The sequence below is a fragment of the Peribacillus sp. P4_B1 genome, from assembly GCF_056402395.1.
In genome coordinates, this window is the sequence record NZ_JBFUHM010000001.1 from 1 (window position 1) to 57671 (window position 57671).

Consider the following 57671-nt stretch of genomic DNA (forward strand, 5'->3'; position numbering starts at 1 on the left):
GCTGTCATCAGACCTCCGCTGTCATCAGACCTCCCCGGGTAAGAGTGCAATCTTTCCCTCCATCTATCTGCTTCATTTACTCTGTACCACCTTCGGCAGTAAGGACTTTGTTTTGTTTCGCAAACTCATCCAATGATACCTAGCCTTATATGAAGTTCGTGTTCCTCAGACCGGAGGTTTGCCGCTTGCTTCCTTCAGATTCCACGTCACCGTGGACACCCTTGCATTAAGCTTACCACTACTACTGCCTTCATGATTCGGGACTTTCACCCTATAGATTGCACCCATGCCGGGCGCACGAAAAAACCGGCCAGCACAGTTTGCTGACCGGTTAAGATAACTTATCTTTTCCCTTTGATGTATGGCTGTCCGGATGCTTTCGGAGCATCTGCACGTCCAATGAAACCTGTTAGTGCAATGATCGTCAGAACATATGGCATAATTAATAAGAAAACGGATGGTATATCTTTTATGAATGGCAGACTGGATCCGACAATGCTTAAACTTTGTGCCAAACCAAAGAATAAAGCAGCTCCCATGGCCCCAAGTGGATTCCATTTACCAAAGATCATTGCGGCAATGGCCATGAAACCTTGCCCATTTATTGTCGTATGACTGAAATCATTCGCAAATAAAGTCGCGTGGATTGCTCCTCCGATACCAGCAAAAGCTCCTGAAAGAAGAACAGCCTGATAACGGATCTTCGTTACATTTACGCCCATTGTATCCGAAGCCATCGGATGTTCCCCTACAGCCCGGAGACGAAGTCCGAATGGAGTTTTAAAAATGATATACCAAACGATAATTGCTACGATAATGGCAAGATATGCAATATAGTAACCATTTGAGAAGAAGATTGGACCAATAAAAGGAATATCACTTAACAAGGGAATATCTATCCTCGGGAAAGTCTCCGTAATTATATCCGTCTGCCCTTTATCATAAATCTTCTTTACTAGAAATAATGTGAGTCCAACCGCCAGTAAGTTAATAGCAACCCCACTTACCGTTTGGTCCGCTCGGAATGTTATCGATGCCACTGCATGAAGAGCTGAAAATAGCAGGGAAGCAAGCATGGCGACAACAACGGATAGCCATGGTGTCCAAACTCCAAAAACATCTGCATACATCAAGTTAAAAACGATTCCTGTGAAAGCCCCAATTACCATTAACCCTTCTAACCCTATATTGATAACACCAGACCGTTCAGAAAACACACCACCAAGCGCAGTGAAAATCAGCGGGGCAGCATAAGCAATCATGGACGGAATGATGATTTGTAACACTTGATAAAAGTCCACTTATTTCGCCCCCTTCTTAAAGCGTTGCACAATCCAACGAATAAAATAACTTGATGCAACAAAGAATATGATTAATGCTATGACAATATCAACAATTTCACTTGGAATCCCGGTCTCCAATGGCATATTGATTGCCCCTGCTTTAAGACCACCGAACAAGAAAGCAGCTAACACGACCCCAATCGCTGAGTTGCCTCCTAGTAAGGCGACCGCAATCCCGTCAAAGCCGATTCCCGTGAATCCACCTTTAATGGCTGCATAGCCGAAAGTGCCTAAGCCTTCCATAGCTCCAGCAAGTCCTGCAAACGCACCAGAAATGACCATAGATAGAATAATATTTTTGTTTACGCTCATACCCGAATATTCCGAAGCCTGTTGATTAAACCCAACAGCTTTTAATTCAAAACCGGTTTTTGTTTTTTCCAGGATGAACCACATGATAAATACACAAATGATCGCTATAAAGATTCCCCAGTGAAGACGGGAGAAGTCTGTTAAACTCTCAAAAAATGGAGAACGAAGAGAAGCTGTTTCAGCAATCCGTTCAGTTTTGTCCTGGTTATCAGAAATAACATTTTGAATTAAATAATTCGTTACATATAAAGCAGTGTAATTAAGCATGATGGATACAATTACTTCGTGCACACGGAATTTAGCTTTCAAATACCCAGGAATAAAAGCCCATAGAGACCCAGCTGCAGCACCAGCAAGTACTGCTAATGGTAAGTGAATGATCTTAGGAAGATCAAAAGCTACACCAACCCAAACCGCTGCAAGCCAACCTACAATTAATTGACCCTCTACTCCAATATTGAACAGTCCTGTCCTAAAGGCGAAGGCAACGGCTAAACCAGCAAGAATATAAGGAATGATCGTCCTTAAGGTTTCTCCAGCATAGTAGGAATCACCTAGGATTCCCGCTAACATTGCTCCATAACCTTCAACCGGATTATACCCACTGACCAACATGATAATGGCACCGGCGAGCAATCCGAGTATGACAGCAAATAATGGACTCGTTAACTTATAAAAATATTTAGACATTCTCTCTTTCACCTGCTTCCGAACGCTTACTTCCAGCCATTAATAATCCCAATTCCTGTTCTGTTGTTTCTTTAGGATCAACTATTGCAACGATTTCCCCTTCATAAATAACAGCGATTCGATCACTGACATTCATTATTTCATCTAATTCAAAAGATATGAGAAGTACAGCTTTCCCCGCATCACGCTGTTCAATCAATCGACGATGGATGAACTCGATTGCACCAACATCCAATCCACGTGTGGGCTGTGCTGCAATTAGTAAATCAGGATTCCGGTCGACTTCACGCCCGATAATTGCCTTTTGCTGATTACCGCCTGATAGTGCCCGTGCCGGTGTATATTCATTAGGGGTCCTGACATCATATTCTTTTATGATAGTACGAGCTTTTTCGAATATTTTCTTCGAATGTAAAATGCCTCCCGTTGAAAAAGGCTCTTGATAATAAGTTTGTAGCACGATATTTTCCCCAATGCTGAAATCAAGGACAAGACCATGTTTATGACGGTCTTCAGGTATATGTCCTACTCCAGATTCGGTGATTTTACGCGGTTTCATATTTTGTATTTGTTTTCCGTTTAATGTTATAGTACCTGAAGCTACTTTCTTCAATCCCGTAAGTGCTTCGATAAGTTCAGATTGTCCGTTCCCATCCACTCCGGCAATACCGATAATTTCACCGGCACGAACTGATAGGTCAAGGTTATGAACGGCTGATACACCACGGGAATCCTTCACTTCCAGATTCTTCACTTCTAAAACGACTTCTTGCGGAATTGCTACCGATTTATCTGTTTTAAAAACCACATCCCGTCCAACCATTAAACTGGCTAGTTCATCAGGATTTGTATCCTTTACGTTCACTGTACCTATACCTTTACCTTTTCTAATAACCGTGACTCGGTCGCAAACTTCCATAATTTCTTTTAACTTATGTGTAATCAGGATAATCGACTTTCCTTCTTTAATAAGAGCTTTCATAATTGTTATTAACTCTTTTATTTCCTGGGGTGTCAAAACCGCAGTAGGTTCATCAAAAATCAGAATTTCAGCACCACGGTACAAGGTTTTCAAAATCTCTACTCTTTGTTGCATCCCCACCGATATATCCGCAATTTTCGCATCTGGATCTACGCTTAAATGATATCGTTCAGAAAGTTCCCTTACCTCTTCACTCGCTCCTTTTACATTAACTTTTCCATATTTCGATGGTTCTTTTCCTAGAATGATATTTTCGGTAACTGTAAATGGATCAACCAGCATAAAATGCTGATGCACCATCCCAATTCCGAGGTCATTGGCAACATTCGGACTTGTAATCTGAACAATCTGCTCATTTACTCGGATTTCTCCCTGTTCTGGTTGATATAATCCGAAAAGCACATTCATGAGCGTGGATTTACCAGCTCCATTTTCACCTAGCAATGCGTGAATTTCCCCTTTTTTCACTTGAAGGGTTATATTATCATTTGCAATAATACCAGGAAATTCTTTGCGTATATTAAGCATCTCAATTACATGTTCCACGTATAATCAACTCCTATAGAAATGAGGATTCTGATACCTAACTAGGAGATATGATAAATTCCTAATAGTTCTCATTAATTGGTTTTCTTTTATAAAAAACCAAATGAAAAACTACAAACTTTTTCATAGTCTTTCATTCGGCTTTTTTTCAGTATGAAAAGGATTTGAAGGCCTTTGACAGGCCTTCTTCTCTCCTTATCATGTTATGCTTGAATTATTTAAATCCTAATTCCTTCAACTCTTTTTCTGTTCCAGGAGTTTTTTGTTCACCAGATTTAATTTTTTCAACATATTCTTCAACCGCTTTTAATGATTCCTTGGTTACATTTTCTTGAGATTTTGAAATCATGATTCCGTTTTCTTCAAGACCATATTCAATGGTTTCTCCACCAGGGAAGTTACCCTCTTTTGTCTTTTTCGCTAAATCTTGTACTGCTACATCCACTCGTTTTACCATGGAAGTCAAAGTGACATTGTAGTCCTTGCCATTGACTTTCAATGCGCCTTCTTCTTTTTGGTCACGGTCTACCCCGATAACCCAAATGTCTTTTTTAGGATCTTTTTTCTTCAATTCCTTAGCAGATGTGAAGACGCCGTTTCCAGTTCCGCCAGCTGCTTGGTAAATGATATCAATTCCTGAAGAATACATGTTGTTGGCCATTTGTTGTCCTTTTGCCGCATCACCAAACGATCCTGCATATTGTGCTGTAATTTTTGCATTAGGATTAACAGAGAGAACACCAGCTTTAAAGCCTACTTCAAATTTCTTAATTAGTTTAGAATCCACACCACCGATGAAGCCAACTTTATCCGATTTTGTCTGCAAGCCAGCAATAACACCTACTAGGAATGAACCTTGCTGTTCTTTAAAAACGATGCTTGCTACGTTATCTTGTTTAACAACACTATCAACGATCGCAAAATGAGATTTAGGACGCTGTGTTGCTACTTCATCAACAGATTCGGCTAATGCATAGCCGATAGCGTAGATAAGATTGTAATCTTCTTTAACAAGAGTATTTAGGTTCGTCGTATACTCGGAATCTGATTTTGACTGAAGGTAATTATAGCCGTCTTTTCCTTTTTCCAATCCATTGTCTTTTCCAAACGCCTGAAGGCCTTCCCAAGCAGATTGGTTGAAGGATTTGTCATCGATACCACCAATATCGGTTACCATCGATACTGTGAAGTTATCTTTTTTGTCTTTTCCATTTGAAGATTTTTTATCATCATTCTCTGAATTACCACATGCTCCTAGTAGCGTTCCAGCTGCAAGAACAAGTGAAAGAGCTAGGCCTAATTTGCGCTTTTTCAAATTTTTATCCCCCTAAAATACATAGTTTTTTGAGCAGGAATGTTCTGAAAAGTCATTCATGTTGGCGTTTTCACTTCTCTTTAAAATTTTTTTGCAAGCGCTTGACCGACTTTTAAGGAATCGAACAAACGCTTGCATTCACCGTATGCAGACTAAAAGGACTACACACGTTTACGAAGGACATGAAAACTGAACATATTGGCTTTAAAGTAGTTAACAGAATACAGGATAGGCTGGTCCCAATCATCCAGATGCATCTGCTTTAGAACGAGGAGTGCGGCTTCTGGCGAACATTTAAGGATAGGAGAAACCTTCTCATGATATCCAATAGGCTCAATCTCTGCTACGGCATGCGTAATTTTTCGATTCGCATCTCTTTCCAAAATATCAAAAAGAGACTCATCATTACGGTCAAAATTTTCTGATAGTATTGATTCAGGAATTTTGTCAACACAGTAGACAACTGGTTCGCCATTCGCTGTCCTTACACGTTCAATGATGACGATGCGTTCATCTGGTGAACAAGAAAACCTTTGTATATCCTCTTCTGTAGCTTCTTGGGTCGTCGAGCTTAAGAAAATCGTACCCGGCTTCATTCCTGCCTCTTCAATCATGTTCGTGACACTTTTTAATTGCTCGATACCTGAAGTGAAGCGAGGTTTTGGATTGACAAAGGTCCCAACTCCATGGCGGCGAATGATGACGTTTTCTTCTTCTAAAATTCGCAGCGCTTCTCGAAGTGTCGCCCTACTCACTCCCAATTTTTTTGCAAGATCGAATTCTGAAGGGAATTTTTCATTTTCCTGATAGACTCCTGCTTCAATATCCTGCTTCAGGTAATCAATGACCTGCAAATATAAATGTCGACTATCTGATTTTATTGACATACAGTTTCCCCCAGCTAATTTCTTAAGACATCAGACCTCTGATGTTGAATCATTCCTACTAATCGAAAATAATATAACATTTTTTTTGATATAAATAAATAGTGTTTTACTATTTACTTTAAAAGAATTTAGGATAAATTACCCTCCTCTATGTCTTTCCGTCTAGGGATGGCCGCGAAAGTTGTACGATTATTCTCCTAAATCAGATATTTTTTTTTTTTTGAAAATGCAAGATGAATGCAGCCAGCTTTCTTTTCAAGGCACCGTTTTCCTGTATAATAAGATTTATCTTCTTTGAAGGGATGTACACATGATGTTAAAGATTACAGAATACACGATTGAAAAATTGAATGATCCATTCGGAATTTTAACCGGGGAGCGTTACGAGTTGTTCTTGGATATTGAAGTGCCGGAAGAGGATGAGCTCTTTTCGGAAAATGGTTTATATATCCGGGTACTTTTTGTAGTGGAAGAACAAATAGGCAAGCTGATTAAATATGATATTTTTGAAAAAGGGAACGAAGCCGCACTCGAATTCGATTTAGAGGAAGATGAAGAAGCGATGATTTCCGACTTCTGTCTTAAACATTTAGATGAGGCGATGAAGAATTAAAAAACCGGGCAGCCGCCCGGTTTTTTTCCTATGATAAATGCGCTTCATCCTGTTCATCTTTAGTGACCAATACATTTCGTGGCTTACTGCCTTCATATGGCCCGACAATTCCCCTCGTTTCCATTTCATCAATCAATCTTGCTGCCCGCGTGTAGCCAATCCGGAAACGGCGCTGCAGCATGGAAACGGATGCGGTCTGCATTTCTATGATCAAGGACACGGCATCCCCGTATAAACTATCTTCGACTTCACCATTTGAAGTTTCTGCAATTTCATCAGGTATCATCTCTTCGTTATATTGGGCTTTTTGTTGTGAAATGACATATGTGACAACTTCCTCGACTTCATTGTCGGATAAAAAGGCCCCTTGGACGCGAACGGGTTTAGAAGCTCCTGCAGGCAGGAAGAGCATGTCACCCCGCCCTAACAGTTTTTCGGCACCGCCCATGTCCAGGATCGTTCTCGAATCGGTCATTGATGAGACACTAAAAGCAATCCGAGATGGGATGTTCGCTTTAATGACCCCTGTAATAACATCTACGGAAGGCCGCTGAGTGGCTATTATCAAATGGATGCCTGCAGCCCTTGCCATTTGCGCAAGCCGTGTTATGGCATCCTCAACATCATTCGAGGCGACCATCATCAAATCTGCCAGCTCATCGACAATGACTACGATATAGGGCAGGAGCGGTTGCTTTGCATCTTCTTCAATGTTATATCGGTTAATATAATCGTTGTAACCTTCAATATTACGCGTACCAGAATGTGAAAATAGCTCATAGCGCCTTTCCATTTCACTAACTACTTTTTGCAAGGCCTGTGCAGCTTTCTTTGGATTTGTCACTACAGGCGCGAGTAAGTGGGGAATTCCATTATAGACATTAAGCTCCACCATTTTTGGATCGATCATCATCATTTTCACTTCATGCGGTTTTGCCCTCATCAAGATACTCGTGATAATTCCGTTGATACAAACGGATTTTCCGCTGCCCGTAGCTCCGGCTACTAGTAAATGCGGCATTTTATTGAGCTCCGCCTTAACCGCTTCACCAGAAATATTCCGCCCTAGGCCTATTTGCAGTTTTGCATCAGGCTTGTCAACTTCTTTGGCCTCCAACACTTCCCTTAATGACACCATCGCCACTTCGGAGTTAGGAACTTCAATTCCTATAGCCGATTTACCGGGAATCGGCGCTTCGATCCTAATATCCTTCGCGGCCAGTGCAAGGGCTAAGTCATCGGAAAGGCTGACAATCTTACTTACCTTCACCCCTACATCCGGATGCACTTCATATTTGGTTACGGCTGGGCCTAAATGCACTTGAGTGACCCTCGCTTTCACTCCAAAGCTATGAAATGTCCGTTCAAGCTTTGCCGCATTTTCATGGATCAATTGGTACTCTCCGCTTTGGTCCGTTTTTTTGGGCTGTAATAATAATGAAAGCGGCGGTAAAAGATATTCTTTATTTTCCACTTCAGTAAAATTCATAGGCGGAACGGCATCTTCCTGCTCTTCTGCAGTTTCAGCTGCAGGTTCCGTCGCAACCGGAATTACTTCAGTTTCGTCGCTATAGGCTTTATCAGCAAAGCTGGAAATGATCCGTTCCGTCGCCATTTGCTGTGTCTCCTCTTCTTGATGAAGGGGCTGATCCGTTTCTTCCTCCGGATCTTTTTCTCGTTTCTTCTTTTTTACGGGTTTTTTTTTCTTTTCTTTTTTGTCTTCATTCCACGTTTTCATATCAACACTGAATTCAGACCATTGCTTACTGAAAAAACCGCCAAGACTCATGAAAAACTTCCCGAGGGCTTCACCTAAAGTTTTCCCGGTCAATAATACAGCACCTACAATGATAAAAAGGAATGAGATGATTTTCGATCCAGCTTCGTCGAATAAAAAGTATGAGGAAGCGAATAATATCGCTCCAATCATACCGCCCCCGAGGTCCTTTGTGCTGGCCTTGCCGGTCACTTCCATCCAAAATAGTTCCCATGTATTCGAAATGACGCTGGGCTTCGTAAACGGGCCCCCATCTGCAAGCATGTTAAACAGCGTCACATGACTTAGTAAGAGCATGCTCGCGACAAGGAAGTACATCCCGATGAATTGCCGTTTCAACAGGAAAGGGACCTCCCTCCTTATCATCAAATAGAACCCAGCTGCAATCGCTCCCAACAAAAAGAGGATATACCATTCCCCCATGAAGAAGCGGATTAAAAAGACCGTCCCTTTTCCAACTGCTCCTAGCTTGGCAATGGCAATGATGGCCAACCCTATTAAAGTGAGGCCGATCAATTCATATTTAAGCGTTATTTTTAACTTCTCTGTACTTTTCTTTTTTCTGCGTTTCTTCTTTGCCATAATATCACCTGATTCTTCATGAAACTATTCTAACTTTCCTATTCAACATCACAACATGATTTCCCTTCACGAAACAAACGTTCGCTTATTGATTATACCAAATAAATATGTCCCTGTCCTTGATATATGTACCATTTCTTCTTAAGGCTGACAATTTGCCAGTATAATGAATAAAGCAGCCAAGCGGCTGCTGATTTTCATTCCAGTATATCATAATTTACCTCAGTTAGTCGTTTTTACTAGGTACTCATATGTTCGAACACATTGATGACAGCTCCCGGCTGAATGTGTACATTCATATAATCTTCTGGATCCGTGCTCACAATTCGATCAATGCGAAACGTGCGTCCACCGTCATGTTCAACCATAACATGTACACCATTATAAATCATTTCTATTAAGTTTGCCGTCTTTTCATGGTGATGAGGGAAAATGACATCGTCAGGAACGATCGTATAAAGCGTCATTGCAGAAGCCCCTCCCCTTCCCCAGCTATTTTTGGCCTTCTTTCATCCATGAAGCTATTTAGTTTTCTCATGGCCTGGCCCACTCCTCCTACATCATCGATCATACCTATTTCAACTGCCTCGGCCCCGATTACATTCGTGCCTATATCACGGGTTAAATTTCCTTTAGCAAACATTAAATCCTTAAAACTTTCTTCCGTAACATTGGAATGCCGCGTAACAAACTTAATGACTCTTTCCTGCATTTTATCCAAGTATTCAAAGGTTTGAGGCACGCCAATGACTAGACCTGTCAAACGAATGGGATGAATCGTCATCGTTGCTGTTTCTGCTATATAGGAATGATCACACGAAACTGCAATCGGGACACCGATTGAATGACCTCCCCCAAGCACAATCGAGACAGACGGCTTGGACAGTGAAGCCAGCATCTCTGCGATGGCCAGCCCCGCTTCGACATCTCCTCCAACTGTATTTAAAATGACAAGAAGCCCCTCAATATTGGGATTTTGTTCAATTGCCACAATTTGTGGAATAACATGTTCATATTTGGTCGTTTTATTTTGAGGCGGCAGCTGCATATGTCCTTCAATTTGTCCAATGATTGTTAAGCAATGGATTTTTGAGTCCTGAGATAGTTGCGGGACATTAGTAGCCCCCAGCTGCTGGATCTTTTCGACTAAAGTTGAATTCTTACCTTCCTGCCGGCCTTCGTTTTCATTTGGTAATGGTGCATTATCCACTATGCCAACCCCTTTCTTCTTAGCCTATAGCTTTATTATGTCTCGAGTCTCGGACTTCATTCTTCAAGATATAAGAGGTTTGAATCGAAAAAAAAGAACCCCTGACGAATCAGGGGTTCTTTACTTAATATTCCATGATGATTGGTAAAATCATTGGACGGCGTTTCGTTTTTTCATAGAAGAATTGGTTCAATGCATCACGCATTTCCTGCTTCAAAGTGGACCAATCGAAGGGTTGGCGCGATCCATTTTTTTTCACGATTTCACTTACTATTTCAGTTGCTTCCCCAATCATTTTTTCTGATTCGCGTACATAAACGAATCCCCTTGTAATGATTTCAGGTCCTGCTGCAATGCTTTTATCCTGACGGTTCAATGTGACGACTACAATCAAAATGCCATCCTGGGATAACAAGCGACGATCACGAAGAACGATATTACCAACATCTCCAACACCACTGCCATCTATCAAGATATTTCCTGCAGAAACTTTGCCGGATAGACCCATTTTATTGCCCTTTAGTTCGATGACATCACCTTTTTCGGCAATTATGATGTTTTCCCGTTTAATCCCCGCGGCAATCCCAACTTTTTGATGGGCATATAATTGGCGGTATTCCCCATGTACTGGGATAAAGAATTTAGGATTCATCAAATTGATCATCATTTTCAGTTCTTCCTGGCTGCCGTGCCCCGTTACATGCACTTTATATTTATTAGCAGATACCACTTCCGCACCTACCCTGTACAGCAAATCGACGGTTTTTGATAAGATAAGTTCGCCGCCCTGAAGTGGTGATGCACTGATTAGAACTGTGTCTCCCTTTTTGATCGTTACCTGCTTATGAGTCTGTTTTGCCATTTTTTGAAGGGCTGCAATTGGCTCCCCCTGATGACCTGTCGATAACACGACGATTTCACGGTCGTCATACTGGCTAATTTCATTAATTGGGATGATCAGCTCTTCTTCGACCTTCAGGTAGCCAAGATTCAAGGCTGTTTCATAAACGCGTTGCAGACTTTTTCCTACCACTGCAACTTTCCTGCGACTTGCAGACGCTGCATTGAAGACATGCTGAATCCGGTTGATGTTAGAAGCGAAGCACGCAACGATAATCCTTCCGGAGGCAGCAAGGAAAGCCTCTGTAATATCTCTGGCCACAACTGCTTCTGATGGCGTGTAACCTGGCCTCTCAGCACCCGTACTATCCGAAAGCAAGCATAGGACACCTTCTTCACCTATACTAGCCATTTTACCGATTTCGGGTTTATAAAGACCGGTCGCAGCTTGGTCAAATTTGAAATCCCCTGTATATACGATTGCACCTTCACGCGTGTGGATCACGACTCCGACAGAATCAGGGATACTATGGTTAGTCCGGAAAAAAGACACGGCTGCTTGAGGGAAACTTAAAAGAGACTCGGAATCGATTTCAGTAAATGTTGCCCTGCCGTTAAAGCCATCTTCCTTTAATTTGGTTTTGATTAAAGCAAGTGTAAGCTTTGTTCCATAAACAGGAACCGGTAAGTATTTCAAAACATAAGCAAGAGCTCCCATATGGTCTTCATGACCATGTGTAATGAATATCCCCTGCACCCGTTCCTTATTATCCATCAAATATGATATATCAGGAATAACCGCATCGATTCCCAGCATTTCCTCTTCTGGCAGCATTAACCCTGCATCAAGAAGATAGATGTCATCATTCACCTCAACGACGTACATATTTTTACCAAGTTCCCCTTGTCCTCCAAGAGAAATGACTTTTATCCCATTATTTTTATCTTTACCCAATCGAATATCCTCCTTAAAAAATCCCGTTCATAATTTCCCAATGATTTCATTATAACTGATGTTCAAAAAACATGACAACACTTACCATTTTCAGAGGGACTTTTTCTTTTATTCATTAATAAAACTTTGCATGTATGTATGGGACATTCATCCCATGTACTATTCGAATGGTTTTATCCTCTTTCGATCGAATTTTGGAGGAAACCACAAAAATATATCCTATTTCAAATACATCTTTATGTAAAAACAAGCCAATCTTCAACGATCAGCTTGTTCCGTGTATTTTTATTTTTTTAATATCGAAGTTAAGGCAAGGCGCTCCTGCTCCGTCAATGGCACGATTGGAAGTCTGACCGATCCAACGTCTATTCCATATAACTGAAGAGCTGTTTTGACAGGTGCCGGGCTTGGCGCTGCAAACAAACCTTTAATAAGCGGTAACAGTTCCTGATGCAGCTGAGCCGCCTCTTTCAGGTTACCACTGATGAAAGCCTCCACTATTTTCTGCAGCTCATTACCAGCAATATGTGAAGCAACCGAAACTACACCCACACCACCAATCGCTAGTACAGGGAGTGTTAAAGCGTCGTCTCCACTGTATAATGCAAAATCATCATCCGTTCCTGCTATGATTTGAGACATAGCGTTTAAATCCCCGCTTGCTTCCTTCACGGCTACGATATTAGGAATTTGTGCAAGGCGGATGATCGTTTCCGGTTCAATGTTAACCGAAGCACGCCCAGGGATATTATATATCATTACAGGGAGAGTGGTGCTGGCTGCAATAGCTTTAAAATGCTGGTACAGACCTTCTTGATTCGTTTTACTATAATACGGGGCCACCAGCATAATTGCATCGGCGCCATTTTGTTCTGCTTTTTTTGTCAACTCGATGGAAGCATACGTATTGTTGCTCCCTGTACCCATGATGATGGGCACACGTTTTTCAACCACCTTAGAAACATGACGCAATAATGCGATTTTCTCCTCCGAAGATAAAGTTGGAGATTCCCCTGTTGTTCCCGATAGCACAAGTGAATCCGTTCCATTCGTCAATAAGTAATTAACCAATGTAGTCGTCTTTTGAAAATCTACATTTCCCTTGCTATCAAAAGGGGTGACCATTGCGGTTGATACTCTACCAAATATCATCATCTAACACCTCTTTATTTTTTAAAACCTTTATTTATTAAAAAACCATGATTAGTGGACTTCATGCAGTTGAAATGCATCGTGCAGTGAATTAACAGCTTCAATTAAATCTTCTTCTTTTACGAGTACCCAAATAGTCGTATGGCTGTCTGCAGACTGAAGTATGGCAATTTCCTTCTCGGAAAGCGCTGTGACAATCTTCGCTGCAACGCCTGGCACTCCGTTGATGCCTGCACCGACTACGGAAACTTTGGCACAATTTCGTTCAATGACCGGTTCATGACCAAGCTCGGCCAAAATTGAGAGGGCCAGTTCTGTCATCTCTTCCGAAACTGTATAAACCACGCCACTTGGATAAATATTTATAAAATCCACTGAAATGGAGGCATTGGCCATTGCTTTAAAAACTTCTGCTTGTAGATTGTATTGATCTTTTTTTGCACGCACCTTGATTTGAGTGATTTTTGGAACATGGGCAATCCCGGTTACAAGCCTTTCACGTATGTCACTACCCTGGCTTTCCTTGTTCACACTTGTAACAAGTGTTCCCAAACCTTCGCTGTATGTTGACCTTATCCGAATCGGGACTTTGGCCTGCATGGCAATTTCAACAGCTCGCGGATGAATCACTTTAGCCCCTTGATATGCCATATTGCAAACTTCCGTATATGAAACGATTGATAATGGACGAGCTTGATCGGCAATACGTGGATCTGCCGTCATGATTCCTTCCACATCCGTATAAATATCGACCCGCTCAGCTTGCAAAGCAGCACCTAATGCAGCAGCTGAAGTGTCACTTCCACCACGGCCAATGGTGGTGATATCCCCATTTTTAGCTGCTCCCTGGAATCCTGCTACAACGACAACATCCTTCAATTCCAGTTCCTTCATGAGACGGTCACATTTCATTTCGATTATTTTCGCACTGGAATAGTCGGAATTCGTCAAGAACCCCGCTTGAGCTCCAGTATAGGCGACGGCTTCAATACCGTGTTCCAACAGCATGTTCGTAAACACGACAGAAGATATCGTTTCCCCTACTGACATAAGTAAATCCTGTTCTCGTTTTGAAAGGCTGGCTTTTGCTCCATTTACTAAAGAAAGTAAGGTATCCGTTGCATAGGGATCGCCTTTTCTTCCCATTGCTGAAACCACAACCACCACTTTATACCCTTCTTTGATCGCATTTTCAATATGCCCTTTTGCAAATGAACGGCTTTTCTCATCACGAACGGATGTCCCACCGTATTTCTGGACGATAATTTTCATAATATGCACCCCAAATATAAGCCAGCTTCCCGATTAGGGAAGCTGACAAAAACTCTCTATCCTCTAGGAAATTAATTTTCAAGTTCGTTAAGAATAAATTAATCCTTAACTGTAACTAAACCTAATTTCAAAAGGCTTTCAGCAATTTGAACAGAATTCCAAGCTGCTCCTTTTAATAGATTATCGGAAACCACCCATAAATGGAAGCCTTTATCTTCATCCAAATCTTTGCGGATCCGACCGACGAATACATCATTCTTGCCGACGGATGAAGCAGGCGTTGGGTAAATTTGTTGTTCCGGTTCATCTTCTAACACTATTCCAGGCGCCATCCTCATTAAATCTTTGATTTGAGAAGCCGCTACGCCTTCTTTTTCAACTTCAATGTAAACAGATTCTGAATGACCTGTTACAACAGGAAGCCTTACGCATGTTGCAGCTACTGGAAGGTCATGCATATGCATGATTTTCTTTGTTTCATTGATCATTTTCATCTCTTCGAATGTGTAACCATTTTCTTGGAATTTATCGATTTGGGGAATGACGTTAAAAGCGATTTGATAATGCTTTTCGTCCCCCTTCACCGGTAAAATTTTCGGATCTATTTCTTTTTCATCAAGCAAGTTGCGAGCTTGTTCTTTTAATTCATTTATCGCTGCAGCCCCTGCACCCGAAACAGCCTGATAGGTAGAGACGACAACTTTTGATAATCCGTATGTCTGGCGGATAGGTTCTAATGCCACAACCATTTGGATAGTTGAACAATTCGGGTTCGCAATGATCCCATTATGCAGTTTCAAGTCTTCAGCGTTTACTTCAGGCACGACTAGCGGCACATTTTCATCCATGCGGAACGCGCTGGTGTTATCCACTACTATTGCTCCGCGTTTCACTGCTTCTGGAGCCAATTCCTTAGACACGCTTCCTCCAGCACTGAATAATGCGATATCGATGCCTTCAAAGCTTTCAGGTTTTGCTTCCTGCACTTCGATTTCTTCGCCCTTAAACTTAAGTTTGATTCCAGCGGAACGAGCCGATGATAAAAAGATGATTTTCTTAATCGGTAAGTCCCTTTGTTCGAGTGTTGAAATCATTTGTTGTCCTACTGCTCCAGTTGCTCCCACAACTGCAATACGCAATCCCTGTGTCTCAGTCATTTATACATACTCCTTTTCTATCTCTTAAAATTAGTTTATAGTTGGATTTACTCTTCTTGTTCAGAATATCATTTATTTTATCACATTAACATTCCAAAGGGTCGGACTTTAACAAAATATTCTGGTAGTGGAGTGGTTTTTTATAACTTTACACTACAAAATTATGCATATATGTGAAAGCGGGAGCGTGCCTGAAAACTTGTTTTAGTCTATATCATCCTTGAACCTTTCGACGATGACCGGTTGAACCTGTTCCCTTTCCAGTGCCGCAACGATCGTATCCCTTATCATACTCATCCTTGCAACCATGGAACTTGGCTTGCCTATTGGATTATCCTGGCCATATGGAACAAAATAAATATCTTTTGCTGCCATCAGCCTCATTAGATTGACACCATTTAACCCAAGTGCATCATTCGTTGATATAGCGACCACAACTGGACGGTGATTTCTCATCGTCGCTTTTGCAGCCATAAGTACAGGCGAATCGGTAAGAGCATTTGCCATTTTACTCATTGAGTTACCCGTTAAAGGAGCGATTACCATGCAATCAAGTGGCAATCTAGGCCCTAATGGCTCTGCTTTGACGATTGTATCAACGACATGATTCCCCGTCAATGTTTCAATCCTTTCGATCCAGTCCTCGCCCTTTCCAAAACGTGTTTCCGTGTTCTGTACAGTCGATGTTACGATTGGAATGACTTCCGCCCCTTCATTTACAAGTTTTTCTATTTCAGGAAATACTTCATCATATGTGCAATGTGATCCTGTTAATCCGAATCCGATCCGTTTCCCTTGGAGACTCATAGTTTTTTCCCCTTCCTTTTCATAAACTCGCCTTGAATCAATAGTCCCAGTGCATTTGCTAATATCTGACCAGCCGTTTTCGGGGCAACTATACCCGGTAGGCTCGGTGCCAACAGCGCTTTAATTCCCCTTTTTTCAGCGTAACGAAAATCCGTCCCCCCTGGTTTTGAAGCAAGGTCGATGATTAATGTATGAACGGGCATATTGGATATAACTCTTGCGGTAATTATCGGAAAAGGAATCGTATTGATACATATATCAACATTTTTCATTTCTTCAGCAAGATCATTTAAATGAAAAGGGGTTAGTGCCATTTCACTGATCCTCGCAATATCTTCGCTTTTTCTTGCCCCCACCTTCACTTTTGCTCCAAGGGCCTGGAATGACCGGGCTACACTCATACCGACCCTTCCCAGCCCAAGAACGGCTACATTCGATCCATGGATAGTAAAATCCGTATGTTGAATGGCCATCATGATCGCACCCTCTACAGTGGGAATGGAATTATAAATAGCCACATCATCACGTTCGAACAATAGCACAAGTTTACGATCCGCTTTCTTAAATATCCCATTGAGGTAATCGTTACTGATTCCTGCATAAAAAATGCAATGTGCCGGGGTCTTTTTTATCATTTCTTCAGTCAAAACAACCTCTTCACTGGAAAAGATCGTTTCCACTTTTCCATCTGAATCCGTGCCCCGGACAGGTAAAATAACAGAATCAATTTCGTTGAAATTTATATCTTTCATTTTTTCCTTAACCGCACCGGTAAAAGCATGGTCGAGCTGTTCAAACCCTACCAATAATAGCTTCGCATCAAGCTCCGTCAGTTTACGGACAACTTCAAGCTGACGCGCATCTCCACCAATTACAGCGATTTGCATGCCTGTGAGCATTAAAACCGTCACCTTCTTTATATAAAAGATCCTAAACATTCCCCGCCTCATGATAAACTTCCCTCAAGAAGCAACTCGGTTTTTGCTGCATTCTCTAGTTACCCTGCCATCTTATGTTTTCACTTAAAAAACGGTGATAAGAAAAGAAAAAACGCCTTAGCCATTGCCAGCTAAGGCGTTTTCGAGAGACCATATCCAGACATTCCAAGGAGAATGGAGTGTGAGGTCTTCACCCGTCCATTTGCTCTCCATCTTTAAGTGAAAGTCCTTCCTGAAAATCAATGATGACCATATCCGATCCGATTTTTTTTATATGTTCCCATGGCACTCTTATTTCACTGCCATTCCTTAAAAGGCCGAACCATTTGACAGAAGGGATGATCAACGTGGTAATTTGTCCAGTTTCATCTATTTCCAAATCCGTCTGACCAAGGATTCCCAATCTTTCCGCCCTATTCACATCGACTATTTCCTTACCGCTCAGTTCGCTCAATCTCAATTATAGCTCCCCCTTTTTCACCTTCTATTCAATCTATATCCGAAAAAGGGGAACTTAGAAGGCATTTATCTAAATATTGTCCATAACACCGTCCCGGCCCTTCCATTATAAAAAAAGCCTGACCTCCCATTAATAAAAGGGAAGGTGCAGGCTTGTTCGTTTTTATTTGTCCCAGTTTTCCAACGGGCTCACTAATGACAAGGAATGTTCCGTAAATATCTGGTTTGCCAGTTCATTGACGGTATCCTCTGTCACCTCGTCAATTTTGATGATAATATCATCAAGGGAACGGTGCTCACCCAACATAAGTTCATTTTTTCCGTTTCGGCTCATCCGGCTATTCGTGCTTTCAAGGCTGAGCATCAAGCTTCCTTTAAGCTGTTCTTTACTATTTCGTAATTCCTTTTCTGTAATGCCATCCCTCTTTAATGTATCCAGTGTTTCCTGAATGGTTTCATATAGGCTGTCGAGTTGATTTGTGCCTGTCCCCCCATAGACTGTCACCAAACCGCTATCTTGATAGCTGGAATGATAGGAGTACACGGAATAGGCAAGGCCGCGTTGTTCCCTGACGTCCTGGAATAGGCGGCTACTCATGCTTCCTCCAAGAATATTATTCAAGGTAATTAAGCTGTATGTTTTATCATTGCCGATTTCCAATCCTTTGTAACCAAGGCATAAGTGGGCTTGTTCTGTTTCTTTTTTACGGGTGATCCTATTTTGATGAAAGGAAGGTTTCACCAACTCAAGACGATCTTCCCCACCTTGATACGACCCAAAGTAGCTTTCGACCTCTTGAATCAATTTTTCATCCACATTACCCGCAATGGAAACCACTACTTTATCAGGTGTATACATATCATGGACGTATTTTTTCAATGTATCACTATTGAATGTTTCAAGGGTATTTTCCGTCCCTAGTATTGGATAGCCAAGAGGATGATTTTCATAAACCGCCTTGCTTAAGAGGTCATGGACAATGTCATCCGGTGTGTCTTCGTACATTTTGATTTCTTCGTAGACTACATTTTTTTCTTTTTTCAATTCTTCCCCATCAAATGTTGAATTGAAGAACATATCGGCAAGTATTTCAAGCGCATAGCTTGCATGGTTATCCATTACTTTAGCATAATAGCATGTATACTCTTTTGAAGTGAATGCATTTACCTGTCCGCCAATACTATCGAACGACTCGGCAATTTCACGCGCATTCCTCGTAGTTGTCCCTTTAAAGAACATATGCTCCAGGAAATGTGAAACCCCATTCAATTCAGGTGTTTCATTTCGTGAACCTGTTTTGATCCATACTCCAATTGCTGCTGAGCGTACTGTTGGAATATTTTCCAATACAATTCTAACTCCATTTTGACACGTGTATTTCTTAATCAACTAACATTCCTCCCAATCATTCTATGCTGCTATCGTAACCAAAACATTATGGATTCGATCGCTCTTCATCTACAGCTTCCGAAACGGTAACAACATCCAGGTCTTTCTTTTTTATTTCAATTATTAACGTTTCCAATGATTTTGCAGTAGATTCCGTCGGATGCATTAAAATAAATGCTCCTGGGTGTACCTTAGAAAGCACTCGTTGTTGTAGGACTTCAGGGCTTGGTTTTTGCCAGTCGATCGTATCCACACTCCACATGACTGTTTCCAGACCGAAAGAATCCGCGATTTTCACCGTTTCATCCCGGTAGCTGCCACTTGGTGGCGCGAACCATTTCATCTTCGAACCTGTCACCGCTTCAATGACTTCGTTCGTTTTTCGAATTTCCTCACGTGTAGCTTGTGCGGATATGTTTTTCATATCGGGATGTGAATAAGAATGATTTCCTATTTCATGCCCGCCACCCTTAATCATCTTGGCCAAATCTGGATTTTTCTTGGTCCAATTACCTTCAAGGAAAAAAGTGGCCTTGACATTATTCTCTTTCAGCACAGCCAACATATCTTGTAAGTATTCATTCCCCCAGGCCACATTGATTAAAAATGAAACCACCGGCTTTTTGGGATGGGCCCGGTAAATCGGAGCCGGATCCAGATCCTCTAAGTGTATCTTTGCAGGGACCTGCTGAAATACCAGCTTATCCTTATCGAACACACCCTCCTTCTTCATGGCTTTATACGAATCATCAATATTTACCTTCAGGCCATTATATGCAGGAATGGTTTTCCATACCGAATCTATTCGTGCATCCTCTGGTGCAATCTCATATTTTTTTGTTGATTCTTTTATTTGTAAAAGAAGCTCATCTTCTTGCTTCATTGAAGCAACTGAATGATCTGTTAATTGGGTCAAATAAATTTGTGTATATGGATTTTGCACTAATAACCATGATATACCTGCAATGGCACTTATCGCAACTATCTGCTTCCATTTATTATTCATTTTTTACGCCCCCTTCATACCAAAATGTATGAAGAAAACGGACAAGGTAGAACATGACATACTATTAATGCCATTCATGCTATGTATTATCCCAATGCTTTTTACAAAAAAAAGCATGCAGATTCACAAAGAATCGCATGCCGGAATTTCATTTCTATTACGATTGAGAAGGGTTAGCTGCCTCTTTTTGCTCTTTCAGGACCGCTTTACGGGAAAGGTTTACCCTTCCTTGCTTATCAATCTCAGTAACTTTAACCAATAACTCATCGCCAAGTGAAACGACATCTTCCACTTTTCCGACTCTTTCTTCAGCCAGTTCGGAAATATGCACCAAACCGTCTTTACCATTGAAGATTTCAACGAAAGCACCGAACTTTTCAATACGTTTCACTTTACCTAAGTATAGTTCGCCGACTACGACTTCACGTACGATATCCTCAATGATTTTCTTCGCTTTTTGAATCATTGGTTCATCTGTAGAAGATATGAATACCGTTCCATCTTGCTCGATGTCGATTTTCACGCCAGTTTCTTCAATGATTTTATTGATATGTTTTCCGCTCGGTCCAATGACATCACGGATTTTATCCGGATTTATAGACATTGTAACGATTTTAGGAGCATATTTGGATAACTGCTCACGCGGTTGATTGATTGTTGACATCATTGACTCCAAAATATGCATCCGGCCGTGTTTGGCTTGAAGTAAAGCTTCTTCAAGGATCTCTCTTGATAGACCTTCAATCTTAATGTCCATTTGTAGGGCAGTAACACCTTTTGAGGTACCTGCGACTTTAAAGTCCATATCTCCAAGATGATCTTCCATACCTTGAATATCCGTTAAGATTGTATAGTGCTCACCAGTTTTGACAAGGCCCATTGCAATACCGGCAACTGGAGCCTTCAATGGAACACCAGCATCCATCATTGCCAAAGTGCTTGCACAGATACTTGCTTGTGAAGTTGAACCGTTTGATTCAAGCACTTCTGAAACAAGTCTGATTGTATAAGGGAAGTCTTTATCGTTTGGAATGACAGGTTCCAATGCTCTTTCACCAAGTGCACCATGACCAATTTCACGGCGACCTGCTCCACGGATAGGACCAGTTTCACCAACACTGAAATGTGGGAAGTTATAGTGGTGCATGAAACGTTTTGACTCTTCGGTTCCAAGCCCATCCAGAATCTGCACATCACCAAGTGCACCTAAAGTACAGATGGATAGTGCTTGGGTTTGTCCGCGTGTGAACAATCCAGAACCATGTGTACGGGGCAGAATGGTAACTTCTGATGATAATGGTCTGATTTCGTCAGGATTACGGCCATCCGGACGCACTTTTTCTTCCGTAATTAAACGGCGTACTTCAGATTTGACCAATTTATTCAGGATTTCTTTGATTTGTTTTAATTTAGCTTCATCAGTTTCTTCTTCATAATGAGCCAATACACGATCTTTCACTTCTTTAATCGCGTCTTCACGAGCATGTTTTTCCTGAACTTGTACAGCTTTGTTCAAGTCGGCTTCACATAGGCCTTTCACTTCTGCTTCCAGCTCTGCATCCACCTGATATAAAGCGATCTGCATTTTTTTCTTGCCGATTTCAGCAACGATTTTCTCTTGGAATGCAATGATTTTCTTGATTTCATCATGTCCAAACATGATTGCTTCAAGCATGGTTTCCTCTGGTACTTCATTAGCTCCGGCTTCAACCATGTTGATAGCATCTTTAGTACCGGCAACCGTCAAATTGATGTCACTTTTTGCAAGTTGGTCAACAGTAGGGTTAATCATGAATTCATTATTGATTCTTCCTACTACAACTCCAGCAATTGGACCTTCGAATGGAATATCGGAAACTGAAAGTGCAAGGGATGATCCAAGCATCGCTGCCATTTCAGAAGAGCAATCTTGATCGACACTCATGACCATGCTGATGATCTGAACATCGTTCCTGAAGCCGTCAGCAAATAGCGGGCGGATTGGACGATCAATTAAACGGCTTGCAAGAATTGCCCTTTCACTTGGTCGGCCTTCACGTTTGATGAAGCCACCTGGAATTTTGCCGACTGCATAAAGTCTTTCTTCGTAGTTGACTGTCAAAGGGAAGAAGTCGACATTTCTAGGCTCTTTCGAAGCTGTTGCTGTACTTAATACAGCAGTTTCTCCATAACGGACTAAAACTGCTCCGTTCGCTTGTTTGGCCAATTGCCCTATCTCTACCGTTACATTACGGCCGGCCCAGTCAAATGAATACGTATGTTTTTCCTGTCCCATTTATTAAACCCCTCTCTGAATCTTCACTTAAAGGCTTAGTTTACCTAAACCTGTATTGGATTAAATCATTTATATGTGAAAGTAACTGAACTCGAGTTAAAACCAAACTATTCCTATTATGCACGAAAAAAACAAGCATTAACAGTAAAATGAATAAAAATTTCATTCATTTGATTATGTATATCCTGATCATTTATAAATGGAAAAGGACCCGGCTCCTGCCGAGTCCCAAGGACGAAGGCTCAGCCTTTAAGTAGAACACGTCCAAATCATTTGATTAACATCAAAAAAGCGGGAAATTTCCCGCCTTCCTGAAAAAATTATCTACGTAGACCTAATTTGTTAATTAGTGTACGGTAACGAGTAACGTCTGTGTTACGTAGGTAAGTTAAAAGATTACGACGTTTACCTACCATTTTAAGAAGACCGCGACGTGAATGATGGTCCTTTTTATGTGTGCGTAAGTGACCGTTCAAGTTGTTGATTTCTTCTGTTAAAACTGCGATTTGAACTTCTGGAGACCCAGTGTCAGTATCGTGAGTTCTGAACTCAGCGATAAGTTCGTTTTTGCGTACTTGTGTAATTGCCATGTTATTATTCCTCCTAAAATTCTGTAAAATCACCTATTACCGAGCCAGCGTCGGAGTCTCGACTAGCCAAGCAATGGTTATTTTCATACATACAATAGAATACATGTTTTTCATTAAAATTGCAAGTCTTGTCTATTACTGCCCTTTTTATGCTTTCAGTTTTGAAAAATAGACTATTGCATTTTGCTTATCCGTTTCGATCTGAGCGACCAATGCTTCAAGTCCGGAAAATTTCTGCTCACTCCGAAGCCTTGTATGCCATTCAACCGAAACCTGATCGCCATATATATCTCTTGAGAACTCCAAGGCATGGACCTCCACAGTAGGGTATTTAGGCTTTTCTTCGTGGAACGTAGGTTTGTAACCGACATTGCAAACTCCGCAATACCATTTACCGCTTATTTTGATCCTGACTGCATATACGCCTGCAGCAGGGAAGATATAATCGTCACTTACTTCAATATTAGCGGTGGGGAATCCCAACTTCCTGCCCCGTTTTTCTCCGTGGATGACATGCCCTTTCGTTAAATAGCGCCGGCCAGCCAAATGATAAAAGTCGGAAAAGTTGCCATTACCGAGAGTTTCCCTGATTCTCGTCGAACTAACCTTTTCATCTTCAAGTGTCTGTTTTTCAACGACAGTCTGAGAAAACCTTCCTTGGGCGTAAACAGGCAAATCTTTCATTGACCCTTGACCATAGCGACCGTATGAATAATCAAAGCCTGCTACGACGTGACGGACATTCAGCCCGACAATGTATTCGTCAACGAACCGTTCCGGCAGTACCGAAGCAAATTCCTTGCTGAAATGGACTATGAATAAATAATCTATCTCCATCGACTCTATGATATCCACCTTATCTTCAAGTGGAGTAATATAGCGGATATTTTCCGTTTTCCTCCCCAGTACTGCTGAAGGATGCGGGTCAAATGTCATGACTGCTGACTTAAGATTCATTTCATCGGCTTTTTGCTTGGCGGTTTGAATAACAATCTGATGTCCTTTATGTATACCATCAAAAAATCCAAGCGCCATTACAAGCTCAGGAAAATCATCCGATTTAAATTGATGAGGATGCTCTATTGCGATCACTTTCACCTTTCAATCTCCTCTTTCCGACGGTAAAACGGTCTATAATTCTTGTGCCAATACTTTTACAGGTTTAATTAACCCCACTTTTGTCGGATGTATTTGATAAATGGCAATCGCCTTACCGGATGGGTCGACCATCACAAAAGGCGTACCTTTTTCAACAATGACATCCTCTGTTTGTTCCAATACCGCACCGTTAAGTACTTTCTTTGCTACTTTATCACTAATCTGAAATTTGGGCAAATGAAACAATCCCCGCTCCAAGGGCAACAGAAAACCATCAGTTCGTTCGGTTTCCATGAATGCTTCCACCTCAGCAAATGTAAAACAATCCTCTTGCTTAAAACCTGCTGATTCAATACGGGTTAAATCTGACATATGGGCAGGAAACCCCAATTCTTCACCCATCATGACTGCAAGTGTCCGAATATACGTACCTTTGCTGCACTTGACGCGAAAACGGAAAGAAATGGTTTCCCCTTTGAATTCAGAACGATCATCGAGAAGGGTAATTTCATAGATGGAGACCTCTCTTGTCGGCCTCTCCACTTCTACTCCTGCACGAGCATATTCATATAACTTCTTCCCGTTTACCTTAACAGCCGAAAACATTGGCGGAGTCTGTTCAATTTTCCCAGTCAATGATTCGAGCATCTCTAGAATCCGTTCACGCGGAATCACTTGTTCAACCTTTTTCTCTTCCACTTTTTCACCGCTTGCGTCTTCAGTTGTCGTTGAAAAACCAAGGGTCACTTCCCCTTCATACGCTTTGCCGGCTTCTGTCAAATATTCAGCAATTTTAGTTGCCCTGCCAATACAAATAGGTAAAACCCCTGTTACATCGGGATCTAAAGTACCTGTATGCCCAACCTTTTTCGTCTTTAAAATCTTTCTTAATTTAAAAACACAATCATGGGATGTCAATCCCTTGGGTTTCCATAATGGAAGAATACCGTTCACGCTTTCACCTCATCATTTATAAAACACCCTAAACGGTTATCATGAAGCAAAATAAATTTCAATTCCGAAAGGTGTTTTTTTGATTTTTAAATATTTCATTTTCAAAAAAAAGAGACCGACTTCAAGAAGTGCAAAGCACTTTTTGAGTCGGCCTCCTTTTACTGCTTGCTTATTCTTCGTCTTTTTCAGCCGGTTTGTCCTCTGAATTGATTTGGGAAATCAACGACTCGATACGGTTACCATAATCAACTGATTCATCAAATTCAAAAAACAGCTCAGGGGTCTTGCGCAGGCGGATTCTTTGCCCAATTTCTGAACGCATGAATCCTTTTGCCTTTGCTAGGCCTTGCAGGGTTTTCTCCCGTTGTTCCTGGTCACCCAAAACGGAAATATAAACTGTTGCCTGCTGTAAATCGCCTGTAACCTCAACATCCGTCACAGTTACAAATCCGATTCTTGGATCTTTAATTTTTCGGCCGATAATTTCACTCAGCTCTTTTTTCATTTGTTCGCCAACACGATTTGAACGAAGGCTCATAATATCACCTCGATAGCCTAAAGCCAGTCTATATCTGTTATTGTTCGCTCTAGTTCCGGAAAAGAATCTAGAAATTTAAGGGCATTTTGAAGTTCCCGCTCTGTAGCCTTCCTTGAGGATGTTACGGTTACGATAGTAATCTTTGTCCGCTGCCATAAATCCTGAAAATCGGTCTCGGCTACAGAAATATTGAACTTCTGTTTAAGCCGTGTCATGACACGCTGGAGCACGGCCCGTTTTTCTTTCAATGAATGGGTGTCATAGATGATGCATTCACATTGGACAGAGCCAACGATCATTTACGTTCAATCTCTTCCATTACATAAGCTTCGATTACATCGCCTTCTTTAAGGTCGTTGTAATTTTTAATGGTAATACCGCACTCATAGTTCGTTGCCACTTCTTTTACATCATCTTTAAAACGTTTCAATGCATCAATTTCACCTTCGTAAATGACGACACCTTCACGAATTAAGCGAATACCGCTATCACGTGTAATTTTTCCTTCTGTGACATATGAACCGGCAATCGTACCTACTTTAGATACTTTGAAAGTAGTACGAACTTCAGCCTGACCGATAATTTTTTCTTCGAATTCAGGATCAAGCATCCCTTTCATAGCCGACTCGATCTCTTCGATCGCTTTATAGATGATGCGGTGTAGGCGGACATCAACATTTTCTGATTCAGCTGCACGCTTTGCATTCACGTCAGGACGGACGTTAAATCCGATGACGATTGCATTGGAAGCTGTAGCAAGGATGATGTCAGACTCTGTAATTGCACCGACGCCAGTGTGAATGATTTTCACTTTAGCGCCTTCCACTTCTATTTTATTCAGGGAAGCGGCTACTGCTTCCGCAGAACCTTGAACATCCGCTTTTAGAATGATGTTCAATTCTTTAATTTCCCCTTCTTTCATTTGCTCGAACAATGTATCTAAGGTTACACGGGATTTTTCATTACGTTGTGAAGCAAGTTGTCTCTGTGCACGCACTTCCCCAACTTGACGGGCCGTTTTCTCATCTTCAAAGACGATGAAACGATCACCGGCTTGTGGTACTTCGTTCAATCCAGTGATTTCAACCGGTGTTGAAGGACCTGCATCCTTAACACGGCGTCCAAGATCGTTAAGCATAGCACGGACACGGCCGAATGTATTACCGATAACAATCGGATCTCCGACTTTCAACGTACCGTTTTGAACAAGCAAAGTAGCAACCGATCCGCGACCTTTATCCAAACGCGCTTCGATAACCGTTCCATTTGCTTTACGAGATGGATTCGCTTTATACTCCTCCACTTCACTGACAAGAAGAATCATTTCAAGCAAGCTATCGATACCCTCACCGTTTTTAGCTGAAATTGGTACGAAAATTGTGTCTCCGCCCCAAGCTTCAGAAACTAAACCATGTTCAGTCAATTCTTGCATGACACGGTCCGGATTGGCAGCTTCTTTATCCATTTTATTGACAGCGACGATAATTGGTACTTCTGCCGCTTTAGCATGGTTAATCGCTTCAATCGTTTGAGGCATAACACCATCATCCGCCGCAACAACCAGGATCGTGATATCAGTAACTTGTGCACCGCGGGCACGCATTGTTGTAAAAGCAGCATGTCCTGGTGTATCTAGGAATGTTATTTTCTTATCGTTTACTTTAACTTGATAAGCACCGATATGCTGAGTTATTCCGCCTGCTTCGCCTTCTGTAACTTTTGTATGGCGTATAGAATCAAGCAATGTCGTTTTACCATGGTCAACGTGCCCCATGATCGTTACGACAGCCGGACGTTCAATCAAATCTTCAGAAGCGTCTTCAGTGACTAGTGACTCAAGGTCGGTCAGGTCAACACGAATCTCTTCTTCGGCCACTACACCGTATTCTGTACAAATCAATTCAATTGCATCTTTATCCAAAGTTTGGTTGATTGTAGCCATAACACCAAGCATAAAGAGCTTTTTAATGATTTCAGAAGGTTCACGATGAAGTTTTTTACCAAGTTCCATAACGGTCAAAGACTCATAAAACGTAATTTTCTCTGGAAGTTCTCTTTCCTTACGCTTTGTAACGGGAGCCTGTGGGGCTTGTTGTCTTTGTTTATTATTTTTATTCTTATTATTGCGGCCCCTGTTAAACTGCCCCGTTGGTTTTTTCGTACCTACAGGTTTAACTGGTGGTTTCTTCTTCAGTTTTTCTTTATTAACTGTGCTCTTTTCATCCGCTTCAGCTTCGTACTTTGCAACCGTAGCGTTTGCCTTTGGTTCAGCAGCTTGGCTTTTATCTTCGTTTTTAGGTTTAATTGAATCGTTTAATTTATTTACAGTTGAATCGTCTAATGCTGTCATATGGTTTGTTACCTCTATATTCATTTCTTTAAGTTTATTTATTACATCCTTGCTTGAAACGTTCTTTTGTTTTGCATATTCATATACACGCAATTTTGTCATACGTTCACCCCCGTAAAATTTAATCGAGCAGCGTTCGGAGTTTTTGTGCAAAACCTTCATCCAGAACTGCGACGGCAACTCTAGCATCCTTACCTATCGCATGGCCGAGCATAGACCTGCTTTCGACTCTTTTTAAAGGAACCTGATAAAATGCGCACTTATCAGATATTTTTTTTTCAGTGTTTTTTGAAGCGTCCGCGGATAAAATAACAACTTTGGCATTACCGCTTCTAATCTCTTTAACCACTAATTCTTCACCCGAAATTAGCTTGCGTGCCCGATTGGCCAAACCTAATAGAGACATCCATTGTTGTTGGGTCATGGTGTTAGTTTTTCTCCTTATTCACTAATTCAAGCAATTGTTCATAAAGGGAAGAATCGATTTGGGTACTAAGGTGATTAGCCAGCACGTTTTTCTTTTTGGCCAGCTCGATAACATCCCGATCAAGAGTCAAATAAGCTCCCCTTCCCGATTTCTTTCCGGTCGGATCAAGGCTGACTTCCCCTTCTTTAGATCGAACGATGCGAATGAGTTCTTTCTTCGGCTTCATTTCACCTGTAGCCACACATTTACGCATCGGGATTTTTTTTCGGCTATTCATCTTTTTTCACCTCTGAATTACTCGTTATCCTCTTCGAAATCTGTTTCCTCTTCATTAACATAACTATCTCTGCTCAAAAGGAATTCTTGTTCTTCCACTGGATAAATACCAGCTTCGCGGGCTTCCGTTTCACTCTTGATATCAATTTTCCAGCCTGTAAGTTTGGCAGCTAAACGGGCATTTTGTCCGCGCTTACCAATTGCCAGGGAAAGCTGATAATCCGGAACGATCACAGTCGTCGCCTTTTCCTCTTCTTTTACGATAACTTCAAGTACTTTTGAAGGGCTTAAAGCATTCGCAACGAAAATGACCGGATTCTCCGACCATTTAACGATATCGATTTTTTCACCCTTCAACTCATTGACGATGGCCTGAACACGTTGTCCTTTTTGGCCTACACATGAACCGACAGGATCGACTTCTTCGTTATCTGAGTGCACGGAGATTTTTGAACGGTCGCCTGCTTCGCGGGCAACTGACTTAATTTCTACTGTTCCATCAAAAATTTCAGGCACTTCGATTTCGAATAAACGTTTTAAAAGGCCAGGATGTGAACGGGATACAAAAATTTGCGGGCCCTTAGAAGTTTTTTCAACTTTAGTGATGAAAACTTTAATGCGATCATGAGGTTTATACTGTTCATTCGGCATTTGCTCATTCACCGGGAGCAAAGCTTCGATTTTACCTAGGCTCACATAGATGAATCGTGAATCTTGGCGTTGAACGATGCCAGTCATGATATCCTCTTCCCGATCAATGAATTCGGCATAAATGATGCCTCGTTCTGCTTCACGCACTCTTTGAGTAACGACTTGTTTTGCAGTTTGTGCAGCGATACGGCCGAAATCCTTTGGTGTTACTTCCATTTCGACAATATCCTCTAACTGGTAGTTGGGATCAATTGCTCTTGCTTCTTCAACAGAAATTTCCAGACGTGAATCGAATACTTCGTCAACAACGTCTTTTCTGGCAAATACACGCATAGTTCCTTTACCAAGGTTCAAGTCGATACGTACATTTTGTGCTTGGTTAAAGTTACGGCGATATGCCGATATAAGAGCAGCTTCAATCGCGTCGATCAAAACTTCCCTGGAAATTCCTTTTTCGTTTTCTAAAATATAGAGAGCATCCAATAACTCATTGCCCATGGTGATCCCTCTTACGGATATTTAAATTAATGATTTGCTTGACTTAAGAGAAGGTAATCGCCAATCTTGCTTTGGCCACCTTTTCGAATGGTATGACGATGGTTTTCTTTCTTGTCTTGATTCTGACTTCGAGTGTCACTTCTTTACCATCGAAACTGGTTAAGATTCCTTCGAATTCTTTTTCATCTAAAATGGGCTCGTATGTTTTTATGTAAACATTTTTACCGATAGCTTTAAGGAAATCCTTCTCTTTTTTCAGAGGCCTTTCAGCTCCGGGAGATGAAACTTCGAGAAAATAATTTTGTGGAATCGGATCAACCTCATCAAGCTTTTCACTGAGTTTTTCACTCACATTTCCGCAATCTTCAATATCTACGCCTGTTTCTTTATCAATGTACACTCGAAGGAACCAGCTTTTACCTTCCTTCACATACTCCACTTCGACTAATTCAAGCTGCAATTCTTCAAGAATTGGTAATGCAAATTCCTCTACAACTTCCGTTACCTTTTTACTCATTTGTTTCCTCCATACGTGCGTTGTATGCGCTTGGTTTCGGATTCAAAATTAAATGGTCAATACAACACGAAAGAGTGGGTTTCCCCACTCTTGCCATTGGTTCCTCTTAGTATTTCCAATAAAAATATACCATAATCAAGATATTTATGCAAATACCATGTCTGTTTCTTCCTTTTTGACAACAGTTTCCTCTTTAAAATAATGATAACTGATTTTGTTCAGGCAATGACTCCAGACAGCCTTGTTTATCAAGGTATTCAAGGATGGTCTTCGAAACCTTCCCCCGTTGTTGTAGGTCTTCTTTCGAGAGGAATTCACCATTCTTGCGTGCGTTGACGATATTGATGGCAGCATTCGTTCCAAGACCAGGTATTGAATTGAAAGGCGGTATCAAAGTATTTCCTTCAATTAAGAATTGATCAGCACTTGATTTGTACAAATCCACTTTAGCGAACGCATATCCGCGTTCACACATTTCCAAAGCTAGTTCAATAACCGTCAATGTATTCTTTTCCTTTGTGGATGCATCCAATCCCTTTACAGTAATTTCTTCCATTTTGGTTTTTATTGCTTGCGGCCCCCGTGTCATGGCATCGATTTCAAAATCATCGGCACGCACTGTGAAATAGGCTGCATAATACAATAAAGGCAGATGCACTTTAAAATAGGCTATCCGGACAGCCATTAAGACGTATGCTGCAGCATGGGCTTTCGGGAACATGTATTTAATCTTCTTACATGAATCGATGTACCATTCCGGCACCTCATTTTTCCTCATTTCCTCTTCAAACTCCTCCGAGAGCCCTTTCCCTTTACGTACAGATTCCATAATTTTGAACGCTAGGGATGGATCGAGTCCTTGATAAATCAGATAAACCATAATATCATCACGACAGCCTATAACCTCACTTAGTGTGCATATCCGGTTGTGGATCAGTTCCTGTGCATTGCTCAGCCACACATCGGTACCATGAGAAAGCCCTGAGATCTGAACAAGCTCGGAAAATGTCGTAGGTTTCGTATCTTCAAGCATCTGCCGGACGAAACGCGTTCCAAATTCGGGAATGCCGAGCGTACCCGTTTTACACATGATCTGTTCTTCTGTAACTCCTAAAGATTCGGTACTGCTGAATATTTTCATTACTTCAGGATCATCTGTGGGAACGGTCTTTGGATCGATGCCGCTTAAGTCTTGAAGCATCCGGATCACAGTCGGATCATCATGTCCAAGGATATCTAGTTTCAAAATATTATCGTGAATGGAATGAAAATCAAAGTGAGTTGTTTTCCATTCGGAATTCCTGTCATCAGCAGGGAATTGAATAGGTGTGAAATCATAAATATCCATATAATCAGGTACAACGATTATTCCGCCTGGATGCTGTCCTGTCGTCCGTTTCACCCCAGTACAACCGGCAACAAGTCGATCAGTCTCAGCTCCGCGCATATGGATGTTATTATCAGCGGAATACCCTTTTACATATCCATAGGCTGTTTTTTCAGCGACAGTACCAATCGTTCCCGCACGATATACATATTCTTCACCGAATAAGACTTTAGTGTAGTTATGGGCCTTTGGCTGATATTCACCAGAGAAGTTCAAATCGATATCAGGAACCTTATCTCCTTTAAATCCAAGGAAGGTTTCAAACGGGATATCATGCCCGTCTTTTGTATAAGCTATGCCACATTCGGGACAGTCCTTATCTGGGAGGTCAAACCCCGAACCTACAGAACCGTCATTGAAGAATTCGGATTTCTTGCACTCCGGACATACATAATGTGGCGGAAGAGGATTTACCTCCGTAATTTCAGTCATCGTGGCAACGAAAGATGATCCAACCGATCCCCTTGAGCCAACGAGATAACCATCATTCAATGATTTTTTTACTAGTTTATGAGAAATTAAATAAATAACGGCAAAACCGTGGCCAATGATGCTTTTCAATTCTTTCTCAAGACGGGCTTCCACGATTTCCGGCAGGTTCTCTCCATAGATCTTCCTTGCCATGCCATAACTCATCTCACGCATCTCTTCTTCGGCACCTTCAATTTTAGGTGTATATAGCTCATCCTTGATTGGCTTGATTTCATCAATCATATCAGCGATTTTATTGGTGTTGGTTACCACGACCTCTTTGGCTTTCTCTGAACCAAGGAAGGAAAATTCCCGTAGCATTTCATCAGTTGTCCGAAAATGTACGTCAGGAAGCTTATGACGATTCAGCGGGTTTGCTCCACCTTGTGAATTTACAAGGATTTTCCGGTAAATTTTATCATTCGGATCCAAATAATGTACATTTCCCGTCGCTACGACTGGCTTATCCAATTTTTCACCAAGCTTGACGATATTGGAGATGATCGTTTCTAACGATTTATCATCCCGGACATATTCAAGATCAATCAGATGCTGATATACTTCCTTCGGATGAATTTCAAGATAATCGTAGAATTCTGCGATTTCGACGACTTCCTCAAACCCCTTCTGCATCATCCCTTCAAAAACTTCCCCTTTATCGCATCCCGATCCGACCAAAATTCCTTCACGATACTTTTTAAGTTGTGAACGCGGTATCCGGGGAACACGATAAAAATAATCGATGTGCGATATTGAAATTAACTTGAAAAGGTTTTTTAAGCCAGCCTGTGTTTGCGCGATCAACGTACAATGGGATGGCCGGGAACGCTGATAAGCGTTTCCTTTACCCATATTGTCATTAAGCTGATCATGATGGGTAATCTCTTTTTCCATTGCATCCTTCAGCATCTTCAGCATAAGGTAACCTGTAGCTTCGGCATCATAAATGGCCCTATGATGCTGGGTCAAATCAATATCGAACTTTTTACATAATGTATTTAACCGGTGGTTTTTAAACTCCGGATATAAGAAACGGCCAAGTTCCAATGTATCAAGAACAGGATTGGAAGCTTTAGGATATCCCATGTTTTTATAACCTATATTCAAAAAGCCCATATCGAAGGCTGCGTTGTGGGCAACAAGGATCGCATCGCCTGCCCAGTTCTTGAACTTTTCTAGTACTTCCGAGACTTCTGGAGCATTTTCCACGAGATCATCAGTGATTCCAGTCAAGTCTATCGTCGTATTGGATAATGGGTGATGCGGATTCGCAAATGACTCAAATCTATCAATGATGTCCCCGTCACGAATTTTCACTGCAGCAAATTCAATGATCGTATCATAAACAGCTGACAGACCAGTCGTCTCTACGTCAAACACAACGTAGGTGGCATCTGCCAAAGGAATATGCGCCTCATTATAAACAATGGGCACCCCATCATTCACAAGGTTCACTTCGACGCCATAAAGGATTTTAATACCATTCTTTTTCCCGGCACTATAAGCTTCAGGGAATGATTGTGCACCTGCGTGATCCGTAATGGCAACAGCCTTATGCCCCCACTTGGCAGCCTGGGCAACAAGAGCAGAAGTAGGCGTCACTGCATCCATCTGGCTCATCGGGGTATGCATATGCAGTTCTACACGCTTTTCACCTTCAGGTGCCTTATCCTGCCGTCCTTGTTTAGAAATTTCATTTATATCATTTGCGATCATTACCAGGTCACGTACGAATGTATCATTTTGGATACTGCCTTGGGCACGTACCCACATCCCTTTTTTCACTCGGGCAAGTATGGCAGCATCCTCTTTATCACGCGAAAACATTTTGACTAATATTGAGCTTGTATAATCCGTGACTTTAAATGTCAAGAGGCTCCGTCCGCTGCGTAACTCACGGACTTCTGCATCAAACACGAATCCTTCGACAGCAATCCTGCGTTCTTCATCGATAATCTGTTCGATTCTGCGGAAATCCGCATCTTCTTTAATCGTATAGCCAATTTTAACCGGTCCTTCGTAGACGCCTTCGTCGCCGCCTTTTTCCGATTCTTTTTTCTGCATTTCCACTAAGGCAGCAAGTCCCTTTTCCGCGTCTTCCTTTTGTTTCTCTTCTAAAAACTTCTGGTAATCAGGATTCGAAACCGTTTCCTTCACTTCCGCTTCCAGAGTCAACGGGGGAAAACCGAAAGTTTGGTAGATATTCGAAATGATGCCGGAGTACTTACGTTTCAATTGGCCAGCCTCCGTATCATTCCGGGCGCTTACGATAAGTTTATATCCATTCACTGCGGGCTCTTGTTCATTCAGAAGTGACAACAGGGCTGGAGACATTCCTTCAAGCTCGCCAATGCAGTTTTTCCAATATTCTTTTACCAATTGTTCCGTCACTTGCGGATTGGCCACATTTAAGTTGAACGTTACCTTCGCAATATGGGAAAACGTACTTGCTAATTGAGTAGCAAGTCTTGTATGAACACTGCAAGGAATTAATGCAGGTATATTAAAGGCAAAATGCCATTTTTTGGACTCCCTCTCGATTGAGAGTTTATCAATTTCGGCACCTATGAAATAATTCACAAAGGCATCCTCAGTCAAGTCCATTTGCTGGAGCAGGAGTTGAAATCTCTCTCTACCGCTATTTGGATTTTGATCCATTTCCTCTCTCCCCTATCTACTATCTCTAAGATATTATTCATTATCATTTTCACTATGATATCAGAGGCTATTATAACATATCACGAGTGTTTCACTAGTATCTAAATCCATGAAAAAAAAGGCATCATCCAATTGAATGATGCCTAATTCCCCAATTTTTAAAATTACCCAAGTATTTCTTGAAGCTTTTGAATAAGTTTAGCTCTTTCTATTTCAAGAACCTCACCCGTTTTACGGATTTTCACTTCGACGATTCCCTCGGATGCCTTTTTACCGACCGTCACCCTGACAGGAAGACCGATCAGGTCAGAGTCGGCAAATTTTACGCCAGCACGTTCTTGACGATCATCCATAAGAACATCCATGCCTTGTGCCTTTAGATCATTATACAAATCTTCTGCCAGGACAGCCTGAGCCTCATCCTTCATATTGATTGGAATCAAATGGACTTGGTATGGTGCCAAATTCACTGGCCAGACCAATCCTTTTTCATCGTTGAATTGTTCAGCTACAGCTGCAAGCGTACGTGAAACACCAATTCCATAACAGCCCATTATCATAGGCTGAGACCGTCCATTCTCATCTAGGAATGTCGCATTCATAGCTTCGGAATATTTTGTTCCCAGCTTGAATACGTGGCCTACCTCAATTCCTTTGGCAAATTTAATTTTTCCGTTTCCGTCCGGTGATGGGTCACCCTCTTGAATGAAACGAAGGTCTATAAAATTGTCCACGTTAAAATCACGAGTGGGATTTACGTTCATATAATGATGGTCCTCTTCATTTGCACCACAGATTCCATTAACCATTGCTTCTACGGCAACATCGGCTATCACTTCCACATCAGAAGTGACATTGATTGGTCCAAGGGATCCAATTGCACATCCTAAGACTTCTTTCGTTTCATTCGGATCGACCAATTCAACGATTGAAGCGTTATAGAAATTCTTCAGCTTGATATCATTGACTTCATGATCCCCTCGTACCAATACAAGCACATACTTTTCATCCACTTTAAATAATAGCGATTTGATTAGTTTCTCTGCATCTGTATTTAAGAATGAAGTCACGTCTTCAATAGATTTTTGGCCAGGTGTATGAATTTTTTCAAGTGCAATTTGTGCTTCGGAACTTTTTTCATATTTTACACTCACCGGTGCCATTTCAATATTCGCTGCATATTCGGAAGTATCAGAATAGGCGATGGTATCTTCCCCTATTTCGGATAGGACCATGAATTCGTGTGTATCCTTTCCGCCCATCGCCCCAGAATCAGCAATGACGGCACGGAAGTCCAACCCACAACGGCTAAATATATTTGAATATGCTGCATATATATTTTTATAAACAACATCCAGGCTTTCTTGATTGGCATGGAAAGAATAAGCGTCCTTCATGATGAACTCACGTCCACGCAACAATCCGAAACGCGGTCTTTTTTCATCACGGAATTTGGTTTGGATTTGGTAAACCGTTAAAGGAAGACGCTTGTATGATTTCACCTCATCACGAACTAAGCTGGTTATCACTTCTTCATGTGTGGCACCTAGCGCAAATTCACGGTTATTGCGGTCCTTAAGGCGCATCAACTCTGGACCATAGGTATACCAGCGTCCAGATTCCTGCCAGAATTCAGCTTGTTGTAAAGCAGGCATCAATAATTCTACTGCACCAGCATTCTCCAACTCTTCCCGAACGATCGCTTCAACCTTTTGAAGCACCTTTTTTCCAAGCGGCATAAAACTGTAAACCCCGCTGGAGTTTTGTCTCATAAATCCTGCACGTAATAGAAGCTGATGACTTTTGATTTCAGCATCTGCAGGCACTTCTCTCAATGTAGGGATTAACGTCATACTTTGTTTCATATCTGCACCTCTTCAATATTTCCTTTAAATTAAACTGCGGCTGCGGTAAAATTCATACTGCAGCATGAATACGGTCATATCATACAAAAAAGTCTTTCTGCGCTATTCAGAAAAGCTAATTTAATATACTCATTCTCGATTATACTTACGATTTCCTTAGAAAACAAACTATTTCCCTAAAACGGTTAAAAAACTAGGAAATGACTATTCCTTCTTGGAGATAAGAAACAGCCAACAGAAAAATCTGCTGGCCTGTTTTACCTTATCCAAACATGTCTTATAAGAAGAACCGCTGAATGTCATTCCATGTAACGACTATCATCAATAACATCAGCAAAGCAAAGCCGATGAAGTGAACCATTCCTTCTTTTTGGCGATCGATCGGTTTTCCTCTTAAGAATTCGACAACAAAGAATAACAGTCTTCCTCCATCCAATGCCGGTAGCGGCAGCAAGTTCATGATTCCCAAGTTAATGCTCAGCAGCCCTGCCCATTTCATTAACGTGAATAAACCTTGTTTCGCTACTTCTTCAGTTGATTTATATATTCCTACAGGACCGGATAGGCTGTCAATTGTAAATCCACCTGTTACGAGGTCACCAAGGATGATGAAAATTTGTTTTGTCCAAAAATATGTTTCCGTAAAACCGTATTGTATAGCTTTAATCGGTGCTTTTTCAACTGGAGGGTAAACTCCGATAATCCCGATTTTCTTGCCATTCCTCTCCACTTCTTGTGGAATGACCGGCACTTCTAACGTTTTCCCGTCCCTGTCCACGACAAACTCGATCTCTTGCCCAGGGTTCTTTTGAATGCTTTCCTGAACATCTTCCCAAGATGAGACTTCCGTCCCTTCTATGGATTGAATGACATCACCAGATTTTAACCCGGCATTAACAGCCGAACCGTCTGCAGTCAGCTCACCAAGTTTCGCTTCATCCACCACGACCCCTTGAAACAGGCCGATCAACACAAAAATGACAAAAGCCAAAACAAAGTTCATTGCTGGTCCAGCTACTATCGTCAGGAAACGATGCCCAAGCGACTTTGAAGCAAATTGCCGGTCATATGGAGCAATCTGGTTCTCTACACCATTTTCAACGATTACCGCTTCTTCATGAATGGTAAACGTTTTTAGATTATCTTCCTCACCTTCTTCATAACCAGTAAGGATAAGCTTATGATCAAGGTCAATCACTTCAACTTCCACAAGACGAATATCAGGATATTTATCTTTATTGTTCAAAATGATTTTTGTAACATTCTCTTCATTATCAAACATCAATCCTACTCGATAGCCGGGCTTCAATTCTATATTCTCTGCATCTTCACCAGCCATGCGCACATACCCGCCCAGCGGAAGCAATCGAATGGTATAAACGGTTTCCTTCTTTTTATATGTGAATACTTTTGGGCCGAAACCGATTGCGAACTCACGGCATAAAATTCCGGCACGCTTTGCAAACACTAAGTGTCCAAGCTCATGGAAAAATACAAGAGCGCCAAAAATGATGATGAACGCTATAATCGTTTCTAAAGTCTGCATGTTCCGGTCACCTATCTTTCACTAAAGATTCTATATACTGCCTTGTCATATTATCCACTTCCTGAATCGTTTCTAAATCCGGAAGGGCCATCACGGAATGCTGATTCAGCGCTCTTTCAATTAACGTTTCAATTTCAAGGAAGGATACCTTTCCAGATAAGAAAGCAGCGACTGCCGCTTCATTGGCGGCATTCAGCACGGTAGTCATCGTTCCGCCCATTTTACCCGCTTTATAGGCGAATTGCAAACAAGGATATCTAGTGAAATCCATATCGCTAAAATGCAGTTTGCCTGCTTCAGCCAAATTCAGGCGCTTGCGTCCTGCCAACGGAATACGGTCCGGATAAGTAAGTGCATATTGAATCGGCACTCGCATATCCGGTGTTCCCAGTTGTGCAATCACGCTGGAGTCATGAAACTCAACCATGGAATGGATGATACTCTCCTTATGTAGCAATACATCAATTTTATCGTATGGAAGATCAAATAGCCAGTGGGCCTCAATCACTTCCAAACCCTTATTCATCATTGATGCTGAATCAATCGTGATTTTAGCTCCCATTGACCAGTTCGGATGGTTCAATGCCTCTTCCACCGTTACATCCTTCAATTCTTCCCTGGTCCGATCGCGAAAACTGCCACCTGAAGCAGTAATGACAAGACGTTCTATATTTTTTTCCTTTTCACCCTGCAATGCCTGAAAAATAGCGGAATGCTCGCTGTCAACCGGAAGCAAACGAACCCCCGCTTTTTTAGCTTCACTTATGACCAAATGACCTGCCGTTACCAAAGTCTCCTTGTTGGCGATAGCAATATCTTTTTTAGCCTTTATCGCTTGAAGCGTCGGATAAAGGCCCACGCTTCCGATGACGGCATTGACCAATATTGTCGCCTGATCATATACAGCAACAGCAGACAGTCCCTCATCGCCATACATGAACTCGATATCTTTGCGGCTGAAGAATTCACTTTTCAAAACATGATAGTCTTCTTCCGTCTGGACCGAAACTAGTTTCGGTTCAAACTCTTGTATATAAGTCCTGACCAATTCTATATTCTTTCCAGCAGAAAGAGCCACTATCTTGAATTGGTCAGGATGTGACCTCACCACATCCGCTGTTTGTTGACCAATCGAACCTGTCGCGCCCAAAAGGCTGATGTTTTTCAAGTTGCTCATCTCCTAATTCATATAACACTGCCTATTTTTAGATTATAAAACATGCAATAAATGCAAAATCGGTAAAATGAATATCAAGCTATCAAGCCTGTCCAAAATTCCGCCATGTCCCGGGAGAAGCTTGCCGGAATCCTTAACCCCATAATGACGTTTATACGCCGATTGGACGAGATCCCCCAATTGGCCGAATACCCCAATGATTAATGAAATCAATAATAATTGTAATAACGTGTAGTCAAGACTCGAGAAGATGTAAAATAGCACACCCACAACCATCGCAGAAAATAACCCGCCGATAAATCCTTCCACAGTCTTGTTTGGACTTATTTCTGGCCATAGCTTCCTTTTACCAAGTGATTTACCTATGAAGTAAGCTCCGGAGTCGGTTGCCCAGATCGTGAATAGGGTAAGCAAGATATAAATCAGACCCAGTCCTAAAGCGTCACGTGTTTCAAATAGGAAGTAGAAACCCATTCCCAAGTATAAGATTGAAATCACTAAAAAGCCTGCGTCATCAAAAGTAAAACGGTTTTTAGAAACAACTGTATAAAGTAACAGCAGCAAAACCCCGATTAAGAAGACTTGCACTTTATCGTAATTTATTTCTGCTAAAAAAGCGGTATGTTCATTAGGCAATAAAAGTACCCACAATAATATATGAGAAAGTAACGCCTCAAAAGATACAACGCGTAAATTTTTCATTTTCATCAGTTCATACAAACCAATGGACCCTAACAGATAAACTGTCAGTAAAAAGGGAACTCCCCCTAAAATGACTAGTGGAATGAAGATAGCGGCAACTACGACCGCCGTTATAATTCGTTGTTTCATTATTCCATTTTCCTCGCCTTCTAAATTAAACGCCACCGAATCTTCGTGAACGTTTTTGATACTCCTCAACTGCCTGCAATAAATGCCCCTCACTAAAATCCGGCCATAGCACCTCTGTAAACCACATCTCAGTATAAGCCGCCTGCCAAAGCATGAAATTACTCAAACGGATTTCACCACTTGTACGGATCAGTAAATCAGGATCCGACAAATGTTTGGTCATCAGGTAACTGGATATAATTTCCTCAGTTGCATTTTCCTTTATTATACCATTCTTAACATCTTGAATAATGCTATTCACTGCAGATACAATCTCCCCACGGCTTCCATAGTTCAGGGCAAAATTCAGAATCATCCCATCATTATCCTTCGTGTCTTCCATTGCCCGTTTAACGGCATTTTGAGTATGTGAGGGAATGAGTGACAGGTCCCCGATCGTTTCAACTCTTACATTTTCAGAAATGAGCTCGGGTAAAAATGTCCCAAGAAATTCCTGGGGAAGCTTCATCAAAAAGTCGACTTCACTTTTCGGGCGTTTCCAATTTTCAGTGGAAAACGCATAGACTGTCAAAGTTTTGACCCCTAATTTATTGGCAACTTTCGTAATTTTACGAACGGTTTTCATTCCTTCATGATGACCTGCCACACGTGGCAATGCACGCTTTTTGGCCCAGCGGCCGTTTCCATCCATAATGATGGCGATATGCTGAGGAACATCAAACTGTTTAATATGCTGAATCCTATTAGTTACATCGGAAGAAGCATCTTTTTTAACTAAACGCTTCCATAGTGAATACATATGTTAGTCCCCCATCAGGTTGTACTTATCTCTCTACAAAGGCAAAGTTACCGTGCACTATGTATATCAAGCTTTCTGCCGCTTAAAAAGAATCTATATCATAATATCAAAAAAAAACTGGTTCTCATATTATTATTATGAAAATTATTTCTTCATTAGAAGCTAGAAAGGGAGAAATCATTACTTCTTTTTTTTCTAAAACCGGTTATGATTACCGTGAAAAATGCAAAAAAAGGACCACCTCCAACGTTTGCATGCAACATACTAACTCAAGGAGTAATCATTATCGGAGAAACCTTATTATAACAGTTTTCTCTTTTAAGCACACCTATATGTTAGAATCAAGACATGACCCAGTATGGATTCGGCCCTCTTTATTTAATCAATTCTTTAAGTAAAATTATACTTCCAAAATTTCTTTTTCTTTATCTTTTGTAATATCATCGATTTTCGTGATATTGCCATCTGTCATCTTTTGGATGTCATCAGCATAGCCACGTAAGTCATCTTCAGTGATTTCACCATTTTTTTCAAGCTTTTTCAAATCATCATTAGCATCGCGACGCACATTACGGACAGCTATTTTCGCTTCTTCCGCTTCTTTTTTAACAACTTTCACAAGTTCTTTTCTGCGTTCTTCAGTTAACGCGGGGATGGCTATCCTGATGATTGAACCATCATTAGAAGGATTCAAACCTAAGTCTGATTTCAAAATCGCTTTTTCGATTTCACCCAATACCGTTTTATCATATGGTTGAATGACTAAAAGCCTAGCTTCCGGGACAGAAATACCAGCCACCTGATTAACCGGTGTCGGCGAACCATAATAATCAATCGAGATTTTATCAAGCAATGAGGCATTTGCCCTTCCGGCACGGATGCTGGCTAATTCACGTGTATACGCTCCAATGGCTTTTTCCATTTTCGTTTTCGCATTCGAAATAACTTGTTTCGGCATCTTTTATTTCCCCCTTACAATAGTTCCAAGCGTTTCGCCTAGTACGGCTCGTTTAATATTACCTTTTTCCATAATCGAGAAGACGATCAATGGAATATCATTGTCCATGCATAGTGAGGACGCGGTCGAATCCATTACTTCTAAGCCTTCTTTAATCACATCAAGATAGGAAAGCTTATCATACTTCACTGCATTTTTGTCCTTAACCGGATCTGCATTGTATACGCCATCCACATTATTCTTCGCCATCAAGATGACATCAGCTTCAATTTCAGCAGCACGCAGGGCGGCAGTGGTATCCGTTGAGAAGTATGGATTACCTGTACCAGCTGCAAAAATCACCACTCTCTTTTTCTCTAGATGCCTGATTGCACGTCGTCTAATGTATGGTTCTGCAACTTGTCTCATCTCGATGGAAGTTTGTACACGCGTTTCAATTCCAAGCTGATCAAGGCTGTCTTGTAACGCCAATGAGTTCATGACTGTAGCCAGCATCCCCATATAATCGGCATTAGCACGATCCATGCCCATTTCGCTGCCTATTTTGCCGCGCCAAATGTTTCCGCCGCCAACCACAACAGCCACTTCCACATCAAGCTCAGCCACTTCCTTGACTTGTTCAGCAATAGATTTAATTACTGCAGGGTTAATTCCAAATCCTTCTTCACCGGCTAATGCTTCGCCACTTAATTTTAGAACTACACGTTTATATTTAGCGCTACTCATGAGAACCTCCAACTATGTAATCTTTTCATTCGTTCATCATGCTTTCTTGCAATATTACCAAAAATTCATGACATTTCAAAAAATAGGGAACACCAGAGTGTTCCCTATTATTAATTATCTGACAATTAGTCTTTTTTAACTTGGTTCATTACTTCTTCAGCAAAGTTTTCTTGACGTTTTTCAAGACCTTCCCCTACTTCATAACGAACGAATGATTGGACTTTTCCGCCTTTTGATTCAACGAATTGTCCCACTTTTTGATCAGGGTTTTTAACGAAAGCTTGTTCGTTTACACAGATTTCTTCGTAGAATTTATTGATACGTCCTTCAACCATTTTTGCAACGATTTTTTCTGGTTTACCTTCGTTAAGCGCTTGTTGAGTAAGAACTTCGCGTTCGCGATCTAATTCACTAGCATCGACTTGGTCACGAGAGATATATTTAGGGTTAATTGCAGCGATGTGCATTGAAACGCCTTTTGCTGCATCTTCGTCAGTTGTACCTTCAAGAACTGATAGTACGCTGATACGTCCACCCATGTGAAGGTATGCACCAAATGCGTCGTTATCTGTTTTAGTAACAACTTGGAAACGGCGAAGAGTTAATTTTTCTCCGATTTTAGCAACTGCAGCATTGATATGATCTGCAACTTTTTCTCCATTTTCCATTGTTTGTTCAAGAGCAACTTCAACGCTTTCAGGTTTGTTAGCAAGAAGGAATGAAGCCAAGTCTTTAACAAGTGTTTGGAATCCTTCGTTTTTTGCAACGAAATCTGTTTCTGAGTTCACTTCAAGAATAACCGCTTGGTTTCCTTCTACAACGATTGAAGTTAAACCTTCAGCAGCAATACGGTCGCCTTTGTTAGCAGCTTTTGCAATTCCTTTTTCACGTAGGAAATCGATTGCTTTTTCCATATCGCCTTCTGTTTGTACAAGTGCCTTTTTACAGTCCATCATACCGGCACCAGTTTTTTCACGCAATTCTTTAACTAATTGTGCAGTGATTGCCATAATATATATCCTCCTCAAATTAAATGCAGTTTATTCAATCTTTACCCATTTTTACCAAAAAATACTTGTTATCATCAAAGAAAATAACAGCAAAGGCAATATTCCAGAAAAGCCATCCACTTAGTCAGTCAATTTGACGGAACTAAATACTTAATGATTTCTTTTCCTTAAAAATCGACTATACCTTTTAAAAAACATTCCGTACAGTGATTTATGTACGCTTATTTAGTGCAAAAAAAAGGGATAAAAGGCATTATCCTCTTATCACCTTTTTTCTTACTGAATAAGCAACCTTTTTTGCTTATTAAGCAGTAGTTGTTTCAGTTGCTGTTTCTTCGCCTTGTTTAGCTTCTAAGATAGCATCTGCCATTTTACCTGTTAATAATTTAACAGCACGGATTGCATCGTCATTCGCAGGAATAACTACATCGATTTCATCCGGATCACAGTTTGTATCAACGATACCTACAAGTGGAATGTGTAATTTGTGTGCTTCCGCAACAGCAATACGCTCTTTGCGAGGGTCGATAACGAAGATCGCATCTGGAAGAGTCTTCATATCTTTAATTCCGCCTAAGAATTTTTCTAAGCGATCCCATTCTTTTTTAAGTTGGATAACTTCTTTTTTAGGAAGGACTTCGAAAGTTCCGTTTGCTTCCATTTTTTCGATATCTTTAAGACGAGTAATACGTTTTTGGATTGTTTCAAAGTTTGTTAAAGTTCCACCTAACCAACGTTGGTTTACATAGTACATACCAGAACGGATAGCTTCTTCTTTAACAGATTCTTGAGCTTGTTTTTTAGTACCAACGAAAAGAACAGTTCCACCGTTAGCAGCTAGTTCTTTCACGAAGTTATAAGCTTCTTCAACCTTTTTAACTGTTTTTTGAAGGTCGATGATGTAGATGCCGTTACGCTCAGTGAAGATATATTTCTTCATTTTCGGGTTCCAGCGACGTGTTTGGTGTCCGAAATGCACACCAGCTTCAAGCAATTGTTTCATAGAAATGACTGACATTTTAGTTCCTCCTAAATGGTTTTGTTTTTCCTCCGCACCGATCATTTTCATACAGAAACTGTCGAAACAGCACCATCTGCAAGAATCACGGGGCGTGTGTATTAACACCATTTCATAATATACCATAATGATTCTTCTCAATCAAGTAATATCTATCTATTCATGCGAAACTTTAGTAATAGCTCTATTTCCGTTTGACCGCGACCTAACCTTTTGGCGATTTCTTCAATTGAATGACCTTGATCAGCTAACATATCTACTTGTTCATTTAATGAATGTTCATTTACCGAGGCCTTTAACATGTCCGCAAATTCTTTACCCGTCGCCTTCCCCTCGTTCGGAAGGGTGGTGGCAGCTGATGAAAGTTCCAATTTGTCCTCAACTATTACGGGTAAAGCATTATCCTCATCGTCTTCAGGCATTATTTTGTAAGCGTTGGTCGCCTGCTTTTTAGCCGCGGCACTTCTTCCCTCTTTATACTCTTTCAGCATGTTTTGTTCTTGTTTTACTTCTTTATCTTTCATGGTTTCTCTAATTGCGCCATGTTCTTTTATTTTTTGATCATGCTCGGAATCCATTGCAACCGAATTGGTGAATGCCTTTACCAATATCCGGTTGTCCTGTTTCATCTTAATCAAAAAACCGGACAAAAGTTGGTCCATTTCCTCAATCATGGCTTTTTGGTCTTTTTCCACCTTACTTAAACGGTTTTGCCGAAGATATAAAACGATGATGGCGAAAATGGTGAATATATTTAATACAAACAACAGAAACATAAAAAATATTGACATGTTGCCTCCTAATTAACCGGAATAGTCAATCCAGTTTCCTTTATACGGATGGGGATCATTTTTCAATGTTGTTTTTTGGGGGATTTCTTTCTGTTTATATTTTTTTTGAGACTGTCCCTTGTCTGCATTTCTTTCTTTTTCATAGGCTGTTTTCACATACTTTGTTGCTATTTACCAGGTAGTGAGTTGTGGTTGATTTCCCCTCCAGATGCTCGCTTTCCGCGGGGCGGGCAGTGAGCCTCCTCGGCGTAAACGCCTGTCCCGCTGCTCCCGCAGGAGTCTCACACTTCCGCTCCAATCAACCTTAAATAGTTTCGTTTTAAAAACAACAATCTTTACGAAAAGAGCCTTTTCATAAAAATGGGCCGGAAGCTTTCGTTCTTCACCTACAACGGTCCTTTGTTTTCGTTCTGAATCCTTTTGGACTTGATGGGCAGCATGATCTTGTTGGATTAAATTCTTTTGTTGATTGCTCTTGGATTTTCCCTGCATCCTGTGTTCGTGGGATTGCAATTTGCATCTCAATCGCTTTTAAACTCATATGGAAACCGCCTTTCCATTTCCAATAACCAACAAAACCGAGCTGAAAGTGAGTTCTCATTGGACTTCTTAATAATATTTATGATTACCTTACAATGGAGTAAGGGACACTTGAACTGCTCTTCGTGACTAAGTTCAGTTCGAAATTCTGTGATTTCGAAACATTTATTGAAGTGATGGGTTCCTAAGTCCTTTCAGGCTGCCCCTGACTTTAAAGAAGGCATTTTTCGTTCAACCGGATCTATGATCAACAGGATGCATCTCTGGCTCCATTCCCTTTTCAAATAAAATATGATTAATTCTTTTAATTTTGCATCGAGTTTCTTAATTTATATATCGCTTTCGAGTGAATCTGGGATATCCGAGACGTAGATAGGCTCATCACTTGTCCGATTTCGGTTAATGTCAGTTCTTCTTTATAAAAAAGTTGTAAAACCAACTGTTCTTTTTCATTAAGCGTTTCTATGACTTTGGCTAATTCCACATACAGTTCTTCCCTTAAAACATGTTCCTCAGGTAAATCCGCCTTTTCATCTTTAATATGAAAATTCGTGCTTTCTTTGTCGTCTTGTTCTTGGGGATTTTCATCCATCGAAAGTACATTGGCAAAGAAATTCCCATTTAACGCAGCATATACTTCATCTTCCGGTATATTCAATTCCGCAGCAATCTCGTTTGGAGAAAGGTTTCTCATATATCGCTGTTCTAGCTTTTCTATTGCAGATTCAATTTTCTTGGCTTTATCTCTTGCACTCCGTGGAAGCCAATCCTCTTTTCTTAATCCATCTAAAATAGCACCACGAATTCTAAATGAAGCATATGTATCAAATTTCAGGTCACGCTTCGTATCAAAACGTTCCAGGGCATCGAATAATCCCATCATCCCTAAACTCCTTATATCATCCCGGCTCACATTTTTAGGAAGGCTTACTGAAATGCGTTGAACATGATACGATACGAGAGGGGTGTATTTCTTAACTAAAATGTCCCCAGCTTGCGGATCCCTGCAATCAACCCAATTTTTCCAATATATCTGCTCTTCTTCGATGGTCAGACGAGACATTGGACATCCTCCTTACATTATAAAAACGTCTTGTGATCAAAATTGCTCTTGAAGGCCATAAATGCAACAATAATTTGATTGCAAGTGTACCTGTCATATTTTCAGCTGTTCTTTTTAAGTAAAGCCTAATCGTTACTATATGTTTTTTGTCCCTTTATTAGCGGTCCGTATATTCAGTAAACAATCGTTCAAATTGAACTCGATCGTTCTCCCGCTATTACCGCCTATATCTTCTGCAACGACTTGAATGCGCAAGTCAGATAACTCTTTCCGGACAGCATCCACATTTCGGGGTCCTATTCTCATTAAATCTCCTCCTGAAGCAAATTGAAACATTTGCGCACCACCAGCCAACTTCGCTTTTAGGAATCGAATTCTTGCTCCTTCATTTACTAAAAGCTGCACTAATTCCTTTATCGCCGTATCTGCAAATTTGGCAGCGTTGATCTGTCCTGATTTAGCGAGTGAAGAGTCAGGCAGCATAATGTGAGCCAAACCGGCAATCCCCTTTTTTTGGTCATATACCACAACACCAACACATGATCCCAGCCCTGAAGTACGAATCGAATATGGAGGTTTTATAATATTCATATCCGCTATTCCAACCTTCACAACCTTGACCTTTATCAATTCAGTCATTAAGTGACACTCCTAAAGCGGAAAAAATGGTATCAAAAAATCCGGGATCAGGTAAAAGAAAGAAATGACCGTCAATGGATTCAGCAAAATGCTGATCTTTTTCAAGTACAGTATCAATGACAATGGCTGTGTCACTTACTTGAGATAATTCCAATAAACCATAACTGATTATGGCCCCTACCATATCAATGCTCAATGACGGTACGGATGGATAGATATTCAATCGAGTGAAATCGGAAAGTGAAGAAAGATAGGATCCAGATAAAATATTCCCTAATTTCAAAAGGCAGGAGAGTGCCAATTCGGTATAGGGTGTGGAATCTATCAAAAAGGTTCCATCACCAGTCATTTGACGAATCAAGTATTCAGCCACTTGAAGCGAAAGGATAAAAAACATACTCCCGGAAACATCTCCTTCTATTCTAAGGAAAACGCTGGCAACGACGTGATCGGCCCCGCCAGCCATTTCCATCATTTCATCAAAGGAAACGACCCGGGCATTTGGAACATTCATATCAATTTTCCTATTAAGGATGGCAGAAAGAGCCGTTGCTGCGTTGCCTGCACCTATATTGCCAATTTCCTTCAAAATATCGAGCTGAAGAAGATTGACTTTCTCAATGAACGACATGTGATTATCCTTCTTTTAACATATTTTCAGTCACTTCTAGACTTAAAGCCTTTTCCAAATTAATCAGGACGAGCAGACGCTTTTCAATTTTAGCCACTCCGCTTATGTATTCTGAAGCTAAATGTCCCACAACTTCAGGCTGCGGCTCGATACTATCCACCGGAATATCCAAAACATCATTGGCAGAGTCCACTATCAACCCAACTTCCATATCATCCAAAATGACGATGATGATCCTTGTTGATTCATCATAAGCCACCTCTTCGAAACCAAAACGTACCCGTAAATCAATGATTGGAGTGATAACACCCCTTAAATTTATGACTCCCTTAACAAACTGAACAGCCTTTGGAACTCTGGTAATATGCAGAAGCTTTTCGATACCTCTGACCTTTTCCACCGGAATGGCATATTCTTTATCCTTAATTTGAAAAACGATTACTTTCATATCCTGCGACATCCGTTCCCCTCCTTTAAAAAAACTTCATGATGACAGGTATAACCTTAACGAGAACCTGAATGCGGCACGGGCGAGCAAACATCCCATTACCTTGCCCTCTTCATCTATCATTCAATGAATCAATGTGTTGCAATCTATGATTAAAGCAACTTGTCCATCTCCAAGAATCGTTGCCCCCGATATTGCAAATGCACTTGTTAAATAATTCCCCAGTGATTTCAATACAATTTCCAGCTGCCCGATAAATGAATCAACGACTAACCCAGCTAATTTATCTCCTTTTCTTACAATGACCACAGAGAGAAACTCTTCTTCTACCTGACTGATAGGCACTTCAAAAATATCTTTCAGGAACAGAAGTGGCAGCACCTTCCCCCTGAAGTCAATAACTTGTTGATCATGGGCATTCATGATATCTTCTTTTTTTATGATCGCTGTTTCTATAATGGATGAAAGCGGTATGGCATATTTTTCGTTTTGGATTGCAACCAGCATGACAGAAATAATAGACAATGTAAGTGGAAGCTGAATAAGGAAAATGGACCCTTCGTTCTCCCTGGAATCAATCGTGACGGATCCACCGAGAGACTCAATAGTATTTTTAACTACATCCAGACCCACACCGCGCCCCGATACATCCGAAATGGTTTCCGCTGTTGAGAAACCAGAAGCGAATATCAATTCATAGATTTGTTTATCCGTTAGAGTGGCAGCAGTTTCCTTAGTTAATATCCCATTGGAAAGCGCCTTGTTCAAGACTCGCTCTTTATTGATGCCTGCACCATCATCATCGATTTCAATGAAGACATGATTGCCGCTGTGATATGCTTTTAATAGGATTTTACCATCTTCATTCTTCCCTTTCGCCAACCGTTCTTCAGGCGTTTCAACTCCATGGTCCATGGCGTTTCTTAATAAATGGACGAGAGGATCACCGATTTCATCAATGACTGTACGATCAAGTTCCGTTTCAGCTCCGATGATTTCCAAATCGACTTTCTTGTTTAAATCCCTTGCTAATTGACGAACCATTTTAGGAAAACGATTGAATACCGTTTCCACGGGAACCATCCGCATATTCAATACGATTGTTTGTAAATCACTTGTTATACGGGACATTCTTTCAACTGTTTCATGCAATTCTTGATTATCCAAATCACTAGAAATTTGATCAAGCCTGCCTCTATCGATTACAAGTTCCTCGAATAAATTCATTAATATATCAAGCCGCTCAATGTTCACCCGAATGGTCTTGCTTGATGCCGGCTTAAAGGATGCCTGTTTTTTCTTCTCATTATTATCAGTTGGGAGCTTTGCATTGGTTGTCTCTTGTTCCTGAACTTCAGCAACTTTATCCTCTTTAGCATTGGCGGTATGTCGCAAGCCTTCAAGATCAATGTCATTTATAACAACGTGACCCACTTCTGAAACCTTCATGATTTTTTTCTTTATCTCTTCACTCGATTCTTTTGATACCATCGTGACTGTAAATTGCTGATCGAACTGCTCTTCTTCCAAAACTTCAACAGGTGGGTGTGACTTGATTATTTCACCTGATTTTTCAAGCACCTCAAATACCATAAATACCCGGGCAGCTTTTAAAAGACAGTCTTCACGCAAAGCTATCGAAATTTCAAAGCTGTTGAAGCCTTGATCTTTGGACTGCTGAAGCACTGTCCATTCAAATTCATCATACTTTCCCGCAGTCATTTCCTCCTTTTCAAGAACGACAGAAGCTGCTGCAATCTCTGCACTGGATGAAGAAACTAGCGACTCTCCTTTTCCAATCAATTCCAGCTGGTGAACAACCCTCTTCACATCTCTCTTTCCATCTCCACCTTCAGCAATGGACATGACCATCGCTTCTAAATCATCAACCGCTAAAAATATCACATCAAACAATTCAGGCGTAAGGATGATTTGACTGTTTCGGATCGCATCCAAAACATTCTCCATTTTATGAGTTAAATTAGCTAAGTCCTCATATCCCATAGTTGCCGACATCCCTTTAAGGGTATGGGCTGAACGAAAGATTTCGTTCACAATCGAGAGGTCTTCCGGGTTCTTTTCGAGTACCAGCAACTGTTCGCTGCACGTTTGAAGATGTTCTTTACTTTCCTCTATAAATACCTCTAGATACTGGTTCATATCCATACAAACTCCACCTCCATATGTTAACAAAAGCTTATTATCGTTTTAGCTATTTTTTCTACATCCTCTATGCAATCTATTAAATTGGTTTTGATTGCCGCTTTCGGCATACCAAAAATGATTGATGTCTCCTGTGATTCGGCTATAGCTTTTAAAGGACCACTTTGCTTCAGCTTAATAAGCCCCGCCGCCCCATCCATGCCCATCCCGGTCATGATAACGGCTATTTTCGCAAGATCCTTCATTTCACTTACCGATTCAAATAGCACATCAACCGACGGCCGATGTCCATTTCGCAATTCGGATTGATCCAAAAGGACTGCCAAGCTCATTCCGACTTTTTTCACTTTTAAGTGAAAACCTCCAGGTGCGATGTAGGCGACACCTTTTTGTATCAGTTCACCCTCTTCTGCTTCCTTCACTTTAATCTTGCATAATGAATTCAGGCGTGTTGCCAAAGATTTTGTAAAACCGGGGGCATGTGCTGGACAATGAGTATGGACGCATCAATATCTAGTGGGAGTTCCGTCAAGACGGTCTGAAGCGCTTTTGGACCTCCAGTAGATGTACCAATGACTATTATCTTCCTGTTTCTATAGGACCATGTTTTATTATTTTTTTCTTTTTTTGTCGATACTATTGAATCTATTTTACTATATTTTTCCCAAAATGATGGGCTTATCTCCATATTCAACGCATTTTTTTGTAGTTTGTGAACATTTGCCCTGCTGGCAGCCATAACTTTTTCAAGGAGTTCTGTCTTAATTTTATGTATATCCAATGAAATGGCACCTGTTGGTTTAGCCACAAAGTCAAAAGCTCCACTGTCCATGGCAGCAAATGTATTTTCCGTTCCTTCTTTCGTTGTGCTCGATAACATGACTACAGCGGTTGGACATTCATTCATGATCCGGTTTAATGCTTCCAATCCGTCCATAACCGGCATTTCTACATCCAAAGTCACTACATCGGGTTTTAAAGCCTTTATTTTATCTAAAGCATCTCTTCCATTCCTGGCAGTCCCGATGACTTCAACTCTGCTATCTTCTGTTAAAAACTCTGAAATTAACTTTCTCATAAACGCAGAATCATCCACTATCAGCACTTTTACCATATCCATGAAAGGAGACCTACTTTCCAAGAAAATATCTCTTCATATTTCGGAGGAAATGGCTTCTTTGCAAAGTCAATTCTCCCCCAAATGAATGATTTGCATATCTTGACGCAATGTCCATAATAGCTTTGGAAACATCTGCTTCAGAATCGAAAAGAATGAAGGGCATTTGTTTGGTAACAGATTTTGATACTATTCCATCGTTTGGTAAGTACCCTAGAGCAACTGTTTCCAGACCCAAAAATTTCACTAGTGCATTTTGGAGCCGCTTAATCGCTTCTTTACCGTCCTTACTCGTAAAAACCCTATTGCAAACAAGGAACAACGGAACCTCTTTATTTACTGAATTAATATATTTCATTACGGAGTATGCATCCATGATAGAAGTAGGTTCAGGCGTCGTGATAACGACTAATTCATCCACACATAACATGAATTTCATAGAATCCTGAGTAATACCTGCTCCCATGTCAAATAAAATATAATCGTAGTTCGCCAACAATAAACTGAATTCTTCATTAAAACGGGTATACTTATCTTCATCAAGTGAAAAGAGATTCGTCAGTCCCGTTCCGCCGTTAATGATTGAAATATTCCCCGGTCCTGCTGTGATGATATCCTTTAAACTACAATCATTTTCAAAGAAATCGATAATACTGTAGGGGGAGTGTTCCCCAATCAAAATATCAATATTCCCCATACCAATATCCATGTCGAACAACAGGACCTTTTTCCCCCTATGGGATAAGGCAATGGAAAAATTCAAGGAAAAGTTTGATTTTCCCACTCCTCCTTTACCGCTTAAAACGGCAATCGTCCTGGACATTGATTGATTATGGCGGGCTTCCAATCTTCTCCGTAAGTTCTCAGCTTGATCTTTCATATTTTTTAGCCCCAAAAGCCATTTTCAAAAGCTGTGATGATGTAGCTATTTCCATATCGTCTGGCACATTCTGTCCATCCGTTATATAAGCGGCTCCTACTTTATGAGAGTGTATAAAATTGAATATCGCCCCGAAAGTGGAGGTTTCGTCCGCTTTTGTAAAAATGACCTGTTTAATCGGTATGGTAGCAAACTGTCGATAAATATCTTCCATATCCTTTTGTTTTGAGGTTAATGACAACACTAAATAGGTTTCCATCTCATCTGTAAAATGAATAATTTCATTAAGATCCTTGACGTATTGCGGGTTACGGAAATTCCTCCCGGCCGTATCTATAAAAACATAATCATAATGGGAGAAACGTTCAGTCGCCCTTTTGAAATCCTCCAAATTATAAGCGACTTCGATCGGAACGTTTAAAATCTTCGCATATGTCTTAAGCTGATCTATTGCAGCAATCCTGTAAGTATCCGTCGTAATGAATGCCACCTTCTTATCATGCTTCAACATGGTTTCCGCAGCTACTTTTGCTAAGGTCGTTGTCTTTCCCACACCTGTTGGACCAACAATATTAATATATTTTTTTTGGAGCCCGGGTTTTCCGTTTTCAACCTTTTCCAAAATACCGAACATGGCTTCCTCCAACCAAACTTGAATCTCTTCATCCGTTGATTGTTGTTTGTAAACGAACCATTTCTCAAGTAGTACATCCATGATTTGGGACMGAAGTGATATATCTACTTCTTGCTCCATTAGGTAATCGTGGATTTTCTGCAGTTTCCCCGGATATTCTCTATCAGGTGAATAGATTTGTATACTCTTGATCATATCTTTCAAACCTTCTATTTCTTTTAATAAATCGGCATTTTCCTTATTTCCTTCATTAATATGACTTGCCATTTTCGGCTTCGATGGCAACTTCTTCGATTTCTGTTTCACTATCGTTTCGATAGGCTGGGAAACCGGATCTATGGCTGCAATGACTTCAATACTCCTCTTTTTGAATAATCCTAGGAAACCGCCATTATACACAGCCTTTGAACTTAAGATGACCGCATCACTGCCTAGTTCCCCCCTTATTCGCTTCATCGCCTCGTTCATTGATGGTGCCAAATATTTTTTTACCTTCAATCGATATTCACCACCCCTACACTTTGTACTTCTACATTCGATTCTAGTTCATTGTATGAAAGAATCGGTACATTTGGAAAATAACGTTCAGTTAATTGCCTGGCATACATCCTTACCGCAGGAGAGCATAGTAAGATCGGTTGGTGATCCATTAACGTCAGCTCTTCCAATTTGGCTGCAATTGCCTCCAATATGGATTGCGATAAAGTTGGATCCAATGATAAAAAGTTACCATGATCGGTTTGCTGCACACCATCGGCAATGGTCTTTTCCACTTTCCCCGATAATGTTATGACTTTAATTCTATTTTCATCCGCAATAAAAGAATCCGTTATCTGTCTGGCTAAATTCTGCCTTACATATTCAGTCAGCAAATCTGTGTCAGTCGATAACTTTCCATAATCAGCAAGTGTTTCGAAAATGACCGGTAAGTTCCTTATAGAAACTTTTTCCTTCAATAATTTTGCCAATACCTTTTGAACATCACCTATAGACAAGGGATTCGGAGTGACTTCCTCTACTAGTATAGGTGAGGATTCATGGAGGTGATCGATTAATTGTTTCGTTTCCTGCCTGCCCAATAGTTCCTGTGCATTGGCCTTTATGACTTCCGTCATGTGTGTGGATACTACACTTGGCGGGTCTACTACCGTATAACCCATCATCTCCGCATGTTCTTTCATTTCATCCGTGATCCATTTGGCTGGTAAACCGAAGGATGGTTCTATCGTATCGATTCCTTCTATTGACTCATCCTCGTTCCCTGGACTCATGGCCAGGAAATGATTAAGGAGCAACTCCCCCTTTGCCATGACACTTCCTTTAATTTTCAGCCGATACTCATTAGGATTCAACTGAATGTTATCACGTATTCTGACGACAGGAATCACGAGCCCCAATTCAATTGCAAGCTGCCTGCGAATCATGACGACCCGGTCCAGCAGGTCCCCGCCTTGGTTGGCATCCGCAAGTGGAATCAAACCATATCCAAACTCAAATTCGATCGGGTCGACATTTAAAAGGTTAACGACGCTTTCTGGACTTTTCATTTCATCCGTTTCCAGCACTTCTTCCATTTCTTGTATTTCACTTTCGTCCTGCTGTGGTATCCTTGAAATCGTATAACCTCCAACGACTAATAAAGCAGCAATCGGCATGGTGAATAAGTCGGAAATGGGAGTGAATAATCCTAAAAGGAAAATGGTCGCTGCTGTCAGGTAAAGCATTTTAGGAAATTGAAATAACTGTTCAACAATATCCGCTCCGAGGTTTCCATTTGAGGCAGCCCGGGTTACAACGATTCCCGTAGCTGTGGAAATCAATAAGGCAGGTATCTGACTTACGATACCGTCACCAACCGATAACATAGAAAAATGTACGGCGGACTCTCCAAAACTCATGTCCAATTGCATGATGCCAATGATCATACCAAAAATCAAGTTAATGATGACAATGATGATTCCTGCTATGGCGTCACCTTTAACAAACTTACTCGCTCCATCCATGGATCCATAAAAGTCTGCTTCGTTACTTATTTTTTCCCTTCTGGCACGTGCTTCGTTTTCGGAGATCATCCCAGCATTTAAATCTGCATCAATGGCCATCTGTTTCCCTGGCATCGCATCCAGCGTAAATCTTGCGGCAACCTCCGAGACCCGTTCGGATCCTTTCGTGATGACGATGAAATTGATGATGACCAAAATGATGAATACAACTAATCCAACAAGCACGTTTCCTCCGACTACAAACGAACCAAAGGTTTCTACAACTCCACCAGCATCACCATATGTCAAAATGGCACGGGTCGTCGAAACGTTCAACCCCAGCCTGAACAATGTAAATAAAAGAAGCAAGGAAGGAAAGATTGAAAATTCGAGAGGTTCTTTCATATTCATCGTAGTCAATAGAACCAGCAGCGCAAGAGAGATATTTAAAAGGAGTAAAATACTTAACAACCAAGTTGGCAATGGAATGACCAACATGGCAACGATCATAATGACGCTCGAAATAACAACTAAATCTCTTGCTCGCATGTTTTTTCTCTCCTAACTAGCGGGTTACCCTGTTACTTCTTTACAGTTTACCTTTGGTTTTATATACAAAGGCTAATATTTCAGCGACCGCCTTAAAGAACTCCTCAGGTATCGCTTGACCTAATTCAGCTTGATCATATAAAGACCTGGCCAAAGGCCGATTTTCTACCATGATCACATCATTTTCTTTAGCAATGAATTTAATTTTCTGAGCGACAAAATCAACGCCTTTTGCCACTACATACGGAGCCTCTTCCTTATCTTCATCATATTTTAGAGCAATTGCAAAATGCGTCGGGTTAGTGATGACGACATCCGCATTGGGAATTTCCTGCATCATTCTTTGAGCGGCCATCTGCCTTTGCTTTTGCTTAATCTTGGATTTGATAAGCGGGTCCCCTTCGGAATTTTTATATTCATCCTTAATATCCTGTTTGGACATACGGATGTTTTTTTCAAAGTCATATTTTTGATACAAATAGTCTAATAGAGCAATGAACAATAAAGCCACGGCAGCATAAAATCCTGCTTTAATCGTAATATCCGCCAATGTTGCCATCGCTGCTTCCACAGAAATCTGTGATAACATCATAATCTCGCCCATACGCTGCCATAGTACATAAAAGGCAACAAAACCAACAAAAGATATTTTGAGAATGGATTTTAATAATTCAACAATGGCCCGCATTGAAAAAATACGTTTGAACCCTTTAATGGGATCCAGTTTTTCAAGTTTAAACTGAATGGATTCAGTCGAAAACAAAAAACCAATTTGCATGACATTAGCCAATACCCCAGCCACTATCGCGGCAGCAAAAACGGGTCCAAGGACGAGACCCATCTCCTTTAAAACCTCAATCATGATAATTTGTACATTCTCCTCGCTGAATCCAGTCAATGTAAAATGTTGCAGATATTCTTTCATTAGACCCAGCAAATGATTATACATGTACGGCCCCATCAGCAATAGCACTGAAAACACTGCAATTAAATTCACAGAGGTATTTACATCCTGACTCTTTGCCACCTGACCCTTTTTCTTCGAATCCTGACGTTTTTTTGGAGTCGCCTTTTCGGTTTTCTCACCAGCGAAAAACTGTAAATCCAGCTGAAACCTCTCCATATCAAGCGCCTCCAATCAACTGCATTAGATGACGCATCGTCAAAAGCAAAAAATTGAAAAGTTGGGTAACAACCGTCATCATCATCCCCATCACCAGTACTATAACCGCTAACCCGGCTATGATTTTCACTGGAATTCCGACCACGAACACATTTAATTGAGGGACTGTCCTAGCAAGGATTCCTAGCGTGACATCCACTAAGAAAATACTTCCCACTACTGGTATGGACATTTGAAAAGCAATCATGAAAGCTTTAC

53 protein-coding genes and 1 pseudogene (1 of these 54 running past the window's edge) are annotated in these 57671 nt (G+C 41.0%); 1 reads left to right on the plus strand and 53 read right to left on the minus strand.

The genetic code is table 11. The annotated features are described in order from the left end of the window. Window positions 1-165 precede the first annotated feature (165 nt). The 6 genes from AC1DVK_RS00005 to AC1DVK_RS00030 form a co-directional block, all read right to left on the minus strand. A complete protein-coding gene (locus AC1DVK_RS00005; protein ID WP_477625628.1) occupies window positions 166-288 on the minus strand; it encodes a hypothetical protein in 123 nt (40 codons plus the stop codon). 53 nt (window positions 289-341) lie between these two features. After that, window positions 342-1301, minus strand: a complete 960-nt coding sequence (locus AC1DVK_RS00010; RefSeq protein ID WP_089364410.1) for an ABC transporter permease — start codon at window positions 1299-1301, stop codon at window positions 342-344. After that, the gene (locus AC1DVK_RS00015; protein ID WP_284471250.1) at window positions 1302-2345 is read right to left on the minus strand and encodes an ABC transporter permease; all 1044 of its coding nucleotides are present in this window, start codon (window positions 2343-2345) and stop codon (window positions 1302-1304) included. It lies immediately after the preceding gene. Beyond that, window positions 2338-3873 carry an ABC transporter ATP-binding protein gene (locus tag AC1DVK_RS00020; protein ID WP_089364408.1) on the minus strand — a complete coding sequence of 512 codons (1536 nt, stop codon included), beginning with the start codon at window positions 3871-3873 and terminating at the stop codon, window positions 2338-2340. Before AC1DVK_RS00020 ends, AC1DVK_RS00015 begins: the two co-directional genes overlap by 8 nt. Window positions 3874-4087: 214 nt before the next feature. After that, window positions 4088-5188 (minus strand): BMP family lipoprotein, encoded by a 1101-nt coding sequence (locus AC1DVK_RS00025; protein ID WP_089364407.1) that lies wholly within the window; start codon window positions 5186-5188, stop codon window positions 4088-4090. Between the two features lie 161 nt (window positions 5189-5349). Beyond that, entirely contained in the window at window positions 5350-6075 is a 726-nt protein-coding gene (locus AC1DVK_RS00030; RefSeq protein ID WP_061462463.1) for a GntR family transcriptional regulator, read from the minus strand. A gap of 313 nt (window positions 6076-6388) precedes the next feature. Between AC1DVK_RS00030 and AC1DVK_RS00035 the strand changes: the two genes are divergently transcribed. Beyond that, window positions 6389-6688 carry a DUF6509 family protein gene (locus AC1DVK_RS00035; RefSeq protein WP_089364431.1) on the plus strand — a complete coding sequence of 100 codons (300 nt, stop codon included), beginning with the start codon at window positions 6389-6391 and terminating at the stop codon, window positions 6686-6688. 28 nt (window positions 6689-6716) lie between these two features. On the opposite strand, the gene AC1DVK_RS00040 is transcribed toward AC1DVK_RS00035, so the two are convergent. From AC1DVK_RS00040 to fliR, 47 genes and pseudogenes are all read right to left on the minus strand, one after another. After that, the gene (locus AC1DVK_RS00040; protein ID WP_089364406.1) at window positions 6717-9047 is read right to left on the minus strand and encodes a DNA translocase FtsK; all 2331 of its coding nucleotides are present in this window, start codon (window positions 9045-9047) and stop codon (window positions 6717-6719) included. A gap of 239 nt (window positions 9048-9286) precedes the next feature. Beyond that, window positions 9287-9514 carry a YlzJ-like family protein gene (locus AC1DVK_RS00045; RefSeq protein WP_061462460.1) on the minus strand — a complete coding sequence of 76 codons (228 nt, stop codon included), beginning with the start codon at window positions 9512-9514 and terminating at the stop codon, window positions 9287-9289. Continuing rightward, window positions 9511-10257 (minus strand): ClpP family protease, encoded by a 747-nt coding sequence (locus AC1DVK_RS00050; protein WP_061462459.1) that lies wholly within the window; start codon window positions 10255-10257, stop codon window positions 9511-9513. The genes AC1DVK_RS00045 and AC1DVK_RS00050 overlap by 4 nt, the downstream gene beginning before the upstream one ends. 124 nt (window positions 10258-10381) lie before the next feature. Further along, window positions 10382-12052 (minus strand): ribonuclease J, encoded by a 1671-nt coding sequence (locus AC1DVK_RS00055; RefSeq protein WP_477625629.1) that lies wholly within the window; start codon window positions 12050-12052, stop codon window positions 10382-10384. Window positions 12053-12337: 285 nt separating this feature from the next. Further along, window positions 12338-13207 carry a 4-hydroxy-tetrahydrodipicolinate synthase gene (dapA, locus tag AC1DVK_RS00060; RefSeq protein ID WP_061462457.1) on the minus strand — a complete coding sequence of 290 codons (870 nt, stop codon included), beginning with the start codon at window positions 13205-13207 and terminating at the stop codon, window positions 12338-12340. A 48-nt stretch (window positions 13208-13255) separates the two neighbouring features. Continuing rightward, the gene (gene dapG / locus AC1DVK_RS00065; protein ID WP_089364986.1) at window positions 13256-14476 is read right to left on the minus strand and encodes an aspartate kinase; all 1221 of its coding nucleotides are present in this window, start codon (window positions 14474-14476) and stop codon (window positions 13256-13258) included. Window positions 14477-14574: 98 nt separating this feature from the next. Then, a complete protein-coding gene (asd, locus tag AC1DVK_RS00070; protein ID WP_061462455.1) occupies window positions 14575-15633 on the minus strand; it encodes an aspartate-semialdehyde dehydrogenase in 1059 nt (352 codons plus the stop codon). A 204-nt stretch (window positions 15634-15837) separates the two neighbouring features. After that, window positions 15838-16440: a dipicolinate synthase subunit B gene (locus AC1DVK_RS00075; protein WP_061462454.1), complete on the minus strand. Its 603-nt coding sequence runs from the start codon at window positions 16438-16440 to the stop codon at window positions 15838-15840. Next, complete coding sequence (gene dpaA / locus AC1DVK_RS00080) at window positions 16437-17339, minus strand: dipicolinic acid synthetase subunit A (protein ID WP_089364991.1); 903 nt, start codon at window positions 17337-17339, stop codon at window positions 16437-16439. Before dpaA ends, AC1DVK_RS00075 begins: the two co-directional genes overlap by 4 nt. Window positions 17340-17568: 229 nt before the next feature. Continuing rightward, complete coding sequence (locus AC1DVK_RS00085) at window positions 17569-17838, minus strand: YlmC/YmxH family sporulation protein (RefSeq protein ID WP_061462452.1); 270 nt, start codon at window positions 17836-17838, stop codon at window positions 17569-17571. A gap of 162 nt (window positions 17839-18000) precedes the next feature. Then, window positions 18001-19227: a M16 family metallopeptidase gene (locus tag AC1DVK_RS00090; RefSeq protein ID WP_089364987.1), complete on the minus strand. Its 1227-nt coding sequence runs from the start codon at window positions 19225-19227 to the stop codon at window positions 18001-18003. A gap of 46 nt (window positions 19228-19273) precedes the next feature. Then, window positions 19274-20233: a polysaccharide deacetylase family protein gene (locus AC1DVK_RS00095; protein WP_061462450.1), complete on the minus strand. Its 960-nt coding sequence runs from the start codon at window positions 20231-20233 to the stop codon at window positions 19274-19276. Window positions 20234-20390: 157 nt separating this feature from the next. Beyond that, window positions 20391-22508: a polyribonucleotide nucleotidyltransferase gene (pnp, locus tag AC1DVK_RS00100; protein WP_089364988.1), complete on the minus strand. Its 2118-nt coding sequence runs from the start codon at window positions 22506-22508 to the stop codon at window positions 20391-20393. A 320-nt stretch (window positions 22509-22828) separates the two neighbouring features. Next, window positions 22829-23098, minus strand: coding sequence for a 30S ribosomal protein S15 (gene rpsO / locus AC1DVK_RS00105; RefSeq protein WP_061462448.1), 270 nt, complete (start codon window positions 23096-23098; stop codon window positions 22829-22831). Window positions 23099-23245: 147 nt separating this feature from the next. Next, the gene (ribF, locus tag AC1DVK_RS00110; protein ID WP_410860320.1) at window positions 23246-24196 is read right to left on the minus strand and encodes a bifunctional riboflavin kinase/FAD synthetase; all 951 of its coding nucleotides are present in this window, start codon (window positions 24194-24196) and stop codon (window positions 23246-23248) included. Between the two features lie 33 nt (window positions 24197-24229). Then, on the minus strand, window positions 24230-25150 hold the full coding sequence (gene truB, locus AC1DVK_RS00115) for a tRNA pseudouridine(55) synthase TruB (RefSeq protein ID WP_089364990.1): 921 nt from the start codon (window positions 25148-25150) through the stop codon (window positions 24230-24232). 169 nt (window positions 25151-25319) lie between these two features. After that, a complete protein-coding gene (gene rbfA / locus AC1DVK_RS00120) occupies window positions 25320-25688 on the minus strand; it encodes a 30S ribosome-binding factor RbfA (RefSeq protein WP_061462445.1) in 369 nt (122 codons plus the stop codon). Window positions 25689-25705: 17 nt separating this feature from the next. Then, window positions 25706-25987 (minus strand): DUF503 domain-containing protein, encoded by a 282-nt coding sequence (locus AC1DVK_RS00125; RefSeq protein ID WP_477625630.1) that lies wholly within the window; start codon window positions 25985-25987, stop codon window positions 25706-25708. Beyond that, a complete protein-coding gene (gene infB, locus AC1DVK_RS00130) occupies window positions 25984-28140 on the minus strand; it encodes a translation initiation factor IF-2 (protein WP_061462444.1) in 2157 nt (718 codons plus the stop codon). The genes AC1DVK_RS00125 and infB overlap by 4 nt, the downstream gene beginning before the upstream one ends. Before the next feature lie 19 nt (window positions 28141-28159). After that, window positions 28160-28462 carry a YlxQ family RNA-binding protein gene (locus tag AC1DVK_RS00135; RefSeq protein ID WP_057913377.1) on the minus strand — a complete coding sequence of 101 codons (303 nt, stop codon included), beginning with the start codon at window positions 28460-28462 and terminating at the stop codon, window positions 28160-28162. A 4-nt stretch (window positions 28463-28466) separates the two neighbouring features. Beyond that, a complete protein-coding gene (rnpM, locus tag AC1DVK_RS00140) occupies window positions 28467-28742 on the minus strand; it encodes an RNase P modulator RnpM (RefSeq protein WP_061462443.1) in 276 nt (91 codons plus the stop codon). A gap of 17 nt (window positions 28743-28759) precedes the next feature. Beyond that, the gene (gene nusA / locus AC1DVK_RS00145) at window positions 28760-29890 is read right to left on the minus strand and encodes a transcription termination factor NusA (protein ID WP_061462442.1); all 1131 of its coding nucleotides are present in this window, start codon (window positions 29888-29890) and stop codon (window positions 28760-28762) included. A gap of 43 nt (window positions 29891-29933) precedes the next feature. Beyond that, window positions 29934-30407: a ribosome maturation factor RimP gene (rimP, locus tag AC1DVK_RS00150; protein WP_061462441.1), complete on the minus strand. Its 474-nt coding sequence runs from the start codon at window positions 30405-30407 to the stop codon at window positions 29934-29936. Between the two features lie 193 nt (window positions 30408-30600). Beyond that, complete coding sequence (locus tag AC1DVK_RS00155; protein WP_125161959.1) at window positions 30601-34923, minus strand: PolC-type DNA polymerase III; 4323 nt, start codon at window positions 34921-34923, stop codon at window positions 30601-30603. A 164-nt stretch (window positions 34924-35087) separates the two neighbouring features. Next, window positions 35088-36788 (minus strand): proline--tRNA ligase, encoded by a 1701-nt coding sequence (locus AC1DVK_RS00160; protein WP_477625631.1) that lies wholly within the window; start codon window positions 36786-36788, stop codon window positions 35088-35090. A gap of 277 nt (window positions 36789-37065) precedes the next feature. Further along, window positions 37066-38334 carry an RIP metalloprotease RseP gene (rseP, locus tag AC1DVK_RS00165; RefSeq protein WP_089362493.1) on the minus strand — a complete coding sequence of 423 codons (1269 nt, stop codon included), beginning with the start codon at window positions 38332-38334 and terminating at the stop codon, window positions 37066-37068. A 7-nt stretch (window positions 38335-38341) separates the two neighbouring features. Further along, the gene (dxr, locus tag AC1DVK_RS00170; protein WP_061462437.1) at window positions 38342-39502 is read right to left on the minus strand and encodes a 1-deoxy-D-xylulose-5-phosphate reductoisomerase; all 1161 of its coding nucleotides are present in this window, start codon (window positions 39500-39502) and stop codon (window positions 38342-38344) included. Between the two features lie 42 nt (window positions 39503-39544). Further along, entirely contained in the window at window positions 39545-40342 is a 798-nt protein-coding gene (locus AC1DVK_RS00175) for a phosphatidate cytidylyltransferase (protein WP_061466022.1), read from the minus strand. A gap of 25 nt (window positions 40343-40367) precedes the next feature. Beyond that, window positions 40368-41141 (minus strand): isoprenyl transferase, encoded by a 774-nt coding sequence (locus AC1DVK_RS00180; RefSeq protein ID WP_477625632.1) that lies wholly within the window; start codon window positions 41139-41141, stop codon window positions 40368-40370. Between the two features lie 400 nt (window positions 41142-41541). Further along, window positions 41542-42099: a ribosome recycling factor gene (gene frr, locus AC1DVK_RS00185; RefSeq protein WP_061462435.1), complete on the minus strand. Its 558-nt coding sequence runs from the start codon at window positions 42097-42099 to the stop codon at window positions 41542-41544. Between the two features lie 3 nt (window positions 42100-42102). Then, window positions 42103-42825 carry a UMP kinase gene (gene pyrH / locus AC1DVK_RS00190; RefSeq protein ID WP_061462434.1) on the minus strand — a complete coding sequence of 241 codons (723 nt, stop codon included), beginning with the start codon at window positions 42823-42825 and terminating at the stop codon, window positions 42103-42105. A 125-nt stretch (window positions 42826-42950) separates the two neighbouring features. Further along, complete coding sequence (gene tsf, locus AC1DVK_RS00195) at window positions 42951-43835, minus strand: translation elongation factor Ts (protein ID WP_089362491.1); 885 nt, start codon at window positions 43833-43835, stop codon at window positions 42951-42953. 304 nt (window positions 43836-44139) lie between these two features. Further along, window positions 44140-44853 carry a 30S ribosomal protein S2 gene (rpsB, locus tag AC1DVK_RS00200; RefSeq protein ID WP_056526825.1) on the minus strand — a complete coding sequence of 238 codons (714 nt, stop codon included), beginning with the start codon at window positions 44851-44853 and terminating at the stop codon, window positions 44140-44142. Between the two features lie 152 nt (window positions 44854-45005). Beyond that, window positions 45006-45644: a hypothetical protein gene (locus tag AC1DVK_RS00205; protein ID WP_477625633.1), complete on the minus strand. Its 639-nt coding sequence runs from the start codon at window positions 45642-45644 to the stop codon at window positions 45006-45008. Between the two features lie 139 nt (window positions 45645-45783). Then, complete coding sequence (locus tag AC1DVK_RS00210; protein WP_477625634.1) at window positions 45784-45942, minus strand: hypothetical protein; 159 nt, start codon at window positions 45940-45942, stop codon at window positions 45784-45786. A gap of 84 nt (window positions 45943-46026) precedes the next feature. Next, window positions 46027-46185, minus strand: coding sequence for a hypothetical protein (locus tag AC1DVK_RS00215; protein WP_176431884.1), 159 nt, complete (start codon window positions 46183-46185; stop codon window positions 46027-46029). 303 nt (window positions 46186-46488) lie between these two features. Beyond that, window positions 46489-47247 (minus strand): FliA/WhiG family RNA polymerase sigma factor, encoded by a 759-nt coding sequence (locus tag AC1DVK_RS00220; protein ID WP_477625635.1) that lies wholly within the window; start codon window positions 47245-47247, stop codon window positions 46489-46491. A 135-nt stretch (window positions 47248-47382) separates the two neighbouring features. Beyond that, on the minus strand, window positions 47383-47886 hold the full coding sequence (locus AC1DVK_RS00225; RefSeq protein WP_089362487.1) for a chemotaxis protein CheD: 504 nt from the start codon (window positions 47884-47886) through the stop codon (window positions 47383-47385). Beyond that, complete coding sequence (locus AC1DVK_RS00230; protein WP_477625636.1) at window positions 47879-48517, minus strand: chemotaxis protein CheC; 639 nt, start codon at window positions 48515-48517, stop codon at window positions 47879-47881. The genes AC1DVK_RS00225 and AC1DVK_RS00230 overlap by 8 nt, the downstream gene beginning before the upstream one ends. A gap of 4 nt (window positions 48518-48521) precedes the next feature. Then, window positions 48522-48977, minus strand: coding sequence for a chemotaxis protein CheW (locus AC1DVK_RS00235; RefSeq protein ID WP_317776799.1), 456 nt, complete (start codon window positions 48975-48977; stop codon window positions 48522-48524). A gap of 111 nt (window positions 48978-49088) precedes the next feature. After that, window positions 49089-51131 carry a chemotaxis protein CheW gene (locus tag AC1DVK_RS00240; protein ID WP_477625637.1) on the minus strand — a complete coding sequence of 681 codons (2043 nt, stop codon included), beginning with the start codon at window positions 51129-51131 and terminating at the stop codon, window positions 49089-49091. Between the two features lie 20 nt (window positions 51132-51151). Further along, window positions 51152-52248: pseudogene (locus tag AC1DVK_RS00245) on the minus strand (protein-glutamate methylesterase/protein-glutamine glutaminase). Between the two features lie 10 nt (window positions 52249-52258). After that, window positions 52259-53125, minus strand: coding sequence for a MinD/ParA family protein (locus tag AC1DVK_RS00250; RefSeq protein ID WP_477625638.1), 867 nt, complete (start codon window positions 53123-53125; stop codon window positions 52259-52261). After that, complete coding sequence (gene flhF / locus AC1DVK_RS00255; protein WP_477625639.1) at window positions 53109-54257, minus strand: flagellar biosynthesis protein FlhF; 1149 nt, start codon at window positions 54255-54257, stop codon at window positions 53109-53111. Before flhF ends, AC1DVK_RS00250 begins: the two co-directional genes overlap by 17 nt. Next, on the minus strand, window positions 54254-56290 hold the full coding sequence (gene flhA / locus AC1DVK_RS00260) for a flagellar biosynthesis protein FlhA (RefSeq protein ID WP_477625640.1): 2037 nt from the start codon (window positions 56288-56290) through the stop codon (window positions 54254-54256). Before flhA ends, flhF begins: the two co-directional genes overlap by 4 nt. Window positions 56291-56330: 40 nt before the next feature. Further along, a complete protein-coding gene (gene flhB, locus AC1DVK_RS00265) occupies window positions 56331-57413 on the minus strand; it encodes a flagellar biosynthesis protein FlhB (protein WP_477625641.1) in 1083 nt (360 codons plus the stop codon). Window position 57414: 1 nt separating this feature from the next. Next, window positions 57415-57671: the 3' end of a flagellar biosynthetic protein FliR gene (gene fliR, locus AC1DVK_RS00270; RefSeq protein WP_410860302.1), read on the minus strand. It continues 520 nt past the right edge of the window; only the last 257 of its 777 coding nucleotides appear in the window; its start codon lies off the right edge, out of view; its stop codon occupies window positions 57415-57417.

Coding starts and splice junctions, on each gene's coding strand:
- AC1DVK_RS00095 (WP_061462450.1), bottom strand. CDS start 20,233: ATGAATAATAAATGGAAGCAGATAGTTGCGATAAGTGCCATTGCAGGT.
- rpsO (WP_061462448.1), bottom strand. CDS start 23,098: ATGGCAATTACACAAGTACGCAAAAACGAACTTATCGCTGAGTTCAGA.
- infB (WP_061462444.1), bottom strand. CDS start 28,140: ATGACAAAATTGCGTGTATATGAATATGCAAAACAAAAGAACGTTTCA.
- AC1DVK_RS00040 (WP_089364406.1), bottom strand. CDS start 9,047: ATGGCAAAGAAGAAACGCAGAAAAAAGAAAAGTACAGAGAAGTTAAAA.
- AC1DVK_RS00205 (WP_477625633.1), bottom strand. CDS start 45,644: ATGTCAATATTTTTTATGTTTCTGTTGTTTGTATTAAATATATTCACC.
- AC1DVK_RS00125 (WP_477625630.1), bottom strand. CDS start 25,987: ATGATCGTTGGCTCTGTCCAATGTGAATGCATCATCTATGACACCCAT.
- dapA (WP_061462457.1), bottom strand. CDS start 13,207: ATGATGATATTTGGTAGAGTATCAACCGCAATGGTCACCCCTTTTGAT.
- rpsB (WP_056526825.1), bottom strand. CDS start 44,853: ATGTCAGTCATTTCTATGAAACAATTGCTTGAAGCTGGTGTGCATTTC.
- AC1DVK_RS00235 (WP_317776799.1), bottom strand. CDS start 48,977: ATGTCGCAGGATATGAAAGTAATCGTTTTTCAAATTAAGGATAAAGAA.
- AC1DVK_RS00075 (WP_061462454.1), bottom strand. CDS start 16,440: ATGAGTCTCCAAGGGAAACGGATCGGATTCGGATTAACAGGATCACAT.
- AC1DVK_RS00225 (WP_089362487.1), bottom strand. CDS start 47,886: ATGACTGAATTGATAAAGGTCAAGGTTGTGAAGGTTGGAATAGCGGAT.
- AC1DVK_RS00215 (WP_176431884.1), bottom strand. CDS start 46,185: ATGAGTTTAAAAGCGATTGAGATGCAAATTGCAATCCCACGAACACAG.
- AC1DVK_RS00005 (WP_477625628.1), bottom strand. CDS start 288: ATGGGTGCAATCTATAGGGTGAAAGTCCCGAATCATGAAGGCAGTAGT.
- rimP (WP_061462441.1), bottom strand. CDS start 30,407: ATGAGTAAAAAGGTAACGGAAGTTGTAGAGGAATTTGCATTACCAATT.
- AC1DVK_RS00030 (WP_061462463.1), bottom strand. CDS start 6,075: ATGTCAATAAAATCAGATAGTCGACATTTATATTTGCAGGTCATTGAT.
- rnpM (WP_061462443.1), bottom strand. CDS start 28,742: ATGAATAGCCGAAAAAAAATCCCGATGCGTAAATGTGTGGCTACAGGT.
- AC1DVK_RS00175 (WP_061466022.1), bottom strand. CDS start 40,342: ATGAAACAACGAATTATAACGGCGGTCGTAGTTGCCGCTATCTTCATT.
- AC1DVK_RS00220 (WP_477625635.1), bottom strand. CDS start 47,247: ATGTCTCGTCTGACCATCGAAGAAGAGCAGATATATTGGAAAAATTGG.
- AC1DVK_RS00015 (WP_284471250.1), bottom strand. CDS start 2,345: ATGTCTAAATATTTTTATAAGTTAACGAGTCCATTATTTGCTGTCATA.
- flhA (WP_477625640.1), bottom strand. CDS start 56,290: ATGCGAGCAAGAGATTTAGTTGTTATTTCGAGCGTCATTATGATCGTT.
- AC1DVK_RS00240 (WP_477625637.1), bottom strand. CDS start 51,131: ATGGATATGAACCAGTATCTAGAGGTATTTATAGAGGAAAGTAAAGAA.
- asd (WP_061462455.1), bottom strand. CDS start 15,633: ATGACTGAGACACAGGGATTGCGTATTGCAGTTGTGGGAGCAACTGGA.
- AC1DVK_RS00180 (WP_477625632.1), bottom strand. CDS start 41,141: ATGTATTCACTATGGAAGCGTTTAGTTAAAAAAGATGCTTCTTCCGAT.
- frr (WP_061462435.1), bottom strand. CDS start 42,099: ATGCCGAAACAAGTTATTTCGAATGCGAAAACGAAAATGGAAAAAGCC.
- pnp (WP_089364988.1), bottom strand. CDS start 22,508: ATGGGACAGGAAAAACATACGTATTCATTTGACTGGGCCGGCCGTAAT.
- AC1DVK_RS00045 (WP_061462460.1), bottom strand. CDS start 9,514: ATGACGCTTTATACGATCGTTCCTGACGATGTCATTTTCCCTCATCAC.
- rbfA (WP_061462445.1), bottom strand. CDS start 25,688: ATGAGCCTTCGTTCAAATCGTGTTGGCGAACAAATGAAAAAAGAGCTG.
- nusA (WP_061462442.1), bottom strand. CDS start 29,890: ATGGGCAATGAGTTATTGGATGCTCTCTATATTTTAGAAAACGAAAAA.
- dpaA (WP_089364991.1), bottom strand. CDS start 17,339: ATGCTCACAGGCATGCAAATCGCTGTAATTGGTGGAGATGCGCGTCAG.
- pyrH (WP_061462434.1), bottom strand. CDS start 42,825: ATGAGTAGCGCTAAATATAAACGTGTAGTTCTAAAATTAAGTGGCGAA.
- dapG (WP_089364986.1), bottom strand. CDS start 14,476: ATGAAAATTATCGTCCAGAAATACGGTGGGACATCCGTTCGTGATGAG.
- AC1DVK_RS00035 (WP_089364431.1), top strand. CDS start 6,389: ATGTTAAAGATTACAGAATACACGATTGAAAAATTGAATGATCCATTC.
- rseP (WP_089362493.1), bottom strand. CDS start 38,334: ATGCAGACTTTAGAAACGATTATAGCGTTCATCATCATTTTTGGCGCT.
- AC1DVK_RS00250 (WP_477625638.1), bottom strand. CDS start 53,125: ATGAAAGATCAAGCTGAGAACTTACGGAGAAGATTGGAAGCCCGCCAT.
- flhB (WP_477625641.1), bottom strand. CDS start 57,413: ATGGAGAGGTTTCAGCTGGATTTACAGTTTTTCGCTGGTGAGAAAACC.
- AC1DVK_RS00230 (WP_477625636.1), bottom strand. CDS start 48,517: ATGTCGTTCATTGAGAAAGTCAATCTTCTTCAGCTCGATATTTTGAAG.
- tsf (WP_089362491.1), bottom strand. CDS start 43,835: ATGGCAATCACTGCACAATTAGTTAAAGAATTGCGTGAAAAAACTGGT.
- AC1DVK_RS00155 (WP_125161959.1), bottom strand. CDS start 34,923: ATGGATCAAAATCCAAATAGCGGTAGAGAGAGATTTCAACTCCTGCTC.
- AC1DVK_RS00135 (WP_057913377.1), bottom strand. CDS start 28,462: ATGACCCAACAACAATGGATGTCTCTATTAGGTTTGGCCAATCGGGCA.
- AC1DVK_RS00160 (WP_477625631.1), bottom strand. CDS start 36,788: ATGAAACAAAGTATGACGTTAATCCCTACATTGAGAGAAGTGCCTGCA.